The following is a 54636-nucleotide window of genomic DNA, read 5'->3' as shown; positions in this document are numbered from 1 at the left end:
CGGGTAGCGCACGGTGTCGGCCAGCTCGGTGAAATCGGCGATGAGCGCCGCGTCGCCGGCGACGCCGCGGGCGCGCAGGAGCGCCTGCGCCTCCCACGTCAGCGACCAGCGCGAGTAGTAGGCGCGGTACGCGTCGAGCGAGCGTGCGACGACGCCGTTGCGCCCCTCGGGCCGGAGGTCGGCATCGAGGTCGAAGGGCAGCCGCGCGTCCTCGGAGAGGCGCACGAGCTCACTCACGATGCGGAGGGCCCGCGAGTGCGCGGCGTCGGCCTCGGCCCCCTGCGAGCGGTACACGTAGATGATGTCGGCGTCGGAGCCGATGCCGAGCTCGCGCCCGCCGAAGCGCCCCATGCCGATCACGGCGAACTCGATGCCGTCGGGCTCGTCGCCCCGGATCGCGGACACGAGGGCGGCGATGTGGTTCTCGGTGAGGTCGCTCAGCCCGTGGCCCAGCTCTTCGACGGTGCACACGTCGAGGATGCCCGCGAGGGCGAGCCGCAGCATCTCGCGGCGGCGGACGGCGCGGAAGATCTTCGCCGCGTCATCGGTCTCGCCATGGCGGCGAAGCACGGCGCGGGTCTCGTCCTGCAGGGCCGCGAGCGAGCGCGGCCGCAGCTCCTCGACGTCTTCGAGCCAGGCGACCGCCTCGGGGGCGCGCTCGAGGAGTTCGGCCGCATAGCGCGAGCCCGACAGCACGCGGGTGAGTCGGAGCGCGGCATCCGAGGAGTCGCGGAGGAGCCGGAGGTACCAGTGCGTCGTGCCGAGCGTGTCGCTCAGGCGCCGGAACGAGAGCAGGCCGAAGTCGGGATCGGTGCCCTCGGCGAACCAGGAGATCAGCACGGGCATGAGGTGCCGCTGGATCGTCGCGCGACGCGACAGCCCCGAGGTCAGGGCGGCGATGTGCGCGAGCGCCCCGCGCGGATCGCGGAACCCGATCGCGGCGAGACGAGCCTCGGCCTGCGCGCTCGTGAGCTCGAGGCCCGACGCGGGCAGCGCCGCGACCGCCGAGAGGAGCGGGCGGTAGAAGAGTCGCTGGTGGAGGCCGCGCACGCGCTGCCTGGTCGACTGCCAGACCCTCGTGAGCTCAGCGGCGTCGCGGCCGAGGCCCGACGCCCTGGCGAGCACGCGCAGCCGGTCGGCGTCGCGGGGCATGAGGTGGGTACGGCGCAGGCGCTCGAGCTGCAGTCGATGCTCGAGCACCCGGAGCACGCGATAGTCGCGGGAGAACTCCCCCGCCTCCTCACGGCCGACGTAGCCGCCGTCGGCCAGCGCGGTGAGCGCGAGCAGGGTGCCGCCCTGGCGGATCGAGTCGTCGCTCGCGCCGTGCACGAGCTGCAGCAGCTGCACCGTGAACTCGATGTCGCGGAGCCCGCCGGGGCCGAGCTTCACCTGCACGTCGACCTCGTCGGCCGGGATGTGCTCGGTGACCCGCTCGCGCATGCGCTGCACCGATTCCACGAAGCCCTCGCGGCTCGAGCTCGACCACACCATCGGTGCGACGCCCGCCGCATAGCGGGCGCCGAGTTCGAGATCGCCGGCGAGCGGGCGGGCCTTCAGCAGGGCCTGGAACTCCCAGCTCTTCGCCCAGCGCTCGTAGTACTGGAGATGCGAGTCGAGGGTGCGCACGAGCGCCCCGTCCTTGCCCTCGGGGCGCAGGTTCGGGTCGACCTCCCAGAGCGGCGGCTCGATGCCGTGCTCGCCGATGAGGCGCATCGCCACCATGGCCAGACGAGTGGCGATCTCGACGGCTCGGGGGGTCGACACGACCGCTTCATCGCCGGACTCGGCCACGAAGATCACGTCGACGTCGCTGACGTAGTTCAGTTCGCGGGCACCGGCCTTGCCCATGCCGATGATCGCGAGCCGCGTCGCGGCCGCCTCGGCTGCGGGATACCGTCCGGGCGCGGCGGGCGCACCCTCGCCGCGCGACACGATGCGGCGTGCGCCGGCGACCGCCGCGTCGAGGGCCGCGCCCGCGAGGTCGGCGAGCCCGGCGGCGACGACGTCGACGACGTCGACCGCGTCGTAACGCGTGAGGTCGTAGACCGCGATACCCACGAGGAGCCGACGGTAGCGTGCTCGGATCGCGGCGGCGACCGTGTCGGGATCGTCGGCGACGGCGGCGGGAAGCTCGTCGACCGCGGCGAGCAGGTGGGTTCGGGCCTCGGCGGACGAGGGCGGCGGCATCGGCAGCGCGCGGAGCAGCTCGATGTCGGCGGGGTGGCGGGACAGGAAGTCGGCGAGCCCGCGCGAGGCGCCCACGAGCCGTGCCAGCCGGTCGGCCGCCGCGGGCTCGGCGAGCACCGCGACGACTTCGGCGGGGGCGCGGTCGTGAAGGCGTTCGAGCTCGGCGAGGGCCGAGTCGGGGTCGGCCGCGGCGCCGAGCGCCTCGAGCAGCGCTTCGCCGTCGAGACCTGTCGCCTCGGCGAGTCGGCTCAGGCCGGCCGCCGCCCGATCGAGATCATCGAAGCCCGCCCGCGCGAGCCGACCGAGCGTCGGAGCCTGTCGAGACACGTCGCGGTCAGAGGATCTCGAGGTTGCGCTGCAACTCGAACGGCGTGACCTGCGAACGGTAGTCGCGCCATTCGGCCCGCTTGTTCGCGAGCACGTAGTTGTAGACCTGCTCGCCGAGCGTCTCGGCGACGAGCTCGGAGCCCTCCATGTACTCGATCGCGTGGTCGAGGCTCGCCGGCAGCGGGTTGTATCCGAGGGCACGTCGTTCGCTGTCGGTGAGGGCCCAGACGTCGTCCTCGGCCTCGGGCGGCAGCTCGTAGCCCTCCTCGATGCCCTTCATGCCGGCCGCGAGCAGCAGCGAGAAGGCGAGGTAAGGATTGGCCGCCGAGTCGATGGCGCGGTACTCGACGCGGGCGCTCTGGCCCTTGTTGGGCTTGTAGAGCGGCACCCGCACGAGCGCCGAACGGTTGTTGTGGCCCCAGCAGATGAAGCTCGGGGCCTCGTCGCCGCCCCAGAGGCGCTTGTACGAGTTCACGAACTGGTTCGTCACGGCCGAGATCTCGTTCGCGTGCCGCAGCAGGCCGGCGATGAAGTGGCGGCCGATCTTCGAGAGCTGGTACTGCGCGCCGGGCTCGTAGAAGGCGTTCGTGTCGCCCTCGAAGAGCGACAGGTGGGTGTGCATGCCCGAGCCCGGGTACTGCGAGAACGGCTTCGGCATGAACGTTGCGTAGACGCCCTGCTCGATCGCCACCTCTTTCACGACCGTGCGGAAGGTCATGATGTTGTCGGCGGTCGTCAGGGCGTCGGCGTACCGGAGGTCGATCTCGTTCTGGCCGGGACCCGCCTCGTGGTGGCTGAACTCGACCGAGATGCCGAGGTCTTCGAGCATGCGCACCGATCGACGACGGAAGTCGTGCGCGGTGCCGCCGGGCACGTTGTCGAAGTAACCGGCCGAGTCGACGGGGATGGGGCCGTCTTCACCGAACTTCGACGAGCGCAGCAGGTAGAACTCGATCTCGGGGTGGGTGTAGAAGGTGAAGCCTCGATCGGCCGCCCGCTCGAGCGTGCGCTTCAGCACATTGCGGGGATCGGCGACGGCCGGCTCGCCGTCGGGGGTCGTGATGTCGCAGAACATGCGCCCGGTCGGGTCGATGTCGCCGCGCCACGGGAGCGTCTGGAAGGTCGACGGGTCGGGGTAGGCCAGGAGGTCGGACTCGAAGGTGCGGCTGAGCCCCTCGATGGCGGAGCCGTCGAAGCCGATGCCCTCGGTGAACGCGCCCTCGACCTCGGCCGGTGCGATCGCGACCGACTTCAGGGTGCCGACGACGTCGGTGAACCAGAGCCTGACGAACTTGACGCCCCGCTCCTCGATCGTGCGAAGAACGAAGTCACGCTGCTTATCCATCCACACCCTCTCTCGCATCATCCAGAGTACTGGCTCGCACTCGCTTCACCGCGACGTTCCGTGAGCGGATGCCTCGCCGGCGTGTGCGAGGATGGCGACATGTCAGGCGAGCCCCAGACCGCAGCATCCGACGACCAGCCGGTCGAGCAGAACCCGTACGGGGGCGCACCGACGCCGGGTGCCCCGAAGCGGGTGCGCACGCGCCATTTCCAGAACGCGAAGCGCGACGGCATCAAGATCACCGGGCTCACGAGCTACGACCAGCTCACGGCCCGCATCTTCGACGAGGCCGGCATCGACTTCCTCCTCGTGGGCGACTCGGCCGGCAACAACGTGCTCGGCTACGAGACCACGCTCCCCGTCACCGTCGACGACCTGATCCCGCTGACCCGCGCCGTGGCCGGCGCCGTGAAGCGGGCCTTCGTCATCGCGGACATGCCGTTCGGCTCGTACGAGAACGGCCCCGAGGACGCGCTGCACACCGCGGTGCGCTTCATGAAGGAGACCGGCGCCCACGCCGTCAAGCTGGAGGGCGGTGAGCGCAGCCACAAGCAGATCCGCCGCATCGTCGGTGCCGGGATCCCCGTGATGGCGCACATCGGCTACACCCCGCAGAGCGAGCACGGCCTCGGCGGCCACGTCATCCAGGGGCGCGGCGAGGGCGTCAAGCAGCTCCTCGCCGACGCGAAGGCCGTGCAGGACGCGGGGGCGTTCGCCGTCGTGCTCGAGATGGTGCCCGCCGACGCGGCGCGTCAGGTCACCGAGCTCCTCGAGATCCCGACGATCAGCGTCGGCGCCGGCCCGCACACCGACGGACAGCTGCTCGTCTGGACGGACTGGGCCGGGCTCACGATCGGGCGCGTGCCGAAGTTCGTCAAGCAGTACGCCGATCTCTCGGGCATCCTCGCGAACGCCGCCAGGGCGTGGCGCGACGACGTCGAGTCGGGCAGCTACCCCAACGCCGAGCACTCGTACGAGTAGCGCCCGGCGGCGCGGACGCCGCTCAACTCTCCTGGGCGTCCTCCTCGGCCCACTTCGCGCTGTTCGCACGCAGGATCTCGAGCGCCCGCTCGGCCTCCGCGTGCGTCTCGAACGGGCCGACCCGATCGACCGACGGCGAGACGAATCCCTGCTCCACCTCGCCCGTCTTGAGGTTGTACCAGTACCGGTGCTCGATGTCCTCGGCCATAGGCTGATCCTATGCCCAAGGATGCCTCCGGCCACCTGATCCCCGGCCGACTGTCACCGAATCGCGCCGTCCCGGCGTCGATCGTCCGACCCGAGTACGTCGGCCGTGCCGCCCCCGCCGCGAACCGCGACGGCGACCGCTACACGCCCGACGAGGTCGAGCGCATCCGGGCAGCCGGGCGCGTCGCCGCCGGCGCCATCGAGGCGGCGGCCGCGGCGATCCGGCCCGGGGTCACGACCGACGAGCTCGACCGGATCGCGCACGAGTACGTCGTCGCGCACGGCGCCTACCCGTCGACGCTCGGGTACCGCGGCTACCCGAAGTCGAGCTGCACCTCCGTCAACGAGGTCATCTGCCACGGCATCCCCGACGACACCGCGCTCGCCGACGGCGACCTCGTGAACATCGACGTCACCGCCTACCTCGACGGCATGCACGGCGACCTCAACCACACCTTCCTCGTCGGTGAGGCGAGCGACGAAGCGGCACTCCTCGTCGAGCGCACGCGCGAGGCGCTCGCGCGAGGCATCCGCGCCGTCGCCCCCGGCCGCCAGGTGAACGTCATCGGACGCGCGATCGAGGCGTACGCGAAGCGCTTCGGCTACGGCGTGGTGCGCGACTACACCGGGCACGGCGTCGGGCGCGCGTTCCACACCGGGCTCGTGATCCCCCACTTCGACGATCCGAGTGCGACGACCGTGATCGAGCCCGGCATGGTGTTCACGATCGAGCCGATGCTCACCCTCGGCACGATCGAGTGGGACGTCTGGGCCGACGACTGGACGGTCGTCACCCGCGACCGCTCGCTCACCGCCCAGTTCGAGCACACGCTCGTGGTCACCGAGCGGGGCGCCGAGATCCTCACGCTCCCCTGAGCCTCGACGGTCGCCCCGCGTGCTCGGGCTAATGTGAAACGCATGAGCACGGAACTCGCGATCGGCATCGACATCGGCGGCACGGGCATCAAGGGCGCCGTCGTCGACCTCGGCTCGGGCGAGCTGGTCTCCGACCGCATCAAGGTGAAGACCCCCGAGGGCGGCCGCCCCGACGACATCCTCGCGGCGACCGAGGAGCTGCTCGGGCGGCTCTCCGCCGACTTCGACGACTCGCTCCCCCTCGGCGTCTGCTTCCCCGCGATCGTGAAGCGCGGGCGCACGCTCTCGGCCGCGAACATCTCGCCCGAGTGGATCGGCCTGCCCGCCGAGGAGCTCTTCGAGCAGACCTTCGGCCGCGAGATCCACTTCATCAACGACGCGGATGCCGCCGGCTACGCCGAATCGCGCTACGGCGCCGCGGTCGACGCCGACGGCCTCGTCATCCTCACCACGCTCGGCACCGGCATCGGCTCGGCGTTCCTCTACGACGGCGTGCTCGTGCCGAACACCGAGCTCGGGCACATCGAGCTCGACGGGCTCGAGGCCGAGAAGCGCGCCGCCTACTCGGCGATGGAGCGCGAGGCGCTCGACTGGGCGCAGTGGTCAGAGCGGCTGCAGCGCTTCTACGCCCACATCGAGTTCATCTTCTCCCCCGACCTGTTCGTCGTCGGCGGCGGCGTCTCGAAGCACCACGAGCAGTTCCTGCCGCTGCTCGAACTGAAGACCCCGATCGTGCCGGCGGTGCACCGGAACAACGCGGGCATCCTCGGCGCCGCGTCGCTCGCGGCGAAGTAATGGGGCGAGCGGGCCGGCTGCGACGCCGGTTCCGTTCACCGGAATCGGCGACTCACTCCTGCTTCGCGGCGGACACGTCGACGCAGACGACTCCCGTGTTGCCGTCCTGGTCGGCGATCACCGTGAGCGAGGGCGCGTCGCGGTCATCGACGACCGTCCCACCCGCGGCGACCGCGGCGGCGATCCGTTGCTCGGACACCTCGGGCGCCACGTAGACCTCGAGGTGGAACCGCTGACGCGGAGTCCGGTGCTCGTCGCCGTCACCGTCGCCGTCACCGAACCAGAGGTTCGGCACCCGTCCCGTGGCGTCTCGGATCTCGTCGCTGGGAGACCCCCGTCCCTGCGACTCGGCGCTCCCGGTCAGCAGTGCGGCCCACACCGGGGCGATCGTCGCCGAGCGGGACGTGTCGAGACCGAGCTCGATCTCGCTGACGGAGGCCGGGTCGGCGGCGACCCCGTGGTCCGCGGCGATCTCGGTGATCCGTCGCGCGAGCTCGACGTCCTGCAGGGTCACCCACTCGACGACGTGTTCGGTGCCCTCGTCGTCGCGGTAGACGGCGTCGTCGCTGACCAACTCCAGATCGACGTGTCCTTCGCCGATCGACACGCGCGGGTGGTGGCCGAGCGCGTCGCCTGCTTCGCCCACCGCGACGACGAACCGTGCACCGGCGCTGAAGTCGTCGACCACGAACCGGGCATGCAGTCCCTGGGCCAGCTTGCGCCAGTCGGTCAAGTTCGCCGCGGCGATCTGCTCGCCCTTCAGCATGTCCATGGACGCGGAGTCTAGCCATGGTCGGCGGCGGCGGCCATCGACACGGCACGAACGCGGATGCGCCCGCCGGACACGGGAAGGCGGCCGCAGACGTCAGGAGGGGTGCGAGCGGGCCGGCTGATACGCCGGGTTCTGTTCACCGGGCGCTTGCGCGACACCGGCTGGACGGCCATCTCTCTCGGGGGCACGTTGCCGTGACCCTCCAGCGGCCTACCCGGAGACGGGGCGGGCAGCCCCATGGTCTCCTGTCTGGCCTTGCTCCGGACGAGGTTTACCGAGCCGATCGCGTCACCGCGACCGCTGGTGGGCTCTTACCCCACCGTTTCACCCTTACCCGGCGCTTGCGCACCGGGCGGTCTGCTTTCTGTGGCACTGTCTCGCGGGTTGCCCCGGGTGGGTGTTACCCACCGTCCTGCCCTGTGGAGCCCGGACGTTCCTCGGCGCACGATCGAGACCGTGCGACGCGACCGTCTTGCCGACCCACTCGCCCTTGCAGTCTAGCCTCAGAGACCCGACTCGTCGGTGCGCACGAGGATGCGGTCGCACTCGGGGCACTGCAGCACCTCGTCGGGCGCGGCGCGGCGCACCGACTCGAGATCGGACCCGGTGAGCGTCATCGTGCAGCCGCCGCAGGTGCGCTGGCGCAGCAGGGCCGCACCGACGCCGGCACCCTTGGTGCGCCGCTGCTCGTAGAAGGCGAGCAGTTCGCCCGGGACGCCCGCGGCGACGACCTCACGGTCGCGTTGGGTCTGCTCGCGCTCGACCGTGAGGGTGCCCGCGGCCTCGTCGCGCTCGGCTTCGAGGGCGGCCACTTCGGTGACGATCGCCGCGCGCTGGAGGTCGATGCTCGAGACGGCGACCTCGGCCTCCTCGACGCGCTCCATGACGACGAGCTCCTGGTCTTCGAGGTCGGAGCGGCGCTTCGCGAGCGAGGCGAGCTCGGCCTCGAGGGCGTTGACGTCCTTGACCGAGGAGGTGTGCTGGAGCCGCTCGCTGTCGCGGGCCATCCGCGCCTCGACGAGCGCGACGTCGGACTCGAGACGCGCGAGTTCGGCCTTCGCGTCTTCGAGGGTGCCGATCGCCTCGGCGCGGGTACCGCGCACGTCGGCATCGCGCTGTGCGAGTTCGGCCAGCGGGGCCGTCTGCGGCAGTGCGCCGAGACGATGCGCGAGCTGCGCGATCCGGGTGTCGATCGACTGCAGGCGCAGGAGTTCCTGCTGCTCGGCGGGGCTGGCCTTCACGTGTTGCTCCTCGTGGGGGTCGGGGTGGAAGTCATCATTGCACGACCTGGAAATCCCAGGGGTCGGTGCGGATCTCGCTCACGGCGACCTCGACGCCGGGCAGCGCCGCGCGGAGCTCGGCGGCCGCGGTGTCGAGCCAGAGCCATTCGCTCGCCCAGTGCGAGACGTCGACGAGCGCCGGGCCGCCGCCGAGCAGCGCCTGCTCGCGCGCCTCGGAGGCGGGGTGGTGGCGAAGGTCGGCGGTGACGTAGACGTCGGCCGCGCGCACGAGCGGGTGGCCGAGCAGCGAGTCGCCGGCGCCGCCGCACACGGCGACGGTCTCGACGGGGTCGTCGAAGTCGCCGGCGACGCGGACGCCGGTCGCGGTCGGCGGCAGCACCTCGGCGAGGTGGCGGGCGAGCCGGCCGAGGGTGGTCGGCTCGGCGAGCCGGCCCACTCGGCCGATGCCGGTGACGCCGTCGTCGGATGCCTCGATCGGCTGCGTCTCGACGAGCCCGAGCCGCTCGGCGAGCACCGCGGAGGTGCCGGTCGCGACGACGTCGGCGTTCGTGTGCGCGGCGAGCAGCGCACTGCCGCCACGGATGAGCTTCGCGAGCAGCGCGCCCTTGTAGCGGTCTTCGGCGATGCTCGTGACGCCGCGGAGGAGCAGGGGGTGGTGCGCGATCAGGAGATCGGCGCCCTGCTCGACGGCCTCGTCGACCGTCGCGGCCACGGCATCGACCGCGAGGAGGATCCGGCGGACCGGCGCGTCCGTCGCCCCGGAGACGAGCCCCGAGGCATCCCACGGTTCGGTGCCCGACGCCGGCCACAGTCGTTCGGTGACGGCGAGGACATCGGCGAGTTGCTGGGGCACCCGTCCAGCCTAGCGTCGGGCCCCCGCGGCGACGAGCGACCCGACCGCCGGGCCGGCGTCGTCTCGTCAGGCGGGTGCGCCGCCGACGCGCACGAGCATCTTGCCCGTGTTGGCGCCGCGCATCATCGCGAGGAACGCGTCGACCGTGTGCTCGATGCCGTCGACGACGGTCTCGTCGTACGCGATGAGGCCCTCGGCGAACCAGCCCGTCATCCGTTCGGTGAACTCGGGCGCCAGGTGCAGGTACGCCGCGAGCGTGAACCCGGTGACGCTGAGGCCGCGGGTGATGGTGTTCGCGAGGTTGTCGGGCCCCGGCACCCGCTCGGTCGTGTTGTAGCCGGCGATGGCGCCGCAGAGCGCGAGCCGGCCGCCGTCGTTCATCACGTCGAGCGCCGCCTCGAGGTGGTCGCCGCCGACGTTGTCGAAGAAGACGTCGACCCCCTCGGGGGCGAGTGCGGCGAGCTGCTCGCGCACCGGAGCATCCTTGTAGACGAACGCCGCGTCGTAGCCGTACTTCTCCGTGAGCAGGGCCGCCTTCTCGGCGGTGCCTGCCGACCCGATCACCCGCTTCGCGCCGAGGAGCTTCGCGATCTGCCCGACGGCGGTGCCGACGGCTCCGGCCGCACCCGAGACGAAGACGGTGTCGCCCTCCCGCAGGCCGGCGATGGCGGTGAGGCCGACGTAGGCCGTCAGCCCGGTCATTCCGAGGATGTGGAGCCGGAGCGACGACGGCACGCCGGGCACCTCGGGCACCGCGCGGAAGGTCGCGGCCGGCGCCTGGACGGTATCGGCCCACCCGTGCTGGTGCAGCACCACGGTGCCCACGGGCAGCTGCTCGGCGGCCGAGGCGACCACGCGACCGATCGCGCCGCCGGTGATCACCTCGCCCAGTGCGTAGGGGGCGACGTAGCTGCGCACGTCGTTCATGCGCCCGCGCATGTACGGGTCGACGGAGACGAACTCGTTCGACACGCGCACCTCCCCCGGCGAGAGCTCGGGGTGCACGACGGTGACCGTGCGGAAGTCGTCGTGCGTCGGCCAGCCCTGCGGGCGGCGGGCGAGGTGGATCTGCGTGCTGGTGGTGTTGCTCATGGCTCTTCTCTGCGAGTGCTGCGGGGCGGAGTCGGGGTGGCCGGCGGGAGGCCTGAATCGATCGTGCGGTCGGTTCGCGTCAGAGCGCGAGTCCGATCGCGAGCGCGAGGACGCCGAGCGCGGGGATGACCCCCTGCTTGAGCGCGGCGCCCGCCTTGTCGGGGCTCGACAGCAACAGGACGAGGCTCGCGGCGACCATCGAGCCGGCACCGGTGAACACGAGCGTCACGCCGATGACGGGCTCCCCCGCGGCGAAGAACACGATGCCGATGGCGACCGCGACGGCGAGGAAGAGGTTGTAGAACCCCTGGTTGAACGCGAGCTCCTTCTGCACGGCGGCCTGTTCGACCGTGCCGGTGCCGAAGATGGTCCGGGCCCGCTTGCTCGTCCAGGCGATGGACTCGAGATAGAAGATGAAGACGTGCACGAGCGCCGCGATGCCGGCGAGCACGAGTCCCGCGATGACCATATGGGGAGTCCTTTCGAAGCGGCAGGGTGCCGAGAGTGATTACTGTACCGTTCGATCCAATATATACTGGACCGACCGGTACGCAAATCGAGATGGAGTCACGATGGGACGCACGCAGACGTTCGACACGGGCGACGTCGTGCGCGCCGCCCGCGCGGTGTTCTGGGAGCACGGCTTCGAGAGCGCGGCGCTGCCCGAGCTCGAACGCGTCACCGGGCTCAGCCGATCGAGCATCTACCACGCGTTCGGCTCGAAGCGGGGCCTGTTCGACGCAGCCGTCGACAGCTACCTCGATGAGGTGATCCGCCCCCGGCTCGCACCGCTGACGGTCGACCCGGTCGCCCCGACCGCGCTCGAGGAGTACCTGGCCGGCCTGCGCGATGCGCTGACCCGGCACGGCACGCTGCCGGCGTCGAGCGGCTGCCTCCTCGTCAACGCCTCCGCCTCCCCCATCGGGCACGACGACGCCGTCGCGCGCACGATCGCCTCGTACCGGGCGGAGCTCCGCGCGGCGTTCGGCAACGGGGTCCGAGCCCGCGTGGCGGGCGGGACGCCCGAGTCCCAGGATCTGCTCGCCGACATCTGCACGGGGCTCGTCATCTCGGCGCTCGCGTCGGTGCGCGTCGACCCCGACGCCGCGGCCGGCTATCTCGACAACGCGAGGGCCCTCATCGCCGCGCATTCCGCCTGACGCGCCATCTCGACGACGGACAGAGGGCCGGCGAGCGGGGACGGAGAATGTGGGCCCTGCCGGGCTCGAACCGACGACATCCACGGTGTAAACGTGGCGCTCTACCAACTGAGCTAAAGGCCCGTCGCGTGTGCGACGCATCCGTCATGCTATCGCGGGCGGCCGTCGGCCGCGGGCACGAGCAGCCCGCTCAGCCCGCGCGCAGCAGCTCGAGCGCCTCGCGGTACTGCTCGATCGAGCGAGGCTCGCCGGCCGGCTTCGCGAAGGCGGCACGGATCACGCCCGCCTCATCGATCACGAAGGTCGCACGGGCCGCGTAGCCGCGGTCCTCGACGAACGCGTCGTACGCCCTCGCGACCTCGCCGTGCGGCCAGAAGTCGGACAGCAGCGGGAACTCGTAGCCCTCCTCCTCGGCCCACGCGCGCAGCGCGAACTTCGAGTCGACCGAGACGCCGACGAGGTGCACCCCCGCATCCTCGAACAGCGAGAGGTCGTCGCGGAGCGCGCACAGCTCGCCCTGGCACGTGCGCGAGAAGGCGAGGGGGAAGAAGACGAGCACCACCGGCTTCTCGGCGCGCAGGCCGGCCAGCCCGACCGTGCGGCCGTGCTGGTCGACGAGTTCGAAGTCGGGGGCGGGAGCACCGATCTGCAGCGGCATCCGATCTCTTCTCTGCTTTGTCGGAAGGCTGAGCGAAGGCACAGCCGACCGAGCCGAAACGTTGTGCGAATGTCACTAGTATGGCCAAGTGTGATCGGTCGAAACCCGGCCGTTCGTCGTGCGCGCAGCACCCCGCGCGCCGTAGATCTGCCGTAGAGAAAGGTCGAGTGTGACTGTCAACGACCAGGACCCTTACTCCGTCGAGGCGATGGACGCCGATCCCGAGGAGACGAGCGAGTGGGCCGAATCCCTTGACGCCCTCGTCGCCGAGAAGGGCCACCAGCGCGGGCGCGAGATCATGCTCAGCCTGCTCAAGCGCTCGAAGGAGCTCCACCTCGGCGTGCCGATGGTGCCGACGACCGACTACCTGAACACGATCGCCCCCGAGAACGAGCCCGCGTTCCCCGGCAACGAAGACATCGAGCGCCGCTACCGCGCCTGGCTCCGCTGGAACGCCGCCATCCTGGTGCACCGTGCGCAGCGCCCCGGCATCGCCGTCGGCGGCCACATCTCCACCTACGCGGGCGCCGCGTCGCTCTACGAGGTCGGACTCAACCACTTCTTCCGCGGCCAGGACCACCCGGGCGGCGGCGACCAGATCTTCTTCCAGGGCCACGCCTCCCCCGGCATGTACGCCCGCGCGTTCCTCGAGGGTCGCTTCGACGACCACGACCTCGACGGCTTCCGCCAGGAGAAGTCGCGTGCCCCGCACGGCCTCTCGAGCTACCCGCACCCGCGCCTCATGCCCGAGTTCTGGCAGTTCCCGACCGTGTCGATGGGCCTCGGCCCGATCAACGCGATCTACCAGGCGCAGCTCAACAAGTACCTCACCAACCGCGGCATCAAGGACGCCTCCGACCAGCAGGTCTGGGCGTTCCTCGGCGACGGCGAGATGGACGAGGTCGAGAGCCGCGGCCAGCTCCAGGTCGCCGCGAACGAGGGGCTCGACAACCTCAACTTCGTGATCAACTGCAACCTGCAGCGCCTCGACGGCCCCGTGCGCGGCAACGGCAAGATCATCCAGGAGCTCGAGAGCTTCTTCCGCGGCGCCGGCTGGAACGTCATCAAGGTCGTCTGGGGCCGCGAGTGGGACGACCTGCTCGCGCGCGACCACGACGGCGCGCTCCGCAACCTGATGAACGTCACCCCCGACGGCGACTACCAGACCTACAAGACCGAGTCGGGCGCCTACGTGCGCGAGAACTTCTTCGGTCGCGACCCGCGGGCGCTCGAGCTCGTCTCGCACCTGAGCGACGACGAGGTCTGGGGCCTCAAGCGCGGCGGCCACGACTACCGCAAGATCTACGCGGCGTTCAAGGCGGCGACCGAGCACAAGGGCCAGCCCACGGTCATCCTCGCGAAGACCATCAAGGGGTACGGCCTCGGCAAGTCCTTCGAGGGGCGCAATGCGACGCACCAGATGAAGAAGATGACGCTCGACAACCTCAAGACCTTCCGCGACGAGATGCGCATCCCGATCTCCGACGCGCAGCTCGAGGAGAACCCGTACCTGCCGCCGTACTACCACCCCGGTCAGGACGACGAGGCGATCCAGTACCTCCAGGAGCGCCGCCGCGAGCTCGGCGGCTACGTGCCCGAGCGCCGCTCGAAGCACGTCGCGCTCAACCTGCCCGACGACTCGACCTACGCGATCGCGAAGAAGGGCTCGGGCACGCAGGAGATCGCCACGACGATGGCCTTCGTGCGGCTCCTGAAGGACCTCATCCGCTCGAAGGACTTCGGCCACCGCATCGTGCCGATCATCCCCGACGAGGCGCGCACCTTCGGCATCGACGCGTTCTTCCCGACCGCGAAGATCTACAACCCGAACGGCCAGCACTACACCTCGGTCGACCGCGAGCTGCTGCTCGCCTACAAGGAGAGCCCGCAGGGGCAGATCGTCCACGTCGGCATCAACGAGGCCGGCGCGTTCGCCGCGTTCACGAACATCGGCACCTCGTACGCCACGCAGGGCGAGCCCCTCATCCCGGTGTACGTCTTCTACTCGATGTTCGGGTTCCAGCGCACGGGCGATGCGATGTGGGCGGCCGGCGACCAGATGGCGCGCGGTTTCATCATCGGCGCGACCGCCGGACGGACCACCCTCACGGGTGAAGGCCTCCAGCACGCCGACGGTCACTCGCCGCTGCTCGCGTCGACGAACCCCGCGGTCGTGTCGTACGACCCCGCCTACGGCTACGAGATCGGGCACATCATGCGCGCCGGCCTCGAGCGCATGTACGGCGGCAACCACGCCGACCCGAACGTCATGTACTACCTCACCGTGTACAACGAGCCGATCGTGCAGCCCGCCGAGCCCGAGGGGGTCGACGTCGAGGGCCTGCTCCGCGGCATCCACCGCCTCTCGGAGTCGGCCACCGCCGGCCCGAAGGCGCAGCTGCTCGCCTCCGGCGTCGCCGTGCCGTGGATCCTCGAGGCGCAGCAGCTCCTCGCGGAGGACTGGGGCGTGTCGGCCGACGTCTGGTCGGTCACCAGCTGGTCGGAGCTGCGCCGCGACGGCCTCGCCGCCGACGAGCACAACTTCCTGAACCCCGACGCCGAGCGTCGCGTCTCGTACCTGACGCAGAAGCTCGCGGGGGCCCGCGGCCCGTTCGTCGGCGTGTCCGACTACATGCACGCGGTGCCCGACCAGATCCGCGCCTACGTGCCCGGCCAGTACGCGACGCTCGGCGCCGACGACTTCGGATTCTCCGACACGCGTCCGGCCGCACGCCGCTTCTTCAAGATCGACGGCCCCTCGGTGGTCGTCCGCACCCTGGAGATGCTCGCCGAGCGCGGCGAGGTCGACCGCTCCCTGCCCGCGCAGGCGATCGAGAAGTACCGGCTGCACGACGTGAACGCCGGCACGACCGGATCGGCCGGCGGCGAGAGCTAGCAGGCGACGAGGTGGCGACGAAGCCGAAGACGAAGGCGGAGACGCTCGCGTGGTTGCGGACCATCGCGGGCGAGCTCGCGACCGCGACGCTCAAGCGACTCGAAGACACGTTGCCGTGGTACGGCGACATGCCGCCGAGCCGCCGCTCCGCCGTCGGCCTCGTCGCCCAGGCCGGCATCTCCTCGTTCATCGCGTGGTTCGACGACCCTCGATCGACGCCCTGGATCGCCGCCGACGTGTTCGGCGCGGCTCCGCGTGAGCTGCTGCGATCGGTGAGCCTGCAGCAGACGCTGCAGCTCATCAGGGTGACGGTCGAGGTCGTCGAGGACCGCGTGAAGGACGGCGGCGAGCCGCTCCGCGAGGCGATCCTGCTCTACTCGCGCGAGATCGCCTTCGCCGCGGCCGACGTGTACGCGCGCGCCGCCGAGGCCCGCGGCCTCTGGGACGCGCGGCTCGAGGCGCTCGTGGTCGACTCGATCCTCTCGGGCGAGGCCGACGACGAGCTGCCGAGCCGCATCGCGGCCCTCGGCTGGCACGGCCACGGCGAGGTCGCGGTGCTCGTCGGCACCGCGCCGAAACAGCTCGACGTCGACCACGTGCGACGGGCCGCCCGGCACATGCACGCCGACGTCCTCATCGGCGTGCAGGGCAACCGGCTCGTGCTCGTCATCGGTCGGGCCGACCCGCTCGCCCGTGAGGCCGACGAGGCGATCGGCACGGCGCCTGCGCTGACCTTCATGGAGATCGCCGCGCAGCTCGAACCGCACTTCGGCCCGGGACACCTCGTGCTCGGGCACGCGGTGCCGAACCTCGTCGACGCGTCGAAGAGCGCGAAGGCCGCCCTCGCGGGATTCGCCGTCGCCCGTTCCTGGCGACACGCGCCCCGGCCGGTGCACGCCGACGACCTGCTGCCCGAGCGCGCCCTCGCGGGCGACCCGCTCGCCCGGGCGACCCTCGTGCATCGCATCTACCGCCCGCTGCGCGCGCACTCGACCGAGCTGCTCACCACACTGTGGAGCTACCTCGACAACGGCCGCTCGCTCGAGGCGACGGCGCGGGAGCTGTTCGTGCACCCGAACACGGTGCGGTACCGCCTGAAGCGCGTCTCCGACGTCATCGGGTGGGATGCCACGGGCGCCCGCGAGGCGCTCATCCTGCAGTCGGCGCTCATCATCGGTTCGATGAGCGATCACGAGCACGGCACGCCGCCGCGCCGCCCCTGATCGGACATCGCTCGACGCGTTCGCGCGCGTCTCAATGCCCGACGCTGTGACGTCAGCACAAGGGTTTCGCGAAGAGCTTGTAGCGTGTGCACACCACTTGCGGCCCGGTGATTGGCAGACTGGGGTGGTGATCGTCGTCGTCTGCCCTGGACAGGGCTCTCAGACCCCCGGATTCCTCGCCCCCTGGCTCGACGTGCCCGGCTATGCCGAGCGCCTCGACGCGTTCTCCGCCGCCGCGGGCCTCGATCTCGCCGCGCACGGCACCGTCAGCGACGCCGACACGATCCGCGACACCGCGGTCGCGCAGCCGCTCATCGTCGCCGCGGGCCTGCTCACCCTCGGCGGGCTCCTCGCCGACGGTCGCGCCGAGCGCATCGGCGGCATCGCGGGCCACTCGGTCGGTGAGATCACCGCGGCCGCCGGCGCGGGAGTGCTCAGCGACACCGACGCGATCGGCTTCGTCGCCGAGCGCGGTCGCGCCATGGCGGATGCCGCGGCGCAGGTCGCGACCGGCATGAGTGCCGTCATCGGGGCCGACGAGACCGAACTCCTCGCGCGCCTCGCCGAACTCGGGCTCGAGCCCGCGAACTTCAACGGGGGCGGCCAGATCGTCGTCGCCGGCGCGCTCGACGCCCTCGAGCAGCTGAAGGCCGAGCCGCCCGCCGGGGCGCGGGTGATCCCGCTGCAGGTCGCCGGCGCCTTCCACACCCGCTACATGCAGCCCGCGGTCGAGCGCCTCGCACAGGTCGCCGCGACCCTCGCTCCGGCCGACCCCGCACTGCCGCTGTGGTCGAACCGCGACGGCGGCCGCGTGGCATCCGGTGCGACCTTCCTCGAGCTGCTCGTCGGCCAGGTCTCCTCGCCCGTGCGCTGGGACCGCTGCATGGAGTCCTTCGCGGACGCCGGCGTGACCGGCATCATCGAGCTCGCCCCTGCCGGCGCGCTCGTCGGACTCGCGAAGCGCGCCCTGAAGGGCGTGCCGACCGTCGCCGTGAAGACGCCCGACGACCTCGCCGCCGCGATCGACCTCATCGATCAGGCCGCCTGATCCCCCGCACTACGAGAAAGCCGAGCATGACGAGACCTACGCTCCAGCAGTCGCACGGACCCGCGTACACGCGCATCTACGCCCTGGGCGCCGCCCGCGGCGCGAATGCGGTGCCGAACGACGACCTCATCGGCCCGATCAACTCCTCCGACGAGTGGATCCAGCAGCGCACCGGCATCATCACGCGCGCCCGTGCCGGCGCCGAGGTGTCGGCGCTCGACCTCGCGACCGACGCGGCGAAGGAGGCGATCGAGCGTTCGGGCGTCGCGCCCGAGCTCATCGACCTCGTGATCGTCGCGACGATCTCGAACGTGCAGCAGACGCCGTCGATGGCCGCCGTCGTCGCCGACCGGGTGGGGGCGAACCCCGCCGCGGCCTACGACAGCAACGCCGCCTGCGCGGGCTACGCCTACGCGGTCGCCCAGGCCGACGCCCTCATCCGCACGGGCGGCGCGCACTACGCGCTCGTGATCGGCGCCGAGAAACTCTCGGACGTCGTCGACCCGACCGATCGGAGCATCTCGTTCCTGCTCGGCGACGGCGCCGGCGCCGCAGTGATCGGCCCGAGCGACACGCCCGGGATCGCGCGCACGGTGTGGGGCTCCGACGGCTCGAAGGCGGGCGCGGTCGGCATGAACGGCACGCTCGTCGAGTTCCGCGACGGCACCGCCGAGTGGCCGACGCTGCGCCAGGAGGGCCAGACGGTCTTCCGCTGGGCCGTCTGGGACATGGCGAAGGTCGCGAAGCAGGCACTGGATGCCGCGGGCGTCACGAGCGCCGACCTCGCCGCCTTCATCCCCCACCAGGCGAACATGCGCATCATCGACGAGTTCGCGAAGCAGCTGAAGCTGCCCGAGTCCGTCGTGATCGCCCGCGACATCGCGACGACCGGCAACACCTCGGCCGCGTCCATCCCGCTCGCGACGCACCGTCTGCTCGAAGAGCACCCTGAACTTTCCGGGGGCCTCGCCCTCCAGATCGGCTTCGGCGCGGGCCTCGTGTTCGGCGCCCAAGTGGTGGTTCTTCCCTGAACCGCCGACCCCTGTCCATCTAGACTGTCTCTCGGTCAAACGAGACACCCCTCAAGGAGAAGAACCATGGCATTGTCCACCGAAGAAGTGCTTGCCGGCCTGGCCGAGCTCATCAACGACGAGACCGGCATCGCAACCGACACGGTTGAGCTGGACAAGTCGTTCACCGACGACCTCGACATCGACTCGATCTCGATGATGACCATCGTCGTCAACGCCGAAGAGAAGTTCGACGTGAAGATCCCCGACGAAGAGGTCAAGAACCTCAAGACCGTCGGTGACGCCGTGAGCTTCATCGTCAAGGCCCAGGCCTAGTCGCTGCGACGAGCGGGCCGCGGCATCGCCCGGCCCGCTCGATCCGTTTTCCTTCGCCTTCCTCCCCGGAGTGTTTTCGTCATGACCAAGAAGATCGTCATCACGGGTATCGGTGCGACCTCGCCCATCGGCGGCACCGCTCGTGACAGCTGGAAAGCCCTGCTCGCAGGCGAGTCCGGCGCCCGTGCCCTCGAGCACGATTGGGTCGCCGAGCTCGAACTGCCCGTGACCTTCGCCGCGACCGCCAAGGTCGCCGCCTCCGAGGTGCTCGAGCGCCACGAGATGAAGCGTCTCGATCCCTCGAGCCAGTTCGCTCTCATCGCCGGCCGCGAGGCCTGGGCCGACGCGGGCGCCCCCGAGGTCGAGCCCGAGCGGCTCGCCGTCGACTGGGCGACCGGCATCGGCGGCGTCTGGACGCTGCTCGACGCCTGGGACACCCTGCGCGAGCGCGGCCCCCGCCGCGTGCTGCCCATGACCGTGCCGATGCTCATGCCGAACGGCCCGGGCGCGGCGGTCGGCATGGACCTGCACGCCCGTGCCGGCATCCGCACCGTCGTCTCGGCGTGCGCGTCGAGCACCGAGTCGCTCGTCAACGCCTACAACCAGCTCCAGGCGGGCGAGGCCGACGTCGTCATCGCCGGCGGCTCCGAGGCGGCGATCCACCCGATCACCATCGCCTCGTTCGCGTCGATGCAGGCGCTCTCGAAGCGCAACGACGACCCCGCGACGGCCTCGCGCCCCTACGACGTCAACCGCGACGGCTTCGTGATGGGCGAGGGCGCTGCTGCGCTCGTCGTCGAGACCGAGGAGCACGCGAAGGCCCGTGGCGCCCGCATCTACGCCGAGCTGCTCGGCGGGGCGGTCACGAGCGACGCGTACCACATCACCGCGCCCGACCCCGCGGGTCTCGGGGCCTCGCGGGCGATGCGCGCGACGCTCGAAGCGGCGGGCCTCGAGCCCGGCGACGTCGCGCACGTGAACGTGCACGCGACGAGCACGCCGGTCGGCGACATCGCCGAGTACACGGCGCTCCGCGAGGTCTTCGGCGACCACCTCGACAACATCGCGATCAGCGCGACCAAGGCGTCGACCGGGCACCTGCTCGGCGGCGCGGGCGCGATCGAGGCGATGTTCACGGTGCTCGCGCTCCACGAGCGCACCGCTCCCCCGACGATCAACGTCACCGAGCTCGACCCCGAGATCCCGCTCGACGTGGTGCGCGAGCCGCGCACGCTCGCCGACGGCGAGCTCGTCGCGATCTCGAACTCGTTCGGGTTCGGCGGACACAACGCGGTCGTCGGATTCCGGTCGGTCTGACGCCCACTGCATGACGAAGGTCCCGGTGCGAATCGCACCGGGACCTTCGTCGTCGTCGGGCCAGCTGCTTCACTCGTACGGCTGCCGGGAATCCCCCTTCCGACCTCCGCGTCGCGCCGCAGCGGGCCCTCGGTCCGTCACCCCACCTGGTGCAGCCAGACGACGGGGGCGAAGTCGCTCGCGTGGCGGAACGGCTCGAGCTCGTCATCCCACGCCTGGCCGAGTGCGAGCCGCAGTTCGCGGTGCACCTCGAGCGCGTCGAGCCCGCCGACCTCGAGGGCGTAGCGGACACGGTCTTCGGGGATGACGGTGTTGCCGGCGGCGTCGGTCTGCGCGAAGTAGACGCCGAGCTCGGGCGTGTGCATCCACCGGGCACCGTCGTTGCCGGGAGTCGGATCCTCGCTCACCTCGAAGCGCAGCTGCTCCCAGCCGCGCAGCGCCGACGCGATCTTCGCGCCGGTACCGGGTTCGCCCTCCCAGTAGAACTCCGCGCGCATGGCGCCGCGAAGCACGGGCTGCTCTTGCCAATCGAAGTTCACGGGTACACCGAGGGCGCGCCCAGCGGCCCACTCGACATGCGGACAGAGCGCCCGCAGCGAGGAATGCACGAACAGCACACCCCGCGCGGAGCGTGCGGCCCGCGCGACCGTCTCTGCCATCTCCTTCTCCGTTCTGCTGAGGTGCGTCTTCCCCTACGACCTCTGAACGGCGGGTGGCCGGATGTTCGATTGTGCGCGGCAAGCGCCGCATCGCCGATTATGCCCCGGATCAGGGCGGTTCACAAGAGCCGCGGCCGGTGCGGTGCATCGTGGTCCGAGGATCACTATGCTCGGTGAGGTATTCGCCCGACACTGAAGGAGTCGCGGATGGCCGTACGTGAGGCACTGCTGGCATCGCTCATCCCCGGCCCCGGCTACGGCTTCCAGCTGCACGGCGCACTCGCCACCCGGACGGGCGGTCGGCGCCAGGTCAACGTCGGCCAGAGCTACGCGACGCTCGAGCGGGCGACCAAGGCGAAGCTCATCGAGGCCGCCGGCGCGACCGACGACGGGCTGCCGCTGCACCGGCTGACCGCGGTGGGGCGCGCCGCCGCCGACGCCTGGCTTGGCGGCGAGGATGCCTCAGGCGCCGACCCGTGGGATGAGACCGTCGACCGCGTGCTGATCGCGGCCTCCCTGCCCGGCGTGGACGCGCGCCCGATCGTCGCGGCCGAGACGCAGCGCTGGCGCGCACGGCTCTCCGAGTCCGAGTCCGAGCTCGAGAAGGGCGACGACGACACCACGGGCTCCGCCGCCGCACTCGTCGAGCTCGCCCGGGCGGCCGATGCCGCGCGGGCCCGGGCGGCGGTCGACTGGCTCGAGGGTGCGGCCGTGGCCGTGGCATCCGGACCTTCGCTCGAGCTGGTGCCGAGCGCCGAGCGCCCCCGACGCGGCCGGCGCCCGTCGGCGGCGGCCGCGGCAGACGACGCCGACGCTCAGCCTTCGGCCAACGCGTAGCTGTCGACCACCGCGAGGTCGAGCGGGAAGTCGACCGGGAAGTCGCCGAAGAGCAGACGCCCCGAGCTCGCAGCGCAGTCGGCGACTGCAGCGGCGACCTCGTCGGCGCAGTCGGCGGGCGTGTGCACGATGATCTCGTCGTGGAGGTAGTACACGAGGTGCGGGACCGCCGCGAAGGCCGGACCGGAACGCGGGGCCGGGGTGCTCGACGGCGGAAGCGCGCTGAGCCGGGTCCGGAGGGCCGCCATCCAGCAGAGGGCCCACTCGGCGGCGCTGCCCTGCACGACGAAGTTGCGGGTGAACCGGCCCCACTCGCGCGCGACGGAGCGCGCCCGCCGCTCGTCGACGGCCGTGGCCTCGGGATCGCTCGCGCGTGCCTGGGTCTCGCGCCACGACGCCGGCGGCAGCGGTGAGGAGCGGCCGAGGTTCGTGGTGACCTGGCCGCCGCGCTCCCCCACCGCCGCGGCGCGGTCGACGAGCGCCATCGCACGTGGAAACGCCCGCGCGAGCCGCGGCACCAGGCGGCCACTGTCGCCCGTCGTCGCGCCGTACATCGCTCCGAGGATCGCGACCTTCGCCTGGTCGCGCGTCTCGACGACCCCCGCGTCGACGATGCCCCGGTAGAGGTCGGTGCCGCGCGCGGCGCCCGCGAGCGCCTCGTCGCGCGCGAGCCCCGCGAGCACGCGCGGCTCGAGCTGCGCGGCATCGGCGACGACGAGCTTCCACCCGGGGTCGGCCACCACGGCGGCGCGCACGTTCTTCGGCAGCTGCAGCGCGCCCCCGCCCGAGGTCGCCCACCGCCCGGTGGCCGTGCCGCCGGGCACGTAGTCGGGGCGGAACCGCCCGTCGACGATCCACTCGTCGAGCCAGGACCAGCCGTTCGCGCTGAGGAGCCGTGCGAGTCGCTTGTAGGCGAGCAACGGCTCGATCGCCGGGTGGTCGTGCTCGCGCAGCTCCCACTTGCCGGTGGAGGCGACCTGGATGCCCGCACGCCGCAGCGCGCGGAGCAGGTCGACCTGCGAGTCGAGGTTGACCGTCGGCTGCTCGAGCGCGGCGCGCACCTCGAGGGCGAGCGCCTCCATGCGCGCAGGCTTCCACCCGGGTTTCGGCTTCGGGCCGAGCTCCCGTTCGAGCACGGCTTCGTGCACCCCGCGATCCCACGGCAGGCCGGCCGCCTGCAGCTCGACGCCGATGAGCGCCCCCGCCGACTCGGCAGCGAGCAGGAGTTGCATCGCGCGCGGTCGTGCGCTCGCCTCGACGAGGCGCAGCTGCCGCCGGTACTCGGCGACGACGGCGTCGACCGAGACGTCGCCGGCGAGCGTGTCGGATGCCTCGGCGTCGCCGCCCGACGCACCGGGAGGCACGACGCTCGCAGCCTGCGCAGCTGCCTCGGGGTCGGCCCCGGCCGGTTCATCGGCGAACTCGTCGAAGTCGAACAGGGCGGTCGATCGTGCGGCCGCCGCGACGGCGCTCGGCGCGACGGCGATCGCCCCCTCGAGGCTCGCGAGGTTGGGTGCCGCCGAGAGCCACCGCGGGCGCGGCTCGTCGTCGGCCGCACGTGCCGCGACCGTGTCGGCCGAGCCCTCGACGATCGCACCCCCGAGCAGGAGGTCGTGGCAGCGCTCGACGCGCACTCCCGCGCTGAGCAGCGCCGGATACCAGCGTCGCGCGTCGCTCCACACCCAGCGGGGGCGCTGCCGCTCGAGCTCGGCGACCGCGGCGGGCAGCTCGTCGGGCTCGATCACCGCGAGCGGGTGCGAGGGATCGTCGACGTCGACGAGCGCGACCCGGCCGCGCGGCGCCGTTCCGATCGCGATCCGCATCCCTCCATTCTCGTGCCGAGCACCGACAGCGGAGCACCGCGGATGCCACGACAGAGCGGTGTCGGTGGTGCGGGGCAGGATCATCGGTATGAGGAGCACGGGAGGCGGCGCATGGTCGCCGTGAGATTCCGCTGCGGGCACGGGGCCGCGTCGGGCGACGGCGCGGTCACACTCTCGCGCGGCTGCCCGATGTGCATGCTCATCGACGAGACGCAGCGCTCGCGCAGCGAACTGCTGCGCAGAGTGGCTCCCGCCCAGCGCGCGCGACTCGCGGTCGAGACCCGCATCGGCGCCGAGTACGACTGGCGCTGCGATCGCGGCCACGACCGCTACACCGCGACCGTGCGCGAGGCCCTGACGAGCCCGGGGTGTCCGAAATGCCGCCGCAACGCCGCCGGACCGAGCGCCGCCCGCGAGGCGGGGCTCGCGTACATGAACCACGGCCTGCGCACCCGTACCTCCGCGACCGAGCAGCGACTGCGCATCCTGCTCGGCGAACGCATCCGCCTGCATCATCGGGTCAACGCCGTGCGCATCGCCCGCACCTTCTACGGCCGCCAGGAGGTGTGGCCCGACATCCTCGTGCCGCAGCTGCGCATCGCCGTCGAGTACGACGACCCGGGCCGCTCGCGACGGGCGCACTCGGGTCTGAAGGCCGCCTCCGACCTCGAGAAGGACGAGGCCCTGCACGAGGTCGGATGGGACGTGATCCGCATCCGTGCCGGCGGGCTCGAGGCGATCAGCCCGACGAGCATCGTGTGCCGTGCGCTCACCGTCGAGGTGGTCGACGAGGTGGTGTCGATCATGCGGCGCCTGCGCGGCGACGCCGCGGTCGATGCGCTCGCCGTCGGCGGCGCGGTGATCGCCGCCGCTTCATCGTGAATCGCCTTCCGTGAATCGACTGCTCTGAGCGGCGACCTCTCGATGGCGGCGGTCGCGAACCGGCGGCATCATGTAGGCACACACCGATGAAGGGCACACCATGCTGATCTATTCGATGAGCGCCTCGATCGACGGCTACATCGTCGACCGCGACGGGAGGTTCGACTGGTCCGTGCCGAGCGAGGAGCAGTTCCGCTTCCATCTCGAAGAGACCCGCTCGCTCGGCGGCGTCGTGTGCGGCCGCAGGCTCTACGAGACGATGCTCCCCTGGGAGAACGACCCCTCCCTGCGCGATGAAGAACTCGGTGCTCAATTCGCCGACGCCTGGAACGCGCTGCCCAAGATGGTCTTCAGCCGCACGCTCGACCGCGTCGAAGGCAACGCCCGTCTCGCCGAGGGCTCGCTCGCCGACGAGGTCGCGGCCGCGCTCGCCGCGACCGACCAGCACGTCGAGATCGGCGGTGCGGGCCTCGCCGCCGCGGCGATCGAACTCGGTCTCGTCGACGAGTTCCGCGTTTTTCGCAACCCGGTCATCGTCGGTGGCGGAACCCCGTTGCTGCCGCCGGTCGCCGCGCAGATCGACCTCGAACTCGTCGAGACGCGCACCTTCGCATCGCGGGTCGTCTACGAGCGGTACCGCCTCGCCGGGCGCGGCCGGGCGTGACGCGACGGCCGAACTCCTCGCCTAGCTCACGAGTTGCGTGAAGAGCTCGTAGACCATGAAGGCGGGCCAGAAGATGCCCTGGAAGAACGCCCAGATGAACAGCCAGAACTCGTCGGCTTGCTGGAAGAAGAACACCCAGGCGCCGATGACGCCGAGCCCGTAGATGGCGCCGCCTCCGGCGAAGCATCCCGCGTTGGAGTTCCTGTCGGTCATCTCGCGCCTCCCTGCATCGATGGCCCGCCCGTCAGCTGCAACCTACTCCGAGCCGACGCCGACGGAAAGGGAGATCGCGTCCCGAGTTCCGGCACGTCCGCCCGGGGCTGCGCGAGGCCGATCCGGGCCTTCGTCTTGGCTCTGCGAGACCTCGTCTGCTAGGAAGGGTGCGCCCCCTATCGGCACGACGATTGGACCCGACGATGAGTTCCTCCACCCTGCAGACCGAGCCCGAAGCCCTCAGCGACTACGCCGCAGTCGGCGGTGCCCCGGCGATCACCGCGGTGGTCAACCGCTTCTACGAGCTGGTGCTCGGCGACGACGACCTCGTGCGCTACTTCGACGGCATCGAGATGGTCCGCCTCAAGCGGCATCAGGTCGCGCTCGTCTCGCACGTGATGGGCGGGCCGGTCGTCTACGAGGGCCGCGACGTGCGCACGGCGCACGCCGGCATGGGCATCTCCGCCGACGACTTCGCGGCCGTCGCGGGGCACCTCGTGACCGCGCTGACCGAGGCGGGCGTGCCGGCCGAGATCATCGACCGCACCGTGAGCGCGGTCGCGGCGACGCAACCCGACATCGTCGAGGTCACCTCGACGCAGGAGTGATGCGGTGGACACCGCCGCACTGAAGCACAGCTGGTCGCTCGCCGAGTCGCTCGGCGACGAGGTGCCGCTGTTCTTCTACTCGCACCTCTTCTACACCCACCCCGAACTGCGGGGGATGTTCCCGGTATCGATGGCGACCCAGCGCGACCGGCTCGTCGGCGCGCTGGGACGCATCGTGTCGAACGTCGACCAGCTCGACGAGGTCACCGCGTTCATCCAGCAGCTCGGTCGCGATCACCGGCGCTTCCAGGTGGTCGCGGGACACTACGACGCGGTCGGCCTCTCGCTGCTCACGACGCTGAAGCACTTCCTCGGTGAGCAGTGGACGCCCGAGCTCGCGGCAGACTGGGCCGCGGCGTACGGCGTCATCGCCACCGCGATGGTGCAGGCCGCCGAGGAGTCGGAGAGCGACAGCCCGGCTTTCTGGGAGGGCCTGGTCACCGCCGTCGAACGACGGAGCATGGAGCTCGCGATCGTGCAGGTGCGCCCCGAGCCCGCGCTGGCCTTCGAGCCCGGTCAGTCGGTCGCGGTCGAGACGAGCTACGCCCCTCGCCTGTGGCGGTATCTCAGCATCGCGAACGCGCCCCGGCCCGACGGCTCGCTCGAGTTCCACGTGCAGCTCGTGCCGGGCGGCCAGGTGTCGAGCGCGATCGTCCGCAAGCTCAAGGCCGGCGACGTGCTGCGCCTCGGGGCGCCCGTCGGCAACGAGCTCACCCTCTCCTCCGACGAGCAGGGGCGCGATCTGCTGATGGTCGCCGGAGGCACCGGGTTCGCGCCGCTCCGCGCGCACCTGGAGCGCATCGACCTCGACTGGCAGCAAACGGGCCGGGCCCCCCGCGTCCACCTCTTCCACGGGGCACGCGTGCCGTGGAACCTGTACGAGCACCGCCTGCTGCAGAGCCTCGCGGGCCGGCCCTGGTTCACCTACACGCCGGTCGTCTCCGACGACCCGAGCTACCCGGGTCGCACGGGGCTGGTCGGCGAGGTCGCGGTGGCCGAGGGGCTTCGTCCCGACGCCCTGGCGATGGTCTGCGGCTCCCCCGCCATGGTGCGGCACACGCTCACGCAACTCCGCAGCGCCGGCCTGAAGGCCGGTGATCTCCGATTCGAGCAGTTCGCGACGCTCGAAGACGACGGTGCGAGCGGCCCCCGTCGCGACATCCGAGATGGGCAGCCGTCAGCGCAGCCCGCCGAACGATTGGGAAGTGCACGATGACGCCCGACCCCGACAACGAACTGCAACCCGACGCCCTTCCGACGCCGACGCCCGCGCCCGACCCTGTCCCTGTGGTCGACCTCGCCCATGCCATCGCCCGGCTTCCCAAGACCGACCCGGCGAAGTTCACCGTGCGCCACATCGGGGCGGGCTACGACCGCTCCGAGATCGACGAGTTCCTCGCCGAGCTCAACGAGGCGATCGACACCGTGCGTGCCGCGGCCGAGCATGATCGCCGCGAGATCGACGCACTGCGCGCCGAGAATGCGCGACTCAGCTCCACCGCCGAGGCGAAGCACGACGAGGAGGTCACGCTCGGCGCCGTCGACCTGCTCTCGCAGGCGCAGACGATCGCCGACCGCGCGGTCGCCGACGCCGAGCAGTACGCGCGAGACCTCGTGCTCGCCGCGCGCGAGGAGTACCGCGACGTGCTCGAGCGCGCCGCGCGCGCCGAAGAGGCGCACGCCGTGGCCGGTGCCGCCCAACCCGCCGCCGCATCGCACGGCTCGATGCCCGAGATCGAGTACGTGCGTACTTACGCGAAGGTCGCGCAGGTGCAGCTGCGGTCGGTGCTCGAGGCCCTCGCCGAGCAGGTCGACCGGCTCGGCTCGTTGCCGCAGCCCCGAAGCGCCCCCGCGAGCAATCCGGAGGATGCATCCGATGACCACGACGGCATCGACGACGAGCCCGACTGGCTGCCGGCGGTGCCGCCAGAGCCCGCCATCCAGCGGCAGACGTACATCAAGCCCTGACCGCGCTCGGTGCGGCCGACGGAGGCGTCGGCCGCACCGCATGCGCGGGCAACCACGCCGGTCCGCGCTGCGGCCCGGCCGGAACCCGGCTCGGGACGCAGCTCGGAGTGCTTCGTCAGGTACGGCCGGTTCGGCCCCCTTCTCCGACCCATCGCTGTCATCGGACACGACGGCCACGGAGACCCCTGCCCCTCCCGACTCGGTACAGCTAGCTCACGAGCTGCGTGAAGAGCTCGTAGACCATGAAGGCGGGCCAGAAGATGCCCTGGAAGAACGCCCAGATGAACAGCCAGAACTCGTCGGCCCGCTGGAAGAAGAACACCCAGGCGCCGACGACGCCGAGCCCGTAGATGGCGCCGCCTCCGGCGAAGCATCCCGCGTTGGAGTTCCTGTCGGTCATCTCGCACCTCCTGGGAAGGGTGGATCGCAGCTCGGGGTGACCGCACCGGGCGGCCAGCCGACGAACCGGCAGTGACCGCCCGAGCGCGACCCCGGCGATCGCCGCTCAGTGTACGCGCGGCCGGGCGGGGCCGACACCTTGTGGAAGGTGCAGTTGCCCTCGGCTGCGGACGACGGCATGCGGGTCTAGTCGGCCCGCGGCTCTGTCATCCCGTCCTGCTCGACCGTGTGCACCTTCAGTGGCACAAACCCGCCCTCGAGCTCCTCGATGGTGAACGGCGAGCTCAGCGTAGGCAACCCCTGCAGCAGCGCCATCGAGTACTCGCGAGCTTCATCGTGCTCCAGCATCGCGAAGGCGGCGGTGATGCCATCGGCGACCCTGCGCACCCGGTCCCACTCCTCCTGCGGCGTCTGGACGCGCAGCCGCTGTCGGATCAGCTCGATGTCGAAGGGCAGCGGATCGCCCGGCCGTGGACGGCGCGTCGGGTTGTACATCTCCTGGTAGCGGCGGAGGAAGACCTTCAGACACCCCTCGAACTGGCGCGTGTACGACGGATCGATCTCCACGACAGCCCCGCGGACGCCGATGAGGACACTCGGCCTCGCTGTCGGCTGCGACAGCACGTTGCCCGTGACGTCGGCATCCGTGATCGCACAGCCGACGGTGATCGGGAATCCGCCGGTGACCCCCGTGACGGTGATGTCGAGGCCGTTCGACGTGACCGCGTACCCCAGCACGACGGAGGCCGGATACTCGTCGGGCTCCTTTCCGCTGAAGCCCTGAACTGTCACGGAGAGCGTGATCGTCCCCGAGGCTGCGCTGAGTGCGTGCCCGTTGATCGTCCACGCGGAGGTCTTCGCGGTGCGGAATCCGGTCGCGTCGAAGCGCACGTGGATCCGCTCATCGAGGGCGGAGGTCTTCCACCAATAGTCGCGGTCCGCGATGCAGAAGGAGAGCCCGCCCTTGCCAGGCCGGAACGTGCCCTCACCGAGCGTGCGGCGCGACGTCTCGCGGAGCTTCACGCGCAGCCGTGCGGCGTAGCCCTCGTTGACGGGGATCACCGTGCGGCCGTGCGCATTCGACCAGTAGGCCTGCAGCTTGACGTCGTCGGTGTAGGCGGTCTGGTCGGTGGCGTTCGCCGTCCACGGTGTATTTCCGGGCCGCGGCGACTGGCCGGCGTCGACGATCTCGTTCGCACCGCTGTTGACCTCGGTGTGCCAGCCGTCGCCCTCGGGGTCGGTCACGATCTCGGCGATCTCGTGCGCGACCGTGACCACGGTCTCGTCGGGCGCCGAGCCGACGGCGTCGGCGAGCAGCACCCAGCCTGCCCAGTACTCGTCGGAGTCGAACGGCCCGTCGAAGTCGTAGTCGTGCCAGTGCGCGCCGAGACCGCCGTCGGTGACCACGTAGCCGTCGGGAAGCAGGACGACGAACGCGATGCGCGGGCCGTCGTCGGGATCGGGGAACACGTCGTCGTCGAGCAGGTCGTCGACCATGTCGAGTGTGGCGCGCATCGTCTCCGTCCCGCTGCCGCTCATCGGCGGGCCCGGCGAGATCACGGTCATCGCGCCACGCCAGACCGGCGCTCGCGGAATCCCGTACTGCACGAGCTGCGTGAAGTAGCGGGACGCGAGCAGCCGATGGGTCTGCGCGATGATCTCCCCCTTCATGCCGCTCCCCGGGCCGTTCCACCACGAACCCCAGAAGAGCAGCTGCACGGGGACGCCGGTGGCCGTGCCGGCGATGGTCCCACCGTGGTGGGTCATCTTCGCGCCGTCCATGTTGTGGTCCGCGAAGATGTAGATCGGGTCTCGCACCCGGCTCCAGACCCCCTCGTAGGACTCGTCGCTGAGCTTGTTGGTCAGGATCTCCGCGACGACCGCGTCATCGAGACGTTCGAACGCGTGAAGGAATCGTTTCGTCATCTGCTCGCCCCCCGAGCTGCCGACCGCGGGCGAATCCGCCCGACAGTGCGAGCGTGGCACCGTGATGGGCTGTGGTCAAGCGTGCGCCGACCTCGTCAACGGCTGTGCAGCTCTTCGGGCTCGACCACGAGATCGACGAGTGCCCCGTTGCGCAGCACGGTCATCTCCATACGGCGGCCGATCGCGTCCTCGACCATGAGCCGCTGCACGCCGGTCGGGTCGAACACCGGGATGCGGTCGATCGTGATGACGATGTCGCCCCTGCGTGCTCCGGCAAGCGCGGCCGGGCTGCCGACGACCGTCGACATGACCTGCATGCCGGTGGGCGATCCGACCCGTGCGGCGGCCTCGGGGCTCAACGGCACCTTCGCCCCGGCCACGCCCAGCCACGCCCGACGCACGCGCCCGTCTGCCGTGAGCTTCTCGATGATGCTGAGGGTCGTGGCGTTGATCGGCACCGCGAGCCCGAGCCCGAAGCCGGCGACCGCGGTGTTGACGCCGACAAGCCGCCCCGCGCTGTCGGTGAGCGCTCCCCCGCTGCTGCCGGGATTGAGCGCGGCATCCGTCTGGATCACCTCGTCGATTACCCGGCCCACGCCGGTCGGCAGCGAACGGCCGAGTGCTGAGACGATGCCGGCGGTGACGCTGCCGGCGAGCCCGCGCGGGTTGCCGAGGGCCACGACGAGCTGTCCGACGCGCAACCGCGTCGCGTCGCCGAGCGGCACCGGGCCAGGTGTCGGCCCCGTCGCGCGCAGCACCGCGAGGTCGGAGAGCACATCGGCGCCGACCACCTCGGCCGAGGTCGAACTGCCGTCGGCGAACGCGAGTTCGACCGCGGACGCGTCCACGACGACGTGGGCGCTCGTCAGGAGGCGGCCGTCGGTGCTGATCACCGAGGCACTGCCGGCACCGGCGCCCGCCGCGGTGCGCACGCTCACCGCCGCGATCGACGGCAGCACCGTCTCGGCGACACGCACGACCGCGGCCGAGTAGGCGTCGAGAGCGTCGCTGTCGTCCATGCAGCCAGTCTCGACCCGCGGGAGGCACTTGGGGCCGAGGTTCGCGCAGAGCGGAGGTGACGACGGCCCACCGAACGCAACGCGGGGATATCGCCGACGGCACCGGTTCCTCGCTCACCGCGCGCATCGAGGAGGAGCACCTCGCGCTCAGGACGCTGGTGGTCGGCAACGTCAGGTGAACCGGCAGGTCACCGCCCCCAATGGGCCGAAGTCGGCGTGAACCGTGTCGCTCGGCTCGACCCACATGGGCCGCGTGAACGAGCCTGCGAGCACGAACTCTCCGGCGGCGAGTCCGGAGCCGTGCCGGGCCAGCTTGGTCGCAAGCCACGCGACGCCGAGCGCGGGATGCCCGAGCACCGCCGCGGAGACACCGGACTCCTCGATGCCCTCGTTGCGCGAAAGCACCGCCGAGACCCATCGGAGGTCGATCTCATCCGGTGCGACCGGCCGACCGCCGTACACCGCGGCCCCGAGCGCCGCGTTGTCGGAGATGGTATCGACGATCGTGCGGCCCTCGAGTTCGACGTGCGAGTTCAGGATCTCGAGCGCAGGAACGACGTACTCGGTCGCACGCAGCACGTCGAACACCGTCGCGGGCGCCGTCACGGCCTCGCCCAGAACGAACGCGAGCTCGACCTCCACCCGCACACTGCTGAAACCCGCATGCTCGATGAGCGCCCCGGACTCGAGCAACTGGTCGTCGAAGATCACGCCGTAGTCCGGCTCCATGATGCCGGTCGCGGCCTGCATGACCTTGGAGGTGAGGCCGATCTTGTGGCCGATCACGCGATGACCGGCCGCGACTCGGCGGCCGGCCCATTCCGCTTGAACGGCATAGGCGTCTTCGACGGTCATGTCGGGATGCCGCGCCGTCAGCCTCGGCAGCACCGCGCGTGTCTCGTGCGCGGCGTGCAGTTCATCCGCGATCGCCAGGATGTCGTTGCGCGCGAGCACCTCAGTGCACTCCGAGGAAGTCCTCGAGAGTCGCCGGGCTCGCCGTCACGAGCGGCTCGTGCACGAGCTCGCCGGGAAACTCGCTCGCCTCGAAGAACCAGCGACGCGATGCGGGCATGCCCCACAGCTGCGCACGCTGCGGGTTCGAGACATCCCACCGGATCGGCTCGGCCTCGAGGTCGATGAACTGGTAGTGGGTGGTGAAGAGCTCGATGCGGTGCTGGTCGGGGTCGCGCAGGTAGAGGAACAGGGCGTTGCTGATGCCGTGACGCCCGGGCCCGCGATCGATCTCCTGTCCGAAGCCGGTCGCGCCCGCGACATCCGCCGCATGGATGAGGGATGCCGCATCCGGCACCGTGTACGCGAAGTGGTGCAGCCTCGGGCCACGGCCGTTGGTGAAGACGAGGTCGTGGGTGTTGCCCTTGACCTCCATCCAAGTGCCCCAGAGCTCGTCGGTGCCGTCGGTCGCGGTGTACTCGCTCATGCGCATGCCGAGCCCGGTCCAGAAGTCGGTCGCGGCCTGCACGTCGTAGGTGACGACCTGAAAATGGTCGAGGCGCTGCGGTGCACCCGCGACGAACTCGTCGTACTGCTGCATCCTGCGCTCGACGACGTCCATCGATGAGGTGAGCTCCATGTGCGTGCCGACCGGGTCGCGGAACCGGATCGTCGGCCCCTGGTGGTCGACCTCGACGCGCTCGAAGTCGATGCCCGTGGCCGCGAAGTGCCGCTCGGCGGCCACGATGTCGTCGTCGGTGCGCACGCGCAGGCCGACCGCGAGCGCCTTCGCCTCGGCGGCGAGTTCGAGCCGCAGGCTGTGGTGGGAGGCCTCCTCGAGACCGCGCAGGTAGACGACATCGTCGGTCTCCTCGGTGACGACGAGGCCGATCGTGTCGCGGTAGAAGTCGCGGCTCGCCTCGAGGTCGGTCACGGCGAGTGCGACGTGGCCGGCGCGCGTGATCGCGAACGGCGGAGTCTGGTTCCGGGTGGGCAGCATGGCGGGAGTCCTTCCGAGTGTCGAACACTTCAAGGCTCGCAACGCGCGGTCGTTCACGGAACTACCGATGCGCTCTGTCAGCCATAGGCAAGCGCTATTGAAAGGATGCCACGATAGGCTCAACCCATGGAACTGCGTCACCTGCGGTACTTCCTCGCCGTCGTCGAGGCCGGATCGCTGACGGCCGCCGCGAAGGCGCTGCACATGTCGCAGCCACCGCTCAGCGTCGCCATCGCCCAGCTCGAGACCGAGCTCGGCACGCCGCTGCTGGTCCGCACCTCACGCGGCGTCGAACCGACGAGCGCCGGCAGGTCGCTGCTCGAGTCTTCGGGCCGCGTGCTCGGCGAGGTCGACGAGATCGTCGCGACCGTGCGTCGCTCGGCCGGGCGCGGCAGCGGCGTCCTCACGGTCGCCGCCGTGCCCGCGCTCATCTGGCATCGCATCCCGCGCCTGCTCCGCGAGGTCGCCTCCGGCGCCCCCGACCTCGAGATCCGACTCGTCGACCCGCCGCCGTGGACCGCGATCGATCTGGTCGTCAACGGGCGGGCGGACGTCGCGGCCATCCTCGTCGCCGACCCCAAGCGGTTCGTCGCTCGGCACGGCGATGCCTTCGAGATCCGCGACTGGGGCGCCGTGCCCCTCGTCGCCGCGCTGCCACCCGGCACCGAGGCGCCCGACCCGCTGCCGCTGCACTGGTTCGACGACCGCATCGTGCTGCTCCCCCAACGCACGGCCGCGGTGCCGAGCCTGCCCGAGCTCGTCGAGGCCGAGTTCCTGCGGCTCGACGTCGTCCCCCGCGAGGTGCGCACGGTTCCGACCATCCAGAACATGGTTCCGCTCGTGGAGGCCGGTCTAGGTGCGGCGCTGCTTCCCGACGCCGACCGCGCGAGCGTCGGCCGATTCGACATCGTCGTGCGCGCGACCGCGCCCTCCCCCGCGCCATTGCGTGCGCTCGTGATCGCGCGCCGCGGTGCCGCGGCGGACCCTGTGGTGGGCAGCCTGCTCGAACTCGTCTCCGCGACATCCGCCGATTCCGTCGTGGACGACCCAGATCGTGTGCGATTTCCCATACAATCGACGAACGCGCGAGAGGACCGATGATGGCAGCGAGCAAGGCAGAGCAGGCGTACACCGTCCTCAAGGCGCGCATCACCGATGGCACCTACGGGCCGGGGTACCGGCTCGTCATCGATCAGCTCGTGCGCGAGCACGGCATCAGCTCGGGGCCGTGGCGCGAGTCGCTGCGCCGGCTCGAGGCCGAGGGGTGGGTCGAGATCGTGCCCAACGTCGGCGCCCTCGTGCGTACGTTCGACGCGCAGGCGTTCGAGCGGACCATCCGCCTGCTCGCCCGGCTCGAAGGACTGGCGACCGCGGTCTCCGCGCCGCACCTGACGGCCGACGATCTCGCCGAAGCCAGGGCGTTCAACGCCCAGATGGCCGACGCGCTCGCCGGATTCGACACCAACCTCTTCGGGCGGCTCAACCGACGCTTCCATGAGGTGCTCTGCTCGAAGTGCGACGACCCGCGCCTCAACGATCTGCTCGCCACCGAGTGGGCGCGACTCGACTTCATCCGCCGATCGGCCTACTGGCACGCGCCCGGCCGTGCGCAGGCCTCGGTCGCCGAGCACGAGAACCTCGTCGCGCTCATCGAGAGCGGTGCCGAGCCCGACGAGATCGAGGCGGCCGCCCGAGACCACGAGGTCAACACGCTCATCGCGGTCACGACCTACGACGCCGCGCTCGCGGGGCACAGCCCGAGCGAGTCACTGCTGGCGTGAGGGCCTGACCCCGAATCCGATTCCGAAGGGCGATCTGCTCCGGCCCCACGGCGGTCAGGCGTCGCCGCCCCCACGCCATTGCGCGATCCACGCGCGCCCGTAGTCGTTGCCGTTCGGCAGGCGCAGGGTGGTGTGCACGTGGAAGCGCGCGGGAAGGCGGTTCGCGAGCCACACGCCCGCGTGATTGTCGAGTTCGGCGATCACGACCGGGCTCTGAATGCGGAAGTACACGGGCTCACTGCCGTCGGTCGCGCCGTACCAGGAGAACCACGTCTCGTCGAGGTGCGCGTCGTAGCAGGCGAGCATCTCCGCCCTCTGGGGTTCACGCAGCAGTGCATGGAAGTCGGCCACGATGCGGCGCACGAGCGCCTGCTGCACCGCATTCAATCGCGACACCGGAATGCCCTCGTAGGGCACCACGCGGTTGTCGCGGAAGGCTCCCGCGACGTGGCGTTCGTCGGCCGGGTGCAGGCGGCCCTCGGGCATGGCCGGGTCGAGCACCGACGCGAACACCACGGCCTCGGCGCGCTGCTCGGGCGTGAGCGAGCCCGCCAGTTCGAGCGCGAGGTGCTCGCGCTCGTCGAACAGAGGCGGGCGGGCGCCGTCGGAGAGCGCGGGCTCGGCGCCGATGAAGACCGGCGCGATGACGTCGCGTCCGCCGACCGTCACGAAGTTCAGCGCGACGTGGTGGCCGAAGAGCTGCCAACCCCAGGGGCCGTCAGTCGTGGGAGTGCCGAAGAGCGAGAACCAGTAGCTGCGCTCGTTCATGATCGTCGGCAGTCCGGTGAGCTCGCCGAGGTAGCCGTTGAGCGCCATCGCCTCGCGCACCTGCGCGAATCCTTCAGGGCTGAGGGATGCCTCGACGAGGCCCAGGATCGCCGCGACCTGCCGGTCGGAGAGGTCCTCGAGCCGAAGCCCGTTGCGGTGGAACACGAACTCGGGGTTGCTCCAGCCGCGCCAGTCGGGGGCGTCGACGTCGTACTGCGCGCGCTCGCGCAGGTCGCCGGGCAGCTCGGCGAGCACATGCTCGGCGGCGGCCACGAGTGCGGGGTCGCCGGACGCGACCGCGAGCCCGACCGGGCCACCGGACGAGCCTGGTGCGGATGCGGCATCCGCCCACACCTCGCGGCAGACGACGCCACCGGACGTGATGCCGGTGAACGGCTCGTCGTAGAGCGCGTCCCAGTCGCGCAGCAGCGCCTGGAGGAACTCGTTGCCCTGCCGGGCGGCCGTGAACTCCTCGTACGACATTCCCCGCCAGGGGGCGAGTTCGTCGCCGTCGAGCGGGTACAGGTGGTCTCGGAAGCTGCCGTCGTCGAGCTCCACCGCCTCGTCGCGGGCGCTCACGCGCGCCTCCGAGAAGAAGCCGTCGATGTCGCGGTCATCAGTCATCAGCAGAGGCCTCCGTCGGTGCTGCGGGCGACGCCGGCGAATCGGCACCCTCGGCAGAGCCGGGGGCATCTGCCCCCGCGCGCTGCCGGAGGCGCGCACGCGCTCCGTTCGTGTAGATCGCGGCGACGATGTCGTCGGGCGTCATGGGCGAGGTGAGCTCGCGCTGGATCCCGCCGTCGGCGAAGACGAGCACGCGATCGCACACGAGGGCGAGCTCGTTCTCGTCGGAGCCGGCGACGACGACGTAGGTACCGGTCTCCGCGGCATCCCGGATGGCGGCGCCGATGATGTGGCGTGCGCCGATGTCGACCGCCTGCGTGGGCTCGTGCAGGAGCAGCAGCTTCGGGTCGGTCGCGAGCCACTTGGCCACGAACACCTTCTGCTGGTTGCCGCCGCTGAGCGTGCCGACCATCGCATCGGGGCGGGGCGGGCGCACGTCGAGGCGTCCGATCCACTCGTCGGCGAGCGAGCGTTCGCCACGCGACGAGAACGGCAGCAGGCCGCGCTTCGCGCGCGAGGTCTGCGGGAACGCGATGTTCTCGGAGACCGACATGCCCGCGGCGATGCCGCTGTGCTCACGGCCCTCGGGAACGAGCGAGATGCCGGCGGCGATCGAGTCGCTCGGAGTGAGCCCCGTGAGGCCGATGGTCGATCCCGCGAGGGCCACATCGCCCGAGGTCGCCTTCGAGACGCCCGCGAGCAGGTACGGCACGTCGTCGTAGCCCGAGCCGGCGAGGCCCGTGAGGCCGAGCACCTCTCCCGGGCGCACTTCGAAGGCCACGTCGTGCACGCCGAGGCCCGTGACGCCGGCGACCGCGACCGGGTCGCCGGTCAGGCCGGGCAGCGGGGCGCGGTCGCCGAGGTCGATGAGCTCGCGACCGAGGATCAGGCCCGTGAGCGTGGCCTCGGTCATGCCGGCGACCTCGCGACCCGACTCGACCACGGCACCGTCGCGCAGCACGGTCACGCGGTCGGCCGCGTCGACCACCTCCTCGAGGCGATGCGTGATGAGCAGCACCGCGGTGCCGGTCGCGACGATCTCGTCGAGCAGCGTGAAGAAGCCCTCGAGGGCGCGGCGGCCGAGTGCCCGCGTCGACTCGTCGAAGATGATGAGGCCCTTGCCGGGCGTGGCATCCTGCAGCGCGCGGGCGATCGCGACGATGGCGCGGTCCTCCTCGCTGAGGTCGCCGACGAGCGCATCGAGCGGCACCGAGCGCTGGATGCGGTCGAAGACCGCCTGGGATGCCGCGCGCTCGCGCTTCCAGTCGATGCGACGGAACGGGCCGGTGGGCGTCAGGCGACCGACGCGCAGGTTCTCGAGCACCGTGAACGAGTCGACGAGGCCGAGGCTCTGGTGCACGATCGCCATGCCGCGGGCGCGGGCGTCGTGCGGGGTGACGGGCAGGTCGAAGGGGCTGCCCTCGAACGAGACGACGCCGCCCTCGTCGGGTGTGTAGAGGCCCGAGAGGATCTTCGCGACGGTCGACTTGCCCGACCCGTTCTGCCCGACGAGCGCGTGCACCTCGCCGGGGCGCACGTCGAACGTGATGTCCTTCAACACCCGCGTGCGGCCGAACGTCTTCGAGAGCGATTCGACCGTGAGGCGGGCGCCCCGGGGAGCGGGCGCTGCCGCCCGCTCCCCGATGGTGGTGCCGAGGGTCATGCAACACCCCACAGCGCTTCGAAGTCCTCGCGGAACGTCGTCGGGCCGAACCATTCGCCGGAGGCCTCGGCCTCTTCGGTGAGGGTCACGTCGCCGATGTTCTCGCGCGTGAAGAGGCGCACCGGGATGGTGTACTCGGGCACCGCCGAGCCGGTCATGAGGCGCAGTGCGAGGTCGGCCTCGACCCAGCCCTGGTAGGCGTTGGCCTGACCGGTCGCGGCGTAGAGGTACGTGTTCGACGCGAGCGCCTGGAGGGCGCCGATGCCGGCCGAGCCGGTCACGCCCTTGACGGACTCCATCATGCCGGCGGCCTGCACGCCACCCTGGGTGGGCTGCAGGAACTGCGCGAAGTCGTTCACGACGTACCCGATGGTGGGGTCGTTCAGCAGCGCGGCGCTCACCGACGGGGTGACCTGCGGGAAGTTCGACGACGACACGTCGTTGATCGTGTAGGTGCAGTCGGGGCAGATCTCGTCGAGCTCGTCGGTGCCGGCCTGCACGTAGGCCTTCTGCGAGGGGCCGTCGGCCGTGCGGTTGATGAGGATGTTCGCGGTGCCGCCCGAGTCCTTCGTGATCCACTGCGCGATCGCGATCTCCTGGTCGGAGCCGCCCGCAGGCACGTAGCCGAGGGTCTCGGAGGCGGGGTGGCTGTCGTCGGGGATCTGGTTCGAGATGACGACGGGAATGCCGGCCGCCTGGGCCGCGTCGAGCGCGTTGGCCGCGAGGCCGTATGGCACGGCGTCGGTGACGATCGCGGCGGCTCCGGCCTGGGTGCCCTGGCCGATGCACGAGCCGATGTCACTCGGGTTGCCCTTGCCGTCGCACACCTGCACCGAGATGCCGACGGTCTCGAGGGCCTCGGTGAGTTGTGCGCTCACGATGCTGAACTGCGGCGACTGCAGCGTGACGGGAACGTAGTAGACGGTCTTGCCGGCGAGATCGGCGACGCCGTCGACCGCCTCGGTCGGCACCGGGTACGCGTCGAGCGGTGCGGAGACGGCCGCGAGGGCGGCGTCGAGGTCGGAGTCGCCGCTCCCGGCCGCGGCCGACGCCGAGGGCGAGGTGGCGTTGCCGGGCTCGGCGCAACCGGCCAGTGCGAGTGCGCTGACGGCGACCGCGCCTGCGGCCACGAGGCCCCTGATGCGGCGGGCGGATGATGCGTTCATGCGGTGTTCCTTACGTGACGACGTTGACAGTTCGGACAGGGACTTGCGGGGTGTTGCCGGGTCGCCTACCTGGTACGGCGATGGAGCACGGTGGAGATGCTGACCGCGATGATCAGCACGCCGCCGTAGAAGATGTTCGAGATCGCGGGGCTCGCGCCGAGGAACTTGAGGCCGAGCACGCCGGTCGCGAGGAAGTACACGGCCACGAGCGTGCCGAGCGGGTTGAAGCGGCCCGGCTGGAAGATCGCGGTGCCGAGGAACGTCGCCGCGAACATGGGGAGCATGTACGTCTGCGAGGTCATGGCTTCGGCGCCGCCGAAGTACGCGGCCGAGAGCACGCCGCCGAGCCCGGCGATGACGCCCGCGGAGACGAACGCGCCGATGCGGATGCGGTTGACGCGCACGCCGGCGAGGCGACTGACCTCGCGGTTCTCGCCGACGAAGCGCATGTTGCGGCCGAGTGGCGTGAACTGCAGCAGGTAGGCGAAGCCGAGCATGAGCACGAGCGCGAGGTAGAAGGTCGTGGGCAGACCGCCGAACGTGGTGGTCGCGACCTTCGAGAACTCGGCGGGCAGGCCGCTCACCGGCTGCAGGTTGCTCGCCCAGCTTGCGATGCCGAGCAGCACGGTTCCCATGCCGAGGGTGACGACGATCGTGTTGACGCCCAGCCGCACCACCAGCAGTCCGTTGATGAGGCCCGCGAGGGTCGCGATCGCGATCGCGAACAGCGCGGCGACCCAGACGTTCCACCCGTGGTTCACGTTGAGCACGACCGTGAGGATCGATGCGAGGCCGAAGTTCGATGCGACCGACATGTCGACGAACTCGCCGACGATGATCGTGCACAGCAGCGCCGCGGAGAGGAACACGAGGTCGGATTGCCCGCCGAAGATGGACGCCCACGTGCCCGCGTGGAACATGTTCTGGGGCCGCAGCACGGCGAAGATCGCGATGAGCAGGATCCAGACGACGATCACCGAGAAGCGGGACGACGCCCAGCCGATCCACGATCGGGGCTGCGTCTCGCGAGCGGTCGCGATGGCGACCGTCTCGTTGGGGCTGGTCTTCGTGTTCGTCATGGGGGTTCCTGCTCCCGTCCTCGCACCATTGCGTCGCACGTTCGTCGTGCGGTCGGTCGAGCCGGGCGCATGCCCGGACTGAGTTTCGTGTGTGAGATCATATGCGATCTCCTGCTTGATTGCGGTCATCGGATGCGGCCCCTCGGGCGCTCCTCGATCACCGCGGTGAGTTCGGCCTGCACGAGCGAACCCCGATCGAGCGGCGCGGCCATCACCCGACGCGCCGGCCGGTCCGCGGCATCCGGGAACATCGCGACCCATTCGCGGTTGATGGCCTCCCGTTCCCGGTGGTCGGCCACCCAGAACGTGAGCTTCAGGATGTCTCCGACGCCGCCGCTCGCCGCCGCCATGACCTCGCGCACCCGTTCGAACACGAGCGACACCTGGGTGTCGAGGTCCTCTGGGATCTCGCCCGTGCGCGGATCGCGGGCCGTGAGCACGCCCGACTGGACGAACGGGCCGATGCGGCACGCGGCCGGCACCGGGTTCTCGTGCACGAACCCGTCGATCTCGATCGTGATGCGGGTCACGGGTGCACCACGATCGATTCTTCGACGACCCGATTCTCGATGACGCCGAGCCCCTCGATCTCGGCTCGCACGACATCGCCGACCTTGAGGAAGTCGCCCGTCGGTGCACCGATGCCTGCAGGCGTGCCGGTGGCGAGGATGTCGCCCGGCTTCAGCGTGAACACCTGCGTCAGGTACGCGATCTGCTCGTAGACGTCGTAGATCATGTCGTCGGTGCGCCAGTCCTGACGCACTTCGCCGTTGACCGACAGCGTCATGCGCAGGTCGAGCGGGTCGGCGATCTCGTCGTCGGTCGTGAGCCACGGCCCGATCGGCCCGTGCGTGTCGAACGACTTGCCGAGCGTGAACGTGGGCGACCGCTTCTGCAGCCAGTCGCGCACCGACACGTCGTTGGCCACGACATATCCCGCGATCACCGATCGGGCGTCCTCGACCGAGACGTGCCGGCACTCGCGGCCGATGACCACACCGAGCTCGATCTCGTAGTCGAGCTCGTCGGAGACGTCGGGCTTCACGATGTCGCCGTACGGGCCGTTCAGGCAGGTGACCTGCTTGTTGAACCACAGCTGGCTCGTCGGAATGGGGATGCCCGCGGCGCGCGCCTCCTCGGCGTGCTCCCGGTAGTTCATGCCGATGCCGAGGTACTTCTGCGGGTCGTCGATGGGCGGCAGGAGCCGCACGTCGGCGAGTGCATAGGCAGGGCCGTCGGCCGCCCGGATCACGGGAGCGAGCGACTCGAGGTCGGGCAGGATCGCCCGGAGCGACGTGCCGACGCCCGGCACGTCCGAGACATCGACGAGCACGTCGTCGTCGACGCGGCCGATGCGCGGTTCGCCGCCGTCGATGCTGAACCTGGCGAGCTTCATCGTGCAGCCTCCTTCTCGACCTCACCGGTCGCGGCCCGCTGTTCGGAGGGGAGCTTGCCCCACACCTCCTCGCCGCGCGGCGTGAGCTGGAAGTTGAGGAAGCGCCACGCGGCATCCGCCTCGCCATCGCGCACGACGACCTGGGTGACGACCCCGTGCTGTGTGCGCGTGCTGCCGTCGGGGTTCGCGAGCTCGTTCACGATCGGGCCGGTCACGACGGCGACCTCCCCGATCACCCGGATCTCGAGGTCGCCGCGCTCGATCGAGCGATAGGCGCGGCGGGTGCCGACGTGCTCGAGCAGCATGGCCTTGTCGTGCACGACGCCGGGCGCGTGGATGTGCACGAGCCGGTCGTCGAAGATGCGGGCGAGCGTGTCGACGTCGCCGTCGACGAGCGCCCGCTGCCGGGTCGCCTCAAGGGCGAGGATCGCGTCGCGTTCCGCGGCATCCGCGGTTCTGATGACGGTCATGCGCGACCCGCCTCGGCGGTGCCGGCCTGGGCGGCGGCGACCTCCCAGGTGCGGAAGCCCGTCGCCTCGCCCGCCTCGTGCCCCGGGCGCGGGGCACCGACGAGCGCGTGGTACTTCGAGAAGATCTCGTCGGCCTCGGCGAGGGGCAGCACCTGCTCGATGTCGGCGAAGGGCTGCCCGTCGGTGCGCTCGGCCACGATGCGGCGGATGACCTCGTAGCCCTCGCCGCGCATGCTGTCGGCGATGCGGTTCACGATCTCGCGGCGGGCGCGATCGTACGCGGCGAACGCCTCGCGCGGGTCGCCGAGCTCGATGAGCTTCTCGGTGAGCACACGGGCGTCGAGCATCGCCTGGGTGATGCCGTTGCCGCCGCGCGGGTACATCGCGTGGGCGGCGTCGCCCAGCAGCACGACCCGTCCGTCGACCCACGTGTCGAGCGGGAAGTGGCGGATGAGCGGGAAGAGGTAGACCTCGCGCGCGTCGCGGATGAGCTGCTGCACGTCGAGGAACGGCAGCTCCAGCGAGGCGAACGCGGGGATGATCTGCTCGGGGTCGGCGACCTGGTTCCAGTCCTCGACGGTCTCCTCACCGTTGGTCTCGACGACCCAGTTGATGAGGTCGAGGCCCGAGCCTTCGAAGTCCTCGGCGATCGGGTAGACGATCATCGTCGAGATTCGCGGGTCGCCGAGGTGCAGAATCGTGTGCCCGCCGCGGATCGGCTCGCGCAGCGTCGTGCCGCGCCACATGGTGATGCCCGAGAACTCGGGCTCGGCCTGGTTCGGGTGCATCTGGCGGCGCACGGCCGACTTGATGCCGTCGGCGGCGACGACGGCGCCGTGTCGCACCTGCTCCGTGCGTCCGTCGCGGTGCTCGAGGTCGAGCGTGACGCCATCGGCGTCCTGGCTGTACCGCACGACGCGCGCGCCGAGCACGACCGCGTCGTCGCCGAGCCGCTCGAGCACGGTGCGGAACAGCAGCAACTGCAGGATGCCGCGATGCACGAACCGCTGCTCGTGCAGGTAGCCCATGTGCACGCCGCACTTCTCGGCGTAGATCTCCTGACCGAAGTGGTTGAAGAAGATGGAGTCCTCCGCGTCGACCGAGATCGCGCGGAACTCCTCGAGCACCCCGAGGTCGTCGAGCTCGCGCGTGCCGACCGTCTTGATGTCGACCCCGACGCCGAGCGGTTTCAGTTCGGGCACGGTCTCGTAGATCGTCGGGCTGAACCCGGCTTGGTGCAGCCGCAGGGCGGTGACGAGCCCGCCCGGGCCCGCACCGATGATGGCGATGTCGGTCATGTGCTCCTCTGTTCTCTGACTCAACGGGCGCTCGTGCGGATGCCGGCGGCGGCGCCGGTCACCTCGCCGAGGAAGTCGATGGTGCGCGCCCACGCCCTGGCGGCGTTGCGCGGGTGGGAGGCGGCGCCCGGCATGCCGAGCGCGTCCGCCTTCGGGTTGGTGAAGGCGTGCTGCGTGCCGCTGTAGAGGTCGAACTCCCAGTCGAGGCCGGCGCCAGTGAGGCCCGCCTTGACGGGCTGCCAGTGCTCAGGCGCGGCCATGGGGTCGTCGGCGCCGGTGCAGAGCAGCACGGTCGCCGAACCGGTCGCGGCCGACCAGTCGTGGGCGACGAGGTCGAGGCCGCCGTGGATGCTCACGGCCGCGACCACCGGTGCGCCCGTGCGCACGTACTCGAGGGCCGACGATCCGCCGAAGCACGCGCCGACGATCACCGTGCGGTCGGCGTCGAACTCGGGCTGGGCGGCGGCGGCCTCGTGCGCGGCGGCGAGGCGCGCCATCCAATCGTCTCGGTCGCCGACCATCGAGCCGATGAGGCGGCCGATGTCGGCGCCGTCATGCGCTTCGGTGCGCTCGCCCCACACATCGGCGGCGAAGACGGCGTAGCCGAGCTTCGCGTAGCGAGCGGCGAGGGCGATCGTGTCGGCGCCGAGACCGAAGGCGTCGTGCACGAGGAGGATGCCGGGGAGGGGCGCGCCGACACAACCGCCGGGCGCAGCTGCCGACGCCACGAGGCATCCGATCATGCGCGTGCCGTTCGCCTCATAGGCGACGTCGCGCTGCGTCAGCTCGGCCATCTCGGCCCCTCTCTGCGCCCGGAGGTCGACGAGGTTCGTTCGACGTCGAGCGCGGGATTGATCCTACACAGGATCGCACACGATTTCCAACACGATGTGACTATGCTGAATCGACATCACGCGAAGAAGCGAGAAGGAGCACCTGACCATGACGGTCGTCGACATCAACATCCACCACCTGCCCGAAGACCTCTTCACCAACGAGAAGATCCTGCACGGCTTCCTCGACTCAGCCCCCCGCGGGTTCGGCGAGATCGCCCGGGTCATCGAGATGGACAGCGGCAAGAAGCAACTCATCCTCGAGAAGCCCGCCGGCCACCAGAATCTCAACTACGTCGAGGGCGACTACTCGGCCGAGGCGAAGCTCGCCGCCATGGACGAGGCGGGCGTCGACTACGGCATCATGCGCGTGCCCGTCTGGCAGGAATGGCTCGGCCTCGAGACGTGCAAGGCAGTCAACGACAACGCCGCCGAGATCGTCGCGCGATCGGGCGGGCGCCTTTTCGCCACCGCGTGCGTCCCGCCGTGGGGCGGCAAGGAGAACATCTACGAGCTCGAGCGCAGCGTCGGAGACCTCGGTGCCGTCGGTGTTCAGCTCGCCTGCCACTACGGCCAGCTCTACCTCGACGACCCGGTGTTCGAGCCCTACCTGAAGGTCATCGAGAAGCTCGACATCCCGGTCATCGTGCACCACACGCCGCTGCCCGTCGAGTGGAAGTCCGTCATCGACTACACGAACCTCCGCCGCGAGTACGGCCGCATCATCGACCAGGGCATCGCCGTCGGCCGCGAGCTCTTCAGCGGCATGTTCGACCGCATGCCGGGACTTCGCTTCATCCACACCATGATGGGCGGCAACTGGTTCGCGAACACCGCCCTGCTCACCCCGCACGCCACGAACAAGGCTGAAGCCATGCAGCGCCTCGACCCGACCGGCGGCGAGAAGATCAAGCAGTACCTGGCCGAGAACATCTTCTTCGACATGACCCACCCGCACTCGTGGGGCAAGACGCAGGTCGAGGCCGCGCTCGAGATCAACGGCGCCGACCACTACCTCTTCGGGTCGTCGTTCCCCGTGTTCTACAGCTGGATGGGCCAGGGCGTCGACTTCGTCAAGAACGAGCTCGACCTCAGCGACGCCGACCGGGAGCTCGTGCTCGCCGGCAACGCCAAGCGGTTGTTCAACCTGCCGATCGACGTGTAGGACATCGGATGCCTCGTGTGCGGCGCGCACGAGGCATCCGCAGTCGGGAGGTCCGCGGCCATCCAGTTCCACCACACGACGCCGCGAATGCTGAGCGGGTCGGTCAGCCGACGCCCGCCAGGGGATCGTCGAATGAGTGCCGGAATCCGGACCTCGGAAGGCACGCGAGCGTTCTTGGAGGCGTCAGCAATACTGTGGGTGTGGAGTACGTGTCCAGGGTGCCCGGTCCCCCATTGGACGGGCTGATCAGCGACCTCTACTACCTGGAGGGTGCTCCGCCGTACTCCCGGCTGATGCTGCCGGCGGCGCCCGCGCCGTTGCTCATCGTCAATCTCGGGACGCCGTTCCTCATCCGCGCGGGCACCGACGTCGAAGCCGTGGAGTACGCCGACGGCTGCGCGGTCACCACGCCCACCCGTGCGTGGGAATTCGGCTACCCGAACCCGACGCGCTCCGTGGGCGTCCACTTCAGACCGTGGGGGCTGGCGCCGTTCATTCCGATGCCCGCAGCCGAGTTGTGCGACCGACCGGCGACGGTGGAGCAGATCTGGGGCCGGTCAGCTGTCACCGAGTTGCGACACCGACTGACCGCGGCAGACGCACCGCACGAGATGCTGATGTTGCTCGAGGAGGAATTGGTGCGACGGCTGCGCGCGATCGACGGCCTCGACCTCGTCCGCCACCTGGGCAGCGCCATCGCCGAGACCCATGGAGCGGTGCCGATCAGCGACCTCGGCGTCGCCGCCCGCGCCAGCAGCACGTACGTCGCGAAGCGATTCAAGGAGATCATCGGCGTCACACCGAAGCGACTCGCGCGCAGCTACCGGTTCACCGCCACCGTGCTGGCCCTCGACGTGGCCGTACCGATCGACTGGGGCGACGTCGCCGCCCGCGCGGGCTACTTCGACCAGGCGCACTTCGTCCACGAGTTCCGGGAGTACACCGGCCTCACGCCGACGCGGTACGTCGAAGTCCGGCAACGCTTTCTCCGCGAACATCCCGACCACGCGCTCGAGGGATGGCCGCTGCCGGCCGATTGATTTCTTACAAGAGCGATCACTCACGACCGACGAGACTTGGGACGCCAGACGGAGGAGGAACTCATGGGGAGACTGGTCATGAATGCGTCGGTCTCGGTGGACGGCTTCATCGCGGCTGAGAACGACGATCCCGGTCCGCTGTTCGAATGGTTGGTCAGCGGCGACGTTCCGCTGGACGACAGCGGCGTACTGAACGTGTCGCAGGCGTCCTACGACCACATCCGGCCGTACTGGGACGAGATCGGGGTGACGATCGTCGGCCGTCACGTCTTCGACATCACGGACGGCTGGGACGGGAAGCCTCCGAGCGGGATCGACCACGTGGTCGTCGTGACACACCGACCGGCGCCCGAGGGCTGGGACTCCAACGCGGCGTTTCACTTCGTCGACGGGATCGAGGCGGCCGTGGCCACGGCGAAGGAGCTCGCGGGTGACCGCACCGTCGAGGTCGCCGCCGGCGACGTCGGCGGCCAAGTGCTCGCCGCAGGTCTCGTCGACGAGGTGCGCATGGACGTCGCACCCGTCGTGCTCGGGTCGGGCAAACGCTACTTCGGCTCCGTCGACTCGCACCACCTGCTGGAGGATCCCGACGTGGTGGTTCGGGGTAACCGGGTGCTTCACCTGCGCTATCAGGTGCGCCGCTGACCGATCTCGGTGCGAACGCCCCAGCGCGAGGACCCGATGCGTAGGGCGGACGGGACTTGAACCCGTGACCGATGGATTATGAGTCCACTGCTCTGACCGGCTGAGCTACCGCCCCGCGCGCCGCGTCACTCGGGGAGCGCTGCCGGCGCGACATCGGTGACCGGGTCGGTCACCGGCCTCCCACGATACAGGCTCTCGAACGTCGAGAGCGTGCGCTGGATGTCGTGGGCGGCGATGAGCCGGATCGACTCCTCTTTCAGCCGGCGGTACTCGTCGGGCGACGCCTCGAGCACGGTGCGGAGCTTCGCCGCGAGGTCTTCGGGGTTCGACGGTTCGAAGAGGTAGCCGTTCTCGCCGTCGTGCACGAGGTGCGGCAGCGCCATCGCGTTCGCGGCGACGACGGGCAGTGCCGAGGCCATGGCCTCCATCGTCACGATCGACTGCAGTTCGGCGATCGAGGGCATCGCGAGCACGGATGCCCGGTGGTAGGCCTCGCGCAGCTCCTCATCGGTGACGTAGCCGGTGAAGGTCACCCGGTCGGCGATGCCGAGCTCGACGGCGAGGTGCTCGAGGTTGCGCTTCTGGTCGCCGCCGCCGACGATCTCGACCTTCGCGTCGAGCGAGGCGGGCAGCAGCTTCAGGGCGCGCAGCAGTACGTCGATCTGCTTCTCACCGGTCACGCGACCGACGAAGAGGATGCGGTTCTCGGTGCGCTCGTCCCAGTTCGGCGAGTACTTGTGCGCGTCGATGCCGCAGGAGATCGCGTGCACGTTCTCGAGGCCGGTGTGCTTCTCGAGAAAGTCGGCGGCACGTCGGGTCGGCGTCGTGACGGCTTCGGCACGGCCGAAGGTGCGGCCCGCGGCCTTCCACGCGAGGCCGACGGCCCAGTCCTGCCAGGCCTTCGGCAGCAGCGAGAACTCGAGCATGTTCTCGGGCATGACGTGGTTCGTGCCGATGATGCGGATGCCGCGCTTCTGCGCTTCGATCGAGAGACCGCGGCCGACGACGATGTGCGACTGGAAGTGCACGACGTCGGGCTTCACCTCGTCGATGACGCGGGCGCTGTTCTGCTTGATGCGCCATGGCAGCGCGAAGCGCAGCCAGTCATGGGGGTACCAGCGCCAGCTGAGCAGGCGGTGCGCGGTGAGCTCCTGCCCCTCGTGCACCTCCTTCCAGGTGCCGTGCTTGCGGCTCGCGGCGGGCGCCATGATGTGCACGTCGTGGCCTCGTTCGACGAGGCCTGCGGCGAGGCGCTCGGCGAAGCGGGCGGCACCGTTGACGTCGGGGGCGAAGGTGTCAGCACCGATCAGGATCTTGAGGGGGCGATCGAGCTCGGCGCCGGCGGGCGTACTCGCACCGGGGGTGTCAGACACGGGTCGTGTTTCCTCACAGTTCTGGGGGCGGGACGGTCGGTCCCGTCGAGTCCACGGCGCGCGCGATGGGCGCTCCGGACTGAATCCGACCCTAGTCTACGCAGCGCAGCCGTGCGGATGCCGTACGCGCATGTCGGAAGCTCGGGGCGAAACGTGCTCAGAGCCGCGTCTGCGGGTGGTTCCTCGCGAGCTGGAAGACGCCCCACACGGCGATCGCGCCCGACACGACGTACACGATGATCGCCCACAGCGGCGCCTGCGACGCCTCGCCGAGAACGGCGATGCCGATGATGACGGCGACGAGCGGGTCGACGACGGTGAGGCCGGCGATGACGAGGTCGGGCGGGCCCGAGGCGTAGGCGTTCTGCACGAAGTACGCGCCGATCGCCGTCGCCGCGAGCATGCCGAAGATGCAGAGCATGGTGAGCCAGCCGAACTCGCCCTGCTCGAGCTTGCCGAGCACGACCTTCGCGAGCGTGGCGACGAAGCCGTAGACGACGCCGGCCATGATCACGTAGTAGATCGCACGGATCCTCGCGCGGAAGAGCACGAAGGTGATGCCGGCGATCGCGAGCACCACCGCGAGGATGATGAGGATGACGATGAGCTGGCGGTCGGTCACCGGTTTGTCGACCGCGGTGAAGGCGGCGACGCCGACGAACAGGAACACGCCGCCGACGCACATGATGATCGCGATGATCGACTTGCGGTTGAGCTGCACGTGGTTCACGCGCGAGTTCACGATCGAGGTGACGACGAGTGCGATCGCCCCGAGCGGCTGCACCACGATGAGGGGCGCGAAGTAGAGGCTCGAGAGCTGGAACACGATCGCGAGGCCCAGCATGAGCGTGCCGATGACCCACGACGGGCGCGCGAGCAGCAGCGCGAGCTGCTTCAGGTTGAGGCCCTTGCCGAGCGTGTCGGTCGTGTGCTTCTCGACCTTGACGACGCCGCGGTGCTGGAACTGCGCGCCGAGCGAGAGGAAGACCGCGCCGATGAGCGCGAGCGGGATGCCGATGAAGGTCTGGGGGTCGAGCGGGATCTGCTCGACGATTTCGCTCAGGTCGGGATCCACGCAACGACCCTACCCGTTCGCCGACGGATATCCTTGCCGAATGGCCGTGCTCCCCATTCGAATCTCCGGTGATCCGGTGCTGCACTCCCCCGCCCGCCCTGTCGAGACCATCGACGACGAGCTGCGCACGCTCGTCGCCGACCTGTTCGAGACGATGGATGCCGCGCCCGGCGTCGGGCTCGCCGCCCCCCAGGTGGGCGTCGGCCTGCGCCTCTTCACCTACGGCTGGGTCGACGAGGAGGGCACGAAGTGGCGCGGCGTCGCCATCAACCCCGAGCTGTGGATCACTCCCCCGCCCGCCGGCGAGCCCGACCTCGACGAGGAGTCGGAGGGCTGCCTCTCGTTCCCGGGCGAGCGCTTCGGCCTGCGCCGCGCCGAGCACGCGATCCTCCGCGCCACCGACCTCGACGGCGAACCCTTCGAGATCGAGGCACACGGATGGCTCGCCCGCATCTTCCAGCACGAGTTCGACCACCTCGAGGGCACCCTCTACACCGATCGGCTCGGTGAACGCGACCAGAAGATCGTCGCGAAGATCAGTCGCAAGCTCGGTTGGGGTCGCCCGGGTCAGCAGTGGATGCCCGGGGTCGACGACCTCGAGGGCTGAGTTCCACGGCGGATGCCACGTGCTGCGCGCCGCTCGTTCGCGCGGCGCCGCACACGCGGCATCCGCTCAGGTGAACGCCCGGATGCCGGCGGCGACGGCCGCCGCGACGATCACGACCACGACGAACGGCACGCGGAGGGCGTAAAGCGCCGCCGCGACGATCACCGCGGGGACGCGCGCGTCGATCACGATGTCCTGCCCGGCGCCGAGGGTCTGCACCGCGATGAGCGCCGCGAGCAGCGCCACGGTGAGAAGATCGGCGATGCGCGCCGGACGCTCTCGTTCGAGGAATCCGGCGGGCACCAGGTGCCCGGCGAGCTTCAGGGCGAGCGTCGCGGCCGACGCGATGAGGATGATGTGCCACGTCGTCATGCGGCGCGCCTCCGGGAGAACAGGTCGAACCAGCCGACGACGACGGCGACGACCGCGGCGACGAGCACCGGCAGGCCGGGCATCAGCACCGGGGTCGTCAGCGTCGCGACGACGGCGGCGCCGACGGCGACGGCACCCGCCTGGAACCGCTTGAGGCGAGGCCAGAGGAGCCCGAGGAATGCGGCGGCCGCGGCGGCGTCGAGCCCCCAGGCGCGGGTGTCGCCGATCGCGTCGCCGATGAGGGCGCCCGCGAGGGTGGTGAGGTTCCAGCCGATGAAGATGACGACGCCCGTGACCCAGAAGCCCGTGCGGGCCGCCCGGTCGTCGGACTGCGCGAGCGCGACGGCCGTCGACTCGTCGATCGTGATCCAGGCCGCGGCGACGCGACGCCACACGCTCGCGGGGCGGCCGTCGGCGTCGGGCGGCGTGACGAGCGGCTTCATGCGCATGCCGTAGATGACGTTGCGGATGCCGAGCATCGCCGCGGTGGCGATCGCCGAGCCGCCCGCCGCGACGCCGCCGGAGGCCAGCACGCCCACGAGGGCGAACTGCGAGCCGCCCGTGAACATCACGAGGCTGAGGAAGCACGTCTGCCAGACGTCGAGCCCCGCGGCGACCGCGAGGGCACCGAAGGAGATGCCGTAGACCGCGGTGGCCAGGCCGACCGCGAAGCCGTCGCGGCGGGCCGCGCGGCGGGCGGCCGCGAGCTCTTCTTCGCCAAGCCCGTCAGTGCCGTCGGTCGCTGCCGTGCCGTCGGCCTCCTCGGGGAGGACGTCGTCCGGGCGCTCAGTCATCCCGATCCTCCGTTGCGGCGTCGCCGGCGGCGATCCGCCCGGCGATGCGCAGTTCGAGGTCGTCGAGCTCGCCCGAGACATCGGTCACGAGCCACGCGCGGTCGCGCTTGCGGCCGGTGATCTCGCGGATGACGCCCGCCGCCTCGAGCCGCGCCACCGCGGGCGCCAGGTTCGCGGGGCCCGAACCGGTGACCCGGCCGATCTCGTCGATCGAGAAGACCGGGTGGTCGAGCATCGCCGCGATGAGCTTCGCCCCCGCCGAGTCGGCGCGGAAGGGCACCGCGGCGGCCCATGCCTGCGGCAGCTCGATGAGGCGCTCGGCCGAGACCCGCGACTCCTCGGCCGCAAGTCGGAGCCCCTCGGCGAGGTCGGCGACGAACGGAGCGACGCGACCGGCGCGATACTCGTCGATGAAGGCGAAGTAGCGCTCGCGCTGCGCGAGCAGCGCGCTCGCGACCGGCACGACGCTCGTGCCGGTGACCCCGCGGCGGCGGAGCACCGCGTTGATGATCGCGCGCCCGATACGGCCGTTGCCGTCGGTGAACGGGTGGATCGACTCGAACTGCGCGTGCCCGACGGCCGCCTGCACGACGATGGGAACGTCGTCGCGGTTGAGATAGGCGACGAGGTCGGCCATGAGCGCCTCGACGCGGCCGGGCGCGGGCGGCACGTGCAGCGCGGCCCGGGGGGCGTGATCGCTGCCGCCGATCCAGTTCTGCATCGTGCGCCAACGCCCCGCGTAGCGGCCGTCGAGGGGGTCGTCGCCGAGCAGACGGCGGTGGGCCTCGAGAATCGCGTCGCAGGTGATCTCACGACGGGCTCCCGCGTCATCGACGAGGCCGGCCAGCGCGCGCGTCGCCGCGACCATGCTCTGCGCCGAACTGTTCGCGCGGCTGCCCGCGAGCGCGCGCGCGAAGTCCTCCGCACTCGCGTCCTCGTACTCGATACGGCTCGAGGCGACCGAGTCGGTGCGCATCAGGAACCGGCCGAGCGCCGCCAGACCGCCGGTCGCGTGTTCGGCCCGCGCGATCTCGACGACGGCCCGCTCGCACGCGGCGGCGAGACTCGGCGGCGCCTGGAGGTCGAGCCCGGCGATCATCGGCGGAACGCTCGCGTCGACGTGATCGAGGGTGCGGTCGTCGCGACTGCCGCCGCGCACCACCTGTCGCCACGGAAGCCGCTCGACCTCGTGCGCGGGCCAGTCATGCGTCTCGACGAGATTCCTCACGCGTGCTCACCCCTCAACTGACATCTACTCGCTCGAGAGTATCACTTCTGCTAGCTAAGTGATCATACCGCGATCGTTGAGTGCACCCGTGTGCTACCGTCATGGCGATCGTGACCCGTCGACAGGAGGTGAGACCCATGACCGCAGTATCCGTAGTGGGCGCTCCCCCGAGTCCACGATCGCGCGACTGACCTCGTCGCCGCCGGGAGCGCCGCCAGGCATCGCGAAAGGCGACTCCCATGAACTCGAACGCTTCTTCATCCTCATCTTCCTCCTCCTCTGCGCGGCGGCGAGCCCTGGTGCTCGGCGGCGGTGGATCGACCGGCAACGCGTGGCTGATCGGCGTCGTCGCCGGCCTGCATGACGCGGGGCTCGACGTGACCGACGCCGAGCTGACCATCGGCACCTCGGCGGGCTCGACCGCCGCCGCCCAGCTGGTGGGCGCCGGCCCGGCCGAGCTGTATCTGGCCGCGCTCACGCCGATCTCGCCCCCGCCCCATCGTCGGCCGGCCCACGCCGAGCACGGAGCCGCTCGGAACGCATCGGTGCACGACCACCTCGAACGGATGCATCGGATCATCGATGCCTCGGCCGACGCCGGCGACCTCCGCCGGCGCATCGGCTCGGCGGCCCTCGAACTCCCCGCATCGAGCGACGACGTTCGGCAGGCCCAGTGGCGCGCCACCGTCGCCGCCCGGCTGCCCGAGCCCGACTGGCCCGAACGCGCGGTGCTCGTCACGGCGATCGACGCCGAGTCCGGCGCACCGGTCGTCTTCGACCGAGGCAGCGGCGTCGAGCTCGTCGATGCCGTCGCCGCCAGCTGCTCGAGCGGCTTCGCCTACACGATCGGCGACCGGCGGTACCTCGACGGCGGCTTCAGATCGAACGCCGAGAACGCAGATCTGGCCGCCGAAAGCGATCGCGTGCTCGTGCTGTCGCCCTTCAGCGGCCGATCGCTGACGCCGATCGAGTGGGGCACGCACCTCTCGACCCAGCTCGACGAGCTGCGTGCGGGCGGCAGTCTCGTCGAGACGATCTTCCCCGAGTCGGCGGCCGAGCATCTGTTCGGTGCGAACGCCATGGACCTGAGCCTGCGCCCGGCTGCGGCTCGTGCAGGCTACGAGCAGGGCGTCGCCCTGGCCGGGCGGCTCACCGGGTTCTGGGGCTGACGAAAGCAGGAGGGCGGTAGGCCCGGCATCCCGATGGGGTGCCGGGCCGTATGAAGCACCCCCGTCACGCAGCGTCACCGGATGGTCGTCACACCGGGCAACACGACGACACGCGAGGCCGCCCGATCGTCGCATCCAGCGCGGTTTCGCGACGCATGCCGTCACGGCCATTCACACCGCGACACGCTCGGGCGCCGCCGTGCGAGCTTCACTAGGTTCGCGTCATGCCCCGCACCGCCGTCCTCCGCTCCGCTCAGAACCCCGCCGATGATTGACCTCGACTGGCTCTCGCTGGCCGCGCTCGCCGCGACCGCCGTGCTCTTCGTCGGCGTCTTCCTGCTCCGACGTGCCGGCGCCTCGTTCACGCTGCTCACGGTGCTCGCCCTGGTGGTCGGCATCGGCGTCGGCCTGCTCTTCCAGGGCCATCTCGACTACGTCGACGTGATCGGCACCGTCTACGTGAACGTCATCACGGCCATCGTCGCGCCGCTCATCATCGTGTCGGTGCTCGCGAGCATCACCTCGCTCGGCAGCCTCGCGAAGCTGCGCACGATAGGACTGAGCTCGGTGTTCTGGCTGCTGCTCACGAACCTCATCGCAATCCTGCTGACCCTCGGGCTCGCGCTCGCAACCGGCATCGGGAAGGGCGCGCAGCTCGAACTCGACGGCGTCGACGGCTCGACGCTCACGGGGCTGCTCCGACCGCTCGACGAGGTCGTCGTCGGGCTCTTCCCGTCGAACGTCGTCGGCGACATCGCGTCGAACAACATCATCGGCATCATCCTCTTCACGCTGCTGATCGCGGTCTCGTATCTGT

At 70.6% G+C, this 54636-nt stretch carries 55 protein-coding genes, 2 tRNA genes and 1 other RNA gene (2 of these 58 cut by a window edge); 24 read left to right on the top strand and 34 right to left on the bottom strand.

Annotation, left to right across the window (positions count from 1 at the left end):
- Positions 1-2514 carry the 5' portion of a bifunctional [glutamine synthetase] adenylyltransferase/[glutamine synthetase]-adenylyl-L-tyrosine phosphorylase gene (locus tag ACFVAJ_RS13955; RefSeq protein WP_376945060.1) on the bottom strand. Its footprint begins 501 nt before the window's first position, so the window shows 2514 of its 3015 coding nt (coding positions 1-2514); its start codon is at positions 2512-2514; the stop codon falls past the left edge of the window.
- A gap of 7 nt (positions 2515-2521) precedes the next feature.
- The gene (gene glnA, locus ACFVAJ_RS13950) at positions 2522-3859 is read right to left on the bottom strand and encodes a type I glutamate--ammonia ligase (RefSeq protein WP_157424467.1); all 1338 of its coding nucleotides are present in this window, start codon (positions 3857-3859) and stop codon (positions 2522-2524) included.
- 99 nt (positions 3860-3958) lie between these two features.
- Here glnA and panB point away from each other — a divergent pair, with 99 nt between their 5' ends.
- Positions 3959-4840 carry a 3-methyl-2-oxobutanoate hydroxymethyltransferase gene (panB, locus tag ACFVAJ_RS13945; protein ID WP_376945058.1) on the top strand — a complete coding sequence of 294 codons (882 nt, stop codon included), beginning with the start codon at positions 3959-3961 and terminating at the stop codon, positions 4838-4840.
- 22 nt (positions 4841-4862) lie between these two features.
- Here panB and ACFVAJ_RS13940 read toward each other — a convergent pair whose 3' ends face one another.
- Positions 4863-5048 carry an SPOR domain-containing protein gene (locus ACFVAJ_RS13940; RefSeq protein ID WP_376945056.1) on the bottom strand — a complete coding sequence of 62 codons (186 nt, stop codon included), beginning with the start codon at positions 5046-5048 and terminating at the stop codon, positions 4863-4865.
- 11 nt (positions 5049-5059) lie between these two features.
- Here ACFVAJ_RS13940 and map point away from each other — a divergent pair, with 11 nt between their 5' ends.
- Both map and ppgK read left to right on the top strand, forming a co-directional pair.
- On the top strand, positions 5060-5923 hold the full coding sequence (map, locus tag ACFVAJ_RS13935; protein ID WP_376945054.1) for a type I methionyl aminopeptidase: 864 nt from the start codon (positions 5060-5062) through the stop codon (positions 5921-5923).
- Positions 5924-5965: 42 nt separating this feature from the next.
- A complete protein-coding gene (gene ppgK / locus ACFVAJ_RS13930; RefSeq protein WP_376945052.1) occupies positions 5966-6718 on the top strand; it encodes a polyphosphate--glucose phosphotransferase in 753 nt (250 codons plus the stop codon).
- Between the two features lie 52 nt (positions 6719-6770).
- Here ppgK and ACFVAJ_RS13925 read toward each other — a convergent pair whose 3' ends face one another.
- The 6 genes from ACFVAJ_RS13925 to ACFVAJ_RS13900 all read right to left on the bottom strand — a co-directional run bounded on the left by ACFVAJ_RS13925 (position 6771) and on the right by ACFVAJ_RS13900 (position 11145).
- Positions 6771-7490 carry a 4a-hydroxytetrahydrobiopterin dehydratase gene (locus ACFVAJ_RS13925; RefSeq protein WP_376945050.1) on the bottom strand — a complete coding sequence of 240 codons (720 nt, stop codon included), beginning with the start codon at positions 7488-7490 and terminating at the stop codon, positions 6771-6773.
- Positions 7491-7595: 105 nt separating this feature from the next.
- An RNA gene (gene rnpB, locus ACFVAJ_RS13920) (RNase P RNA component class A) lies at positions 7596-7973 on the bottom strand.
- A 20-nt stretch (positions 7974-7993) separates the two neighbouring features.
- On the bottom strand, positions 7994-8731 hold the full coding sequence (locus ACFVAJ_RS13915; RefSeq protein ID WP_376945048.1) for a zinc ribbon domain-containing protein: 738 nt from the start codon (positions 8729-8731) through the stop codon (positions 7994-7996).
- Between the two features lie 34 nt (positions 8732-8765).
- On the bottom strand, positions 8766-9584 hold the full coding sequence (locus tag ACFVAJ_RS13910; protein WP_376945046.1) for a Nif3-like dinuclear metal center hexameric protein: 819 nt from the start codon (positions 9582-9584) through the stop codon (positions 8766-8768).
- Positions 9585-9650: 66 nt separating this feature from the next.
- On the bottom strand, positions 9651-10676 hold the full coding sequence (locus ACFVAJ_RS13905; protein ID WP_376945044.1) for an NADP-dependent oxidoreductase: 1026 nt from the start codon (positions 10674-10676) through the stop codon (positions 9651-9653).
- Positions 10677-10755: 79 nt separating this feature from the next.
- The gene (locus ACFVAJ_RS13900; RefSeq protein WP_376945042.1) at positions 10756-11145 is read right to left on the bottom strand and encodes a DUF1304 domain-containing protein; all 390 of its coding nucleotides are present in this window, start codon (positions 11143-11145) and stop codon (positions 10756-10758) included.
- 103 nt (positions 11146-11248) lie between these two features.
- Here ACFVAJ_RS13900 and ACFVAJ_RS13895 point away from each other — a divergent pair, with 103 nt between their 5' ends.
- A complete protein-coding gene (locus ACFVAJ_RS13895; RefSeq protein ID WP_376945040.1) occupies positions 11249-11836 on the top strand; it encodes a TetR/AcrR family transcriptional regulator in 588 nt (195 codons plus the stop codon).
- A 50-nt stretch (positions 11837-11886) separates the two neighbouring features.
- On the opposite strand, the gene ACFVAJ_RS13890 is transcribed toward ACFVAJ_RS13895, so the two are convergent.
- Both ACFVAJ_RS13890 and ACFVAJ_RS13885 read right to left on the bottom strand, forming a co-directional pair.
- A tRNA-Val gene (locus ACFVAJ_RS13890) sits at positions 11887-11959 on the bottom strand.
- A 67-nt stretch (positions 11960-12026) separates the two neighbouring features.
- On the bottom strand, positions 12027-12494 hold the full coding sequence (locus ACFVAJ_RS13885) for a peroxiredoxin (RefSeq protein ID WP_376945038.1): 468 nt from the start codon (positions 12492-12494) through the stop codon (positions 12027-12029).
- Between the two features lie 169 nt (positions 12495-12663).
- Here ACFVAJ_RS13885 and aceE point away from each other — a divergent pair, with 169 nt between their 5' ends.
- The 6 genes from aceE (at position 12664) to ACFVAJ_RS13855 (ending at position 20324) form a co-directional block, all read left to right on the top strand.
- A complete protein-coding gene (gene aceE / locus ACFVAJ_RS13880; protein WP_376945036.1) occupies positions 12664-15390 on the top strand; it encodes a pyruvate dehydrogenase (acetyl-transferring), homodimeric type in 2727 nt (908 codons plus the stop codon).
- An 11-nt stretch (positions 15391-15401) separates the two neighbouring features.
- Positions 15402-16613 carry a PucR family transcriptional regulator gene (locus ACFVAJ_RS13875; protein WP_376945034.1) on the top strand — a complete coding sequence of 404 codons (1212 nt, stop codon included), beginning with the start codon at positions 15402-15404 and terminating at the stop codon, positions 16611-16613.
- A 127-nt stretch (positions 16614-16740) separates the two neighbouring features.
- A complete protein-coding gene (locus ACFVAJ_RS13870; protein ID WP_376945032.1) occupies positions 16741-17661 on the top strand; it encodes an ACP S-malonyltransferase in 921 nt (306 codons plus the stop codon).
- A 26-nt stretch (positions 17662-17687) separates the two neighbouring features.
- Positions 17688-18692 (top strand): beta-ketoacyl-ACP synthase III, encoded by a 1005-nt coding sequence (locus ACFVAJ_RS13865; RefSeq protein ID WP_376945030.1) that lies wholly within the window; start codon positions 17688-17690, stop codon positions 18690-18692.
- A 66-nt stretch (positions 18693-18758) separates the two neighbouring features.
- Positions 18759-19007, top strand: a complete 249-nt coding sequence (locus ACFVAJ_RS13860; RefSeq protein ID WP_026378239.1) for an acyl carrier protein — start codon at positions 18759-18761, stop codon at positions 19005-19007.
- Between the two features lie 81 nt (positions 19008-19088).
- The gene (locus tag ACFVAJ_RS13855; RefSeq protein ID WP_376945028.1) at positions 19089-20324 is read left to right on the top strand and encodes a beta-ketoacyl-[acyl-carrier-protein] synthase family protein; all 1236 of its coding nucleotides are present in this window, start codon (positions 19089-19091) and stop codon (positions 20322-20324) included.
- 137 nt (positions 20325-20461) lie between these two features.
- Here the strand turns inward: ACFVAJ_RS13855 and ACFVAJ_RS13850 are convergent, their stop codons facing one another.
- Complete coding sequence (locus ACFVAJ_RS13850; RefSeq protein WP_376945026.1) at positions 20462-20983, bottom strand: DUF3145 domain-containing protein; 522 nt, start codon at positions 20981-20983, stop codon at positions 20462-20464.
- A 207-nt stretch (positions 20984-21190) separates the two neighbouring features.
- On the opposite strand from ACFVAJ_RS13850, the gene ACFVAJ_RS13845 reads away from it, so the two are divergent.
- Positions 21191-21820 carry a PadR family transcriptional regulator gene (locus ACFVAJ_RS13845; protein WP_376945024.1) on the top strand — a complete coding sequence of 210 codons (630 nt, stop codon included), beginning with the start codon at positions 21191-21193 and terminating at the stop codon, positions 21818-21820.
- On the opposite strand, the gene ACFVAJ_RS13840 is transcribed toward ACFVAJ_RS13845, so the two are convergent.
- A complete protein-coding gene (locus ACFVAJ_RS13840) occupies positions 21799-23643 on the bottom strand; it encodes a bifunctional 3'-5' exonuclease/DNA polymerase (RefSeq protein WP_376945022.1) in 1845 nt (614 codons plus the stop codon). The two genes, ACFVAJ_RS13845 and ACFVAJ_RS13840, sit on opposite strands and share 22 nt — an antisense overlap.
- A 111-nt stretch (positions 23644-23754) precedes the next feature.
- On the opposite strand from ACFVAJ_RS13840, the gene ACFVAJ_RS13835 reads away from it, so the two are divergent.
- Both ACFVAJ_RS13835 and ACFVAJ_RS13830 read left to right on the top strand, forming a co-directional pair.
- Complete coding sequence (locus tag ACFVAJ_RS13835) at positions 23755-24525, top strand: hypothetical protein (RefSeq protein ID WP_376945020.1); 771 nt, start codon at positions 23755-23757, stop codon at positions 24523-24525.
- A gap of 100 nt (positions 24526-24625) precedes the next feature.
- The gene (locus ACFVAJ_RS13830; protein ID WP_376945018.1) at positions 24626-25189 is read left to right on the top strand and encodes a dihydrofolate reductase family protein; all 564 of its coding nucleotides are present in this window, start codon (positions 24626-24628) and stop codon (positions 25187-25189) included.
- 21 nt (positions 25190-25210) lie between these two features.
- Here the strand turns inward: ACFVAJ_RS13830 and ACFVAJ_RS13825 are convergent, their stop codons facing one another.
- Positions 25211-25402 carry a hypothetical protein gene (locus ACFVAJ_RS13825; RefSeq protein ID WP_376945016.1) on the bottom strand — a complete coding sequence of 64 codons (192 nt, stop codon included), beginning with the start codon at positions 25400-25402 and terminating at the stop codon, positions 25211-25213.
- 203 nt (positions 25403-25605) lie between these two features.
- Here ACFVAJ_RS13825 and ACFVAJ_RS13820 point away from each other — a divergent pair, with 203 nt between their 5' ends.
- Genes ACFVAJ_RS13820 through ACFVAJ_RS13810 form a run of 3 tightly spaced genes read left to right on the top strand, consistent with a single transcriptional unit; the run spans position 25606 to position 27978 of the window.
- Positions 25606-26010, top strand: coding sequence for a group 1 truncated hemoglobin (locus ACFVAJ_RS13820; protein WP_376945014.1), 405 nt, complete (start codon positions 25606-25608; stop codon positions 26008-26010).
- A gap of 4 nt (positions 26011-26014) precedes the next feature.
- Entirely contained in the window at positions 26015-27226 is a 1212-nt protein-coding gene (locus ACFVAJ_RS13815) for a globin domain-containing protein (protein ID WP_376945012.1), read from the top strand.
- Positions 27223-27978 (top strand): DivIVA domain-containing protein, encoded by a 756-nt coding sequence (locus ACFVAJ_RS13810; RefSeq protein ID WP_376945010.1) that lies wholly within the window; start codon positions 27223-27225, stop codon positions 27976-27978. The genes ACFVAJ_RS13815 and ACFVAJ_RS13810 overlap by 4 nt, the downstream gene beginning before the upstream one ends.
- Before the next feature lie 208 nt (positions 27979-28186).
- Here the strand turns inward: ACFVAJ_RS13810 and ACFVAJ_RS13805 are convergent, their stop codons facing one another.
- The 5 genes from ACFVAJ_RS13805 to hpaD all read right to left on the bottom strand — a co-directional run bounded on the left by ACFVAJ_RS13805 (position 28187) and on the right by hpaD (position 33273).
- Positions 28187-28378 (bottom strand): hypothetical protein, encoded by a 192-nt coding sequence (locus ACFVAJ_RS13805; RefSeq protein WP_376945008.1) that lies wholly within the window; start codon positions 28376-28378, stop codon positions 28187-28189.
- 185 nt (positions 28379-28563) lie between these two features.
- On the bottom strand, positions 28564-30303 hold the full coding sequence (locus tag ACFVAJ_RS13800; protein ID WP_376945006.1) for a hypothetical protein: 1740 nt from the start codon (positions 30301-30303) through the stop codon (positions 28564-28566).
- 95 nt (positions 30304-30398) lie between these two features.
- Positions 30399-31322 (bottom strand): S1C family serine protease, encoded by a 924-nt coding sequence (locus ACFVAJ_RS13795; RefSeq protein WP_376945004.1) that lies wholly within the window; start codon positions 31320-31322, stop codon positions 30399-30401.
- Between the two features lie 171 nt (positions 31323-31493).
- A complete protein-coding gene (locus ACFVAJ_RS13790) occupies positions 31494-32276 on the bottom strand; it encodes a fumarylacetoacetate hydrolase family protein (RefSeq protein ID WP_376945002.1) in 783 nt (260 codons plus the stop codon).
- Position 32277: 1 nt separating this feature from the next.
- Positions 32278-33273, bottom strand: a complete 996-nt coding sequence (hpaD, locus tag ACFVAJ_RS13785) for a 3,4-dihydroxyphenylacetate 2,3-dioxygenase (RefSeq protein WP_376945000.1) — start codon at positions 33271-33273, stop codon at positions 32278-32280.
- A 126-nt stretch (positions 33274-33399) separates the two neighbouring features.
- Here hpaD and ACFVAJ_RS13780 point away from each other — a divergent pair, with 126 nt between their 5' ends.
- Positions 33400-34374: a LysR family transcriptional regulator gene (locus tag ACFVAJ_RS13780; RefSeq protein ID WP_376944998.1), complete on the top strand. Its 975-nt coding sequence runs from the start codon at positions 33400-33402 to the stop codon at positions 34372-34374.
- The gene (locus ACFVAJ_RS13775; RefSeq protein ID WP_376944996.1) at positions 34374-35054 is read left to right on the top strand and encodes a GntR family transcriptional regulator; all 681 of its coding nucleotides are present in this window, start codon (positions 34374-34376) and stop codon (positions 35052-35054) included. Before ACFVAJ_RS13780 ends, ACFVAJ_RS13775 begins: the two co-directional genes overlap by 1 nt.
- Before the next feature lie 54 nt (positions 35055-35108).
- Here ACFVAJ_RS13775 and ACFVAJ_RS13770 read toward each other — a convergent pair whose 3' ends face one another.
- From ACFVAJ_RS13770 to ACFVAJ_RS13730, 9 genes are all read right to left on the bottom strand, one after another.
- A complete protein-coding gene (locus ACFVAJ_RS13770; RefSeq protein WP_376944994.1) occupies positions 35109-36446 on the bottom strand; it encodes a DUF3500 domain-containing protein in 1338 nt (445 codons plus the stop codon).
- Positions 36439-38109, bottom strand: a complete 1671-nt coding sequence (locus ACFVAJ_RS13765) for a sugar ABC transporter ATP-binding protein (RefSeq protein ID WP_376944992.1) — start codon at positions 38107-38109, stop codon at positions 36439-36441. Before ACFVAJ_RS13765 ends, ACFVAJ_RS13770 begins: the two co-directional genes overlap by 8 nt.
- The gene (locus tag ACFVAJ_RS13760) at positions 38106-39275 is read right to left on the bottom strand and encodes a sugar ABC transporter substrate-binding protein (RefSeq protein ID WP_376944990.1); all 1170 of its coding nucleotides are present in this window, start codon (positions 39273-39275) and stop codon (positions 38106-38108) included. The genes ACFVAJ_RS13765 and ACFVAJ_RS13760 overlap by 4 nt, the downstream gene beginning before the upstream one ends.
- 65 nt (positions 39276-39340) lie before the next feature.
- Positions 39341-40354 (bottom strand): ABC transporter permease, encoded by a 1014-nt coding sequence (locus tag ACFVAJ_RS13755; protein WP_376944988.1) that lies wholly within the window; start codon positions 40352-40354, stop codon positions 39341-39343.
- A 125-nt stretch (positions 40355-40479) separates the two neighbouring features.
- Entirely contained in the window at positions 40480-40884 is a 405-nt protein-coding gene (locus tag ACFVAJ_RS13750; protein ID WP_376944986.1) for a RidA family protein, read from the bottom strand.
- Positions 40881-41750, bottom strand: a complete 870-nt coding sequence (locus tag ACFVAJ_RS13745) for a fumarylacetoacetate hydrolase family protein (protein WP_376944984.1) — start codon at positions 41748-41750, stop codon at positions 40881-40883. Before ACFVAJ_RS13745 ends, ACFVAJ_RS13750 begins: the two co-directional genes overlap by 4 nt.
- Entirely contained in the window at positions 41747-42220 is a 474-nt protein-coding gene (locus ACFVAJ_RS13740; protein WP_376944982.1) for a nuclear transport factor 2 family protein, read from the bottom strand. Before ACFVAJ_RS13740 ends, ACFVAJ_RS13745 begins: the two co-directional genes overlap by 4 nt.
- A complete protein-coding gene (locus ACFVAJ_RS13735; RefSeq protein WP_376944980.1) occupies positions 42217-43518 on the bottom strand; it encodes an FAD-dependent monooxygenase in 1302 nt (433 codons plus the stop codon). The genes ACFVAJ_RS13740 and ACFVAJ_RS13735 overlap by 4 nt, the downstream gene beginning before the upstream one ends.
- 20 nt (positions 43519-43538) lie before the next feature.
- A complete protein-coding gene (locus tag ACFVAJ_RS13730) occupies positions 43539-44312 on the bottom strand; it encodes a dienelactone hydrolase family protein (RefSeq protein WP_376944978.1) in 774 nt (257 codons plus the stop codon).
- 148 nt (positions 44313-44460) lie between these two features.
- Here ACFVAJ_RS13730 and ACFVAJ_RS13725 point away from each other — a divergent pair, with 148 nt between their 5' ends.
- The 3 genes from ACFVAJ_RS13725 (at position 44461) to ACFVAJ_RS13715 (ending at position 47201) form a co-directional block, all read left to right on the top strand.
- On the top strand, positions 44461-45516 hold the full coding sequence (locus tag ACFVAJ_RS13725) for an amidohydrolase family protein (protein ID WP_376944976.1): 1056 nt from the start codon (positions 44461-44463) through the stop codon (positions 45514-45516).
- Between the two features lie 8 nt (positions 45517-45524).
- On the top strand, positions 45525-46556 hold the full coding sequence (locus ACFVAJ_RS13720) for an AraC family transcriptional regulator (protein ID WP_376944974.1): 1032 nt from the start codon (positions 45525-45527) through the stop codon (positions 46554-46556).
- Between the two features lie 63 nt (positions 46557-46619).
- Positions 46620-47201 carry a dihydrofolate reductase family protein gene (locus tag ACFVAJ_RS13715; RefSeq protein WP_376944972.1) on the top strand — a complete coding sequence of 194 codons (582 nt, stop codon included), beginning with the start codon at positions 46620-46622 and terminating at the stop codon, positions 47199-47201.
- Between the two features lie 41 nt (positions 47202-47242).
- On the opposite strand, the gene ACFVAJ_RS13710 is transcribed toward ACFVAJ_RS13715, so the two are convergent.
- The 3 genes from ACFVAJ_RS13710 to ACFVAJ_RS13700 all read right to left on the bottom strand — a co-directional run bounded on the left by ACFVAJ_RS13710 (position 47243) and on the right by ACFVAJ_RS13700 (position 49649).
- Positions 47243-47316, bottom strand: a tRNA-Ile gene (locus ACFVAJ_RS13710).
- 10 nt (positions 47317-47326) lie between these two features.
- Positions 47327-48574 carry a glycosyltransferase gene (locus ACFVAJ_RS13705; protein WP_376944970.1) on the bottom strand — a complete coding sequence of 416 codons (1248 nt, stop codon included), beginning with the start codon at positions 48572-48574 and terminating at the stop codon, positions 47327-47329.
- Positions 48575-48731: 157 nt separating this feature from the next.
- Positions 48732-49649 carry a DMT family transporter gene (locus ACFVAJ_RS13700; protein ID WP_376944968.1) on the bottom strand — a complete coding sequence of 306 codons (918 nt, stop codon included), beginning with the start codon at positions 49647-49649 and terminating at the stop codon, positions 48732-48734.
- 40 nt (positions 49650-49689) lie between these two features.
- Between ACFVAJ_RS13700 and def the strand changes: the two genes are divergently transcribed.
- On the top strand, positions 49690-50256 hold the full coding sequence (gene def, locus ACFVAJ_RS13695; protein WP_376944966.1) for a peptide deformylase: 567 nt from the start codon (positions 49690-49692) through the stop codon (positions 50254-50256).
- A gap of 66 nt (positions 50257-50322) precedes the next feature.
- Here def and ACFVAJ_RS13690 read toward each other — a convergent pair whose 3' ends face one another.
- Genes ACFVAJ_RS13690 through ACFVAJ_RS13680 form a run of 3 tightly spaced genes read right to left on the bottom strand, consistent with a single transcriptional unit; the run spans position 50323 to position 52650 of the window.
- Positions 50323-50628, bottom strand: a complete 306-nt coding sequence (locus tag ACFVAJ_RS13690; RefSeq protein ID WP_157424409.1) for an AzlD domain-containing protein — start codon at positions 50626-50628, stop codon at positions 50323-50325.
- Positions 50625-51422, bottom strand: coding sequence for an AzlC family ABC transporter permease (locus ACFVAJ_RS13685; RefSeq protein WP_376944964.1), 798 nt, complete (start codon positions 51420-51422; stop codon positions 50625-50627). The genes ACFVAJ_RS13690 and ACFVAJ_RS13685 overlap by 4 nt, the downstream gene beginning before the upstream one ends.
- A complete protein-coding gene (locus tag ACFVAJ_RS13680; RefSeq protein WP_376944962.1) occupies positions 51415-52650 on the bottom strand; it encodes a Fic family protein in 1236 nt (411 codons plus the stop codon). The genes ACFVAJ_RS13685 and ACFVAJ_RS13680 overlap by 8 nt, the downstream gene beginning before the upstream one ends.
- Positions 52651-52889: 239 nt before the next feature.
- Here ACFVAJ_RS13680 and ACFVAJ_RS13675 point away from each other — a divergent pair, with 239 nt between their 5' ends.
- Together ACFVAJ_RS13675 and ACFVAJ_RS13670 are read left to right on the top strand one after the other, a co-directional pair.
- Positions 52890-53819 (top strand): patatin-like phospholipase family protein, encoded by a 930-nt coding sequence (locus ACFVAJ_RS13675; RefSeq protein WP_376944960.1) that lies wholly within the window; start codon positions 52890-52892, stop codon positions 53817-53819.
- 267 nt (positions 53820-54086) lie between these two features.
- A protein-coding gene (locus ACFVAJ_RS13670; RefSeq protein WP_376944958.1) for a dicarboxylate/amino acid:cation symporter crosses the window boundary here: on the top strand, positions 54087-54636 show its start. Its footprint extends 890 nt past the window's final position; the window shows 550 of its 1440 coding nt (coding positions 1-550); the start codon lies at positions 54087-54089; its stop codon lies beyond the right edge, outside the window.

The organism is Agromyces sp. NPDC057679 (assembly GCF_042799635.1).
Taxonomy (GTDB): Bacteria; Actinomycetota; Actinomycetes; order Actinomycetales; family Microbacteriaceae; genus Agromyces.
The sequence above is the reverse complement of the archived record's forward strand: the minus strand, read 5'-3'. Positions and strand labels throughout refer to the sequence as shown.

Coding starts and splice junctions, on each gene's coding strand:
- glnA (WP_157424467.1), bottom strand. CDS start 3,859: ATGGATAAGCAGCGTGACTTCGTTCTTCGCACGATCGAGGAGCGGGGC.
- panB (WP_376945058.1), top strand. CDS start 3,959: ATGTCAGGCGAGCCCCAGACCGCAGCATCCGACGACCAGCCGGTCGAG.
- ACFVAJ_RS13940 (WP_376945056.1), bottom strand. CDS start 5,048: ATGGCCGAGGACATCGAGCACCGGTACTGGTACAACCTCAAGACGGGC.
- map (WP_376945054.1), top strand. CDS start 5,060: ATGCCCAAGGATGCCTCCGGCCACCTGATCCCCGGCCGACTGTCACCG.
- ppgK (WP_376945052.1), top strand. CDS start 5,966: ATGAGCACGGAACTCGCGATCGGCATCGACATCGGCGGCACGGGCATC.
- ACFVAJ_RS13925 (WP_376945050.1), bottom strand. CDS start 7,490: ATGGACATGCTGAAGGGCGAGCAGATCGCCGCGGCGAACTTGACCGAC.
- ACFVAJ_RS13905 (WP_376945044.1), bottom strand. CDS start 10,676: ATGAGCAACACCACCAGCACGCAGATCCACCTCGCCCGCCGCCCGCAG.
- ACFVAJ_RS13900 (WP_376945042.1), bottom strand. CDS start 11,145: ATGGTCATCGCGGGACTCGTGCTCGCCGGCATCGCGGCGCTCGTGCAC.
- ACFVAJ_RS13895 (WP_376945040.1), top strand. CDS start 11,249: ATGGGACGCACGCAGACGTTCGACACGGGCGACGTCGTGCGCGCCGCC.
- ACFVAJ_RS13885 (WP_376945038.1), bottom strand. CDS start 12,494: ATGCCGCTGCAGATCGGTGCTCCCGCCCCCGACTTCGAACTCGTCGAC.
- ACFVAJ_RS13865 (WP_376945030.1), top strand. CDS start 17,688: ATGACGAGACCTACGCTCCAGCAGTCGCACGGACCCGCGTACACGCGC.
- ACFVAJ_RS13860 (WP_026378239.1), top strand. CDS start 18,759: ATGGCATTGTCCACCGAAGAAGTGCTTGCCGGCCTGGCCGAGCTCATC.
- ACFVAJ_RS13855 (WP_376945028.1), top strand. CDS start 19,089: ATGACCAAGAAGATCGTCATCACGGGTATCGGTGCGACCTCGCCCATC.
- ACFVAJ_RS13850 (WP_376945026.1), bottom strand. CDS start 20,983: ATGGCAGAGACGGTCGCGCGGGCCGCACGCTCCGCGCGGGGTGTGCTG.
- ACFVAJ_RS13845 (WP_376945024.1), top strand. CDS start 21,191: ATGGCCGTACGTGAGGCACTGCTGGCATCGCTCATCCCCGGCCCCGGC.
- ACFVAJ_RS13840 (WP_376945022.1), bottom strand. CDS start 23,643: ATGCGGATCGCGATCGGAACGGCGCCGCGCGGCCGGGTCGCGCTCGTC.
- ACFVAJ_RS13835 (WP_376945020.1), top strand. CDS start 23,755: ATGGTCGCCGTGAGATTCCGCTGCGGGCACGGGGCCGCGTCGGGCGAC.
- ACFVAJ_RS13830 (WP_376945018.1), top strand. CDS start 24,626: ATGCTGATCTATTCGATGAGCGCCTCGATCGACGGCTACATCGTCGAC.
- ACFVAJ_RS13825 (WP_376945016.1), bottom strand. CDS start 25,402: ATGACCGACAGGAACTCCAACGCGGGATGCTTCGCCGGAGGCGGCGCC.
- ACFVAJ_RS13820 (WP_376945014.1), top strand. CDS start 25,606: ATGAGTTCCTCCACCCTGCAGACCGAGCCCGAAGCCCTCAGCGACTAC.
- ACFVAJ_RS13810 (WP_376945010.1), top strand. CDS start 27,223: ATGACGCCCGACCCCGACAACGAACTGCAACCCGACGCCCTTCCGACG.
- ACFVAJ_RS13805 (WP_376945008.1), bottom strand. CDS start 28,378: ATGACCGACAGGAACTCCAACGCGGGATGCTTCGCCGGAGGCGGCGCC.
- ACFVAJ_RS13800 (WP_376945006.1), bottom strand. CDS start 30,303: ATGACGAAACGATTCCTTCACGCGTTCGAACGTCTCGATGACGCGGTC.
- ACFVAJ_RS13795 (WP_376945004.1), bottom strand. CDS start 31,322: ATGGACGACAGCGACGCTCTCGACGCCTACTCGGCCGCGGTCGTGCGT.
- hpaD (WP_376945000.1), bottom strand. CDS start 33,273: ATGCTGCCCACCCGGAACCAGACTCCGCCGTTCGCGATCACGCGCGCC.
- ACFVAJ_RS13780 (WP_376944998.1), top strand. CDS start 33,400: ATGGAACTGCGTCACCTGCGGTACTTCCTCGCCGTCGTCGAGGCCGGA.
- ACFVAJ_RS13775 (WP_376944996.1), top strand. CDS start 34,374: ATGGCAGCGAGCAAGGCAGAGCAGGCGTACACCGTCCTCAAGGCGCGC.
- ACFVAJ_RS13770 (WP_376944994.1), bottom strand. CDS start 36,446: ATGACTGATGACCGCGACATCGACGGCTTCTTCTCGGAGGCGCGCGTG.
- ACFVAJ_RS13765 (WP_376944992.1), bottom strand. CDS start 38,109: ATGACCCTCGGCACCACCATCGGGGAGCGGGCGGCAGCGCCCGCTCCC.
- ACFVAJ_RS13760 (WP_376944990.1), bottom strand. CDS start 39,275: ATGAACGCATCATCCGCCCGCCGCATCAGGGGCCTCGTGGCCGCAGGC.
- ACFVAJ_RS13755 (WP_376944988.1), bottom strand. CDS start 40,354: ATGACGAACACGAAGACCAGCCCCAACGAGACGGTCGCCATCGCGACC.
- ACFVAJ_RS13745 (WP_376944984.1), bottom strand. CDS start 41,750: ATGAAGCTCGCCAGGTTCAGCATCGACGGCGGCGAACCGCGCATCGGC.
- ACFVAJ_RS13740 (WP_376944982.1), bottom strand. CDS start 42,220: ATGACCGTCATCAGAACCGCGGATGCCGCGGAACGCGACGCGATCCTC.
- ACFVAJ_RS13735 (WP_376944980.1), bottom strand. CDS start 43,518: ATGACCGACATCGCCATCATCGGTGCGGGCCCGGGCGGGCTCGTCACC.
- ACFVAJ_RS13730 (WP_376944978.1), bottom strand. CDS start 44,312: ATGGCCGAGCTGACGCAGCGCGACGTCGCCTATGAGGCGAACGGCACG.
- ACFVAJ_RS13725 (WP_376944976.1), top strand. CDS start 44,461: ATGACGGTCGTCGACATCAACATCCACCACCTGCCCGAAGACCTCTTC.
- ACFVAJ_RS13720 (WP_376944974.1), top strand. CDS start 45,525: ATGCCTCGTGTGCGGCGCGCACGAGGCATCCGCAGTCGGGAGGTCCGC.
- ACFVAJ_RS13715 (WP_376944972.1), top strand. CDS start 46,620: ATGGGGAGACTGGTCATGAATGCGTCGGTCTCGGTGGACGGCTTCATC.
- def (WP_376944966.1), top strand. CDS start 49,690: ATGGCCGTGCTCCCCATTCGAATCTCCGGTGATCCGGTGCTGCACTCC.
- ACFVAJ_RS13690 (WP_157424409.1), bottom strand. CDS start 50,628: ATGACGACGTGGCACATCATCCTCATCGCGTCGGCCGCGACGCTCGCC.
- ACFVAJ_RS13685 (WP_376944964.1), bottom strand. CDS start 51,422: ATGACTGAGCGCCCGGACGACGTCCTCCCCGAGGAGGCCGACGGCACG.
- ACFVAJ_RS13675 (WP_376944960.1), top strand. CDS start 52,890: ATGAACTCGAACGCTTCTTCATCCTCATCTTCCTCCTCCTCTGCGCGG.